33 protein-coding genes, 1 tRNA gene and 2 pseudogenes (1 of these 36 cut by a window edge) are annotated in these 43,284 nt (G+C 54.1%); 10 read left to right on the top strand and 26 right to left on the bottom strand.

Features of this window, described 5'->3' with window-relative positions; translation table 11 throughout:
• Nucleotides 1-247: 247 nt before the first annotated feature.
• The 26 genes and pseudogenes from KM934_RS02895 to KM934_RS02770 form a co-directional block, all read right to left on the bottom strand.
• Complete coding sequence (locus tag KM934_RS02895) at nt 248-2,743, bottom strand: TonB-dependent receptor domain-containing protein (protein ID WP_215759109.1); 2,496 nt, start codon at nt 2,741-2,743, stop codon at nt 248-250.
• 359 nt (nt 2,744-3,102) lie between these two features.
• Nucleotides 3,103-3,173 (bottom strand) — tRNA-Gln (locus KM934_RS02890).
• A gap of 141 nt (nt 3,174-3,314) precedes the next feature.
• Nucleotides 3,315-4,613 carry a tyrosine--tRNA ligase gene (gene tyrS, locus KM934_RS02885; protein WP_215759108.1) on the bottom strand — a complete coding sequence of 433 codons (1,299 nt, stop codon included), beginning with the start codon at nt 4,611-4,613 and terminating at the stop codon, nt 3,315-3,317.
• Between the two features lie 107 nt (nt 4,614-4,720).
• Nucleotides 4,721-4,960: pseudogene (gene yidD, locus KM934_RS02880) on the bottom strand (membrane protein insertion efficiency factor YidD); the annotation flags it as partial.
• Nucleotides 4,961-5,110: 150 nt separating this feature from the next.
• Complete coding sequence (rnpA, locus tag KM934_RS02875) at nt 5,111-5,584, bottom strand: ribonuclease P protein component (RefSeq protein WP_215759106.1); 474 nt, start codon at nt 5,582-5,584, stop codon at nt 5,111-5,113.
• 36 nt (nt 5,585-5,620) lie between these two features.
• Nucleotides 5,621-6,370, bottom strand: a complete 750-nt coding sequence (locus KM934_RS02870; RefSeq protein ID WP_215759105.1) for a uroporphyrinogen-III synthase — start codon at nt 6,368-6,370, stop codon at nt 5,621-5,623.
• Between the two features lie 6 nt (nt 6,371-6,376).
• Nucleotides 6,377-7,405, bottom strand: coding sequence for a DUF4271 domain-containing protein (locus tag KM934_RS02865; RefSeq protein ID WP_215759104.1), 1,029 nt, complete (start codon nt 7,403-7,405; stop codon nt 6,377-6,379).
• A gap of 15 nt (nt 7,406-7,420) precedes the next feature.
• A complete protein-coding gene (gene metK, locus KM934_RS02860; protein WP_215759103.1) occupies nt 7,421-8,710 on the bottom strand; it encodes a methionine adenosyltransferase in 1,290 nt (429 codons plus the stop codon).
• A gap of 691 nt (nt 8,711-9,401) precedes the next feature.
• Nucleotides 9,402-12,218: a M16 family metallopeptidase gene (locus KM934_RS02855; RefSeq protein ID WP_215759102.1), complete on the bottom strand. Its 2,817-nt coding sequence runs from the start codon at nt 12,216-12,218 to the stop codon at nt 9,402-9,404.
• A 168-nt stretch (nt 12,219-12,386) separates the two neighbouring features.
• The gene (locus tag KM934_RS02850; RefSeq protein WP_215759101.1) at nt 12,387-13,631 is read right to left on the bottom strand and encodes an FtsX-like permease family protein; all 1,245 of its coding nucleotides are present in this window, start codon (nt 13,629-13,631) and stop codon (nt 12,387-12,389) included.
• Nucleotides 13,632-13,650: 19 nt separating this feature from the next.
• Nucleotides 13,651-13,986, bottom strand: coding sequence for a 30S ribosome-binding factor RbfA (gene rbfA / locus KM934_RS02845; protein ID WP_215759100.1), 336 nt, complete (start codon nt 13,984-13,986; stop codon nt 13,651-13,653).
• Nucleotides 13,987-14,059: 73 nt separating this feature from the next.
• Nucleotides 14,060-14,911: a glutamate racemase gene (gene murI / locus KM934_RS02840; protein ID WP_215759099.1), complete on the bottom strand. Its 852-nt coding sequence runs from the start codon at nt 14,909-14,911 to the stop codon at nt 14,060-14,062.
• Nucleotides 14,912-15,072: 161 nt separating this feature from the next.
• Nucleotides 15,073-15,642 carry an OmpH family outer membrane protein gene (locus KM934_RS02835; RefSeq protein WP_394369477.1) on the bottom strand — a complete coding sequence of 190 codons (570 nt, stop codon included), beginning with the start codon at nt 15,640-15,642 and terminating at the stop codon, nt 15,073-15,075.
• 150 nt (nt 15,643-15,792) lie between these two features.
• The gene (locus tag KM934_RS02830) at nt 15,793-16,287 is read right to left on the bottom strand and encodes an OmpH family outer membrane protein (protein WP_215759098.1); all 495 of its coding nucleotides are present in this window, start codon (nt 16,285-16,287) and stop codon (nt 15,793-15,795) included.
• Nucleotides 16,288-16,461: 174 nt separating this feature from the next.
• Entirely contained in the window at nt 16,462-16,998 is a 537-nt protein-coding gene (locus KM934_RS02825) for an OmpH family outer membrane protein (RefSeq protein ID WP_394369478.1), read from the bottom strand.
• 231 nt (nt 16,999-17,229) lie between these two features.
• The gene (locus KM934_RS02820) at nt 17,230-19,803 is read right to left on the bottom strand and encodes a BamA/OMP85 family outer membrane protein (RefSeq protein WP_252344865.1); all 2,574 of its coding nucleotides are present in this window, start codon (nt 19,801-19,803) and stop codon (nt 17,230-17,232) included.
• A 128-nt stretch (nt 19,804-19,931) separates the two neighbouring features.
• Nucleotides 19,932-20,669: pseudogene (locus KM934_RS02815) on the bottom strand (isoprenyl transferase); the annotation flags it as partial.
• A gap of 42 nt (nt 20,670-20,711) precedes the next feature.
• Nucleotides 20,712-21,392: a type IX secretion system protein PorG gene (porG, locus tag KM934_RS02810; RefSeq protein ID WP_215759094.1), complete on the bottom strand. Its 681-nt coding sequence runs from the start codon at nt 21,390-21,392 to the stop codon at nt 20,712-20,714.
• Between the two features lie 43 nt (nt 21,393-21,435).
• Nucleotides 21,436-22,797: a DUF6242 domain-containing protein gene (locus tag KM934_RS02805; protein WP_215759093.1), complete on the bottom strand. Its 1,362-nt coding sequence runs from the start codon at nt 22,795-22,797 to the stop codon at nt 21,436-21,438.
• Nucleotides 22,798-23,576: 779 nt separating this feature from the next.
• Nucleotides 23,577-23,909, bottom strand: a complete 333-nt coding sequence (locus KM934_RS02800) for a hypothetical protein (protein WP_215759092.1) — start codon at nt 23,907-23,909, stop codon at nt 23,577-23,579.
• A 1,396-nt stretch (nt 23,910-25,305) separates the two neighbouring features.
• Nucleotides 25,306-26,922 (bottom strand): phosphoenolpyruvate carboxykinase (ATP), encoded by a 1,617-nt coding sequence (pckA, locus tag KM934_RS02795; RefSeq protein WP_215759091.1) that lies wholly within the window; start codon nt 26,920-26,922, stop codon nt 25,306-25,308.
• A 371-nt stretch (nt 26,923-27,293) separates the two neighbouring features.
• Complete coding sequence (locus KM934_RS02790) at nt 27,294-28,298, bottom strand: 2-oxoacid:ferredoxin oxidoreductase subunit beta (protein WP_215759090.1); 1,005 nt, start codon at nt 28,296-28,298, stop codon at nt 27,294-27,296.
• 46 nt (nt 28,299-28,344) lie between these two features.
• Complete coding sequence (locus KM934_RS02785; protein WP_252344864.1) at nt 28,345-30,234, bottom strand: 2-oxoacid:acceptor oxidoreductase subunit alpha; 1,890 nt, start codon at nt 30,232-30,234, stop codon at nt 28,345-28,347.
• Between the two features lie 395 nt (nt 30,235-30,629).
• Nucleotides 30,630-31,211: a nicotinate (nicotinamide) nucleotide adenylyltransferase gene (gene nadD / locus KM934_RS02780; RefSeq protein ID WP_215759089.1), complete on the bottom strand. Its 582-nt coding sequence runs from the start codon at nt 31,209-31,211 to the stop codon at nt 30,630-30,632.
• Nucleotides 31,212-31,216: 5 nt separating this feature from the next.
• The gene (gmk, locus tag KM934_RS02775) at nt 31,217-31,843 is read right to left on the bottom strand and encodes a guanylate kinase (RefSeq protein ID WP_215759088.1); all 627 of its coding nucleotides are present in this window, start codon (nt 31,841-31,843) and stop codon (nt 31,217-31,219) included.
• 30 nt (nt 31,844-31,873) lie between these two features.
• Nucleotides 31,874-32,749, bottom strand: coding sequence for a YicC/YloC family endoribonuclease (locus KM934_RS02770; protein WP_215759087.1), 876 nt, complete (start codon nt 32,747-32,749; stop codon nt 31,874-31,876).
• Nucleotides 32,750-32,840: 91 nt separating this feature from the next.
• On the opposite strand from KM934_RS02770, the gene tsaB reads away from it, so the two are divergent.
• The 10 genes from tsaB to KM934_RS02720 all read left to right on the top strand — a co-directional run.
• Entirely contained in the window at nt 32,841-33,533 is a 693-nt protein-coding gene (tsaB, locus tag KM934_RS02765; protein WP_215759086.1) for a tRNA (adenosine(37)-N6)-threonylcarbamoyltransferase complex dimerization subunit type 1 TsaB, read from the top strand.
• Nucleotides 33,534-33,575: 42 nt separating this feature from the next.
• On the top strand, nt 33,576-34,169 hold the full coding sequence (locus tag KM934_RS02760) for a DUF4290 domain-containing protein (RefSeq protein ID WP_215759085.1): 594 nt from the start codon (nt 33,576-33,578) through the stop codon (nt 34,167-34,169).
• Between the two features lie 9 nt (nt 34,170-34,178).
• Nucleotides 34,179-35,489, top strand: a complete 1,311-nt coding sequence (gene murA / locus KM934_RS02755; RefSeq protein WP_215759084.1) for a UDP-N-acetylglucosamine 1-carboxyvinyltransferase — start codon at nt 34,179-34,181, stop codon at nt 35,487-35,489.
• Nucleotides 35,490-35,504: 15 nt separating this feature from the next.
• Nucleotides 35,505-36,023 carry a ribosome maturation factor RimM gene (gene rimM, locus KM934_RS02750; RefSeq protein WP_215759083.1) on the top strand — a complete coding sequence of 173 codons (519 nt, stop codon included), beginning with the start codon at nt 35,505-35,507 and terminating at the stop codon, nt 36,021-36,023.
• Between the two features lie 114 nt (nt 36,024-36,137).
• Complete coding sequence (locus KM934_RS02745) at nt 36,138-37,292, top strand: 1-deoxy-D-xylulose-5-phosphate reductoisomerase (RefSeq protein ID WP_215759082.1); 1,155 nt, start codon at nt 36,138-36,140, stop codon at nt 37,290-37,292.
• Between the two features lie 236 nt (nt 37,293-37,528).
• On the top strand, nt 37,529-38,965 hold the full coding sequence (rseP, locus tag KM934_RS02740) for an RIP metalloprotease RseP (RefSeq protein WP_215759081.1): 1,437 nt from the start codon (nt 37,529-37,531) through the stop codon (nt 38,963-38,965).
• A gap of 91 nt (nt 38,966-39,056) precedes the next feature.
• Nucleotides 39,057-40,028: a family 43 glycosylhydrolase gene (locus tag KM934_RS02735; protein ID WP_215759080.1), complete on the top strand. Its 972-nt coding sequence runs from the start codon at nt 39,057-39,059 to the stop codon at nt 40,026-40,028.
• A gap of 188 nt (nt 40,029-40,216) precedes the next feature.
• Nucleotides 40,217-40,687, top strand: coding sequence for a transcription elongation factor GreA (greA, locus tag KM934_RS02730; protein WP_178871189.1), 471 nt, complete (start codon nt 40,217-40,219; stop codon nt 40,685-40,687).
• Nucleotides 40,688-40,739: 52 nt separating this feature from the next.
• The gene (locus KM934_RS02725) at nt 40,740-41,138 is read left to right on the top strand and encodes an HIT family protein (protein WP_215759079.1); all 399 of its coding nucleotides are present in this window, start codon (nt 40,740-40,742) and stop codon (nt 41,136-41,138) included.
• A gap of 663 nt (nt 41,139-41,801) precedes the next feature.
• A protein-coding gene (locus KM934_RS02720; RefSeq protein WP_215759078.1) for an alpha-L-arabinofuranosidase C-terminal domain-containing protein crosses the window boundary here: on the top strand, nt 41,802-43,284 show its 5' portion. 479 nt of this gene lie beyond the right edge of the window; the window shows 1,483 of its 1,962 coding nt (coding positions 1-1,483); its start codon is at nt 41,802-41,804; its stop codon lies off the right edge, out of view.

Here is a 43,284-nt window from a genome sequence, read left to right as displayed (position 1 = left end):
GCATTTCAAATCACTCCACATGCCGGATGAGCCAAATTTGTGTGGCGCAATGTCCTGAAGTCAAAAAAACAGGCATGGAGATTGTTCCATGCCTGTTTTTTATACCCCAATTAGTCGTTAGGTTGTCATTGGAGAGAGCCAATGGCATCTTAATAATCTTTCCGTTTCGGTCTGATGACCGATTTTGGGGATACGTGTTGGGGTGAAAAGCGAGCGGTTTGGCTATCGAAAACGGTTTGTTGCAGGGTTATTCGCCAACACCGTTGTAGCCGTTCATGCCTCCCGTCTCATCGTCCATCTGTTGCTGGTTGTCGTGTCCGGGCTTGCGCTTGGCGTTGTTGTTGCCAAAGTTCCATGTCACGGTGAGCTGCACACGGCGGCTGCCATGCTTGAACATTTGTTCGCGGCTGAACGTCTCCGACGACGAGAAGGTCCTGAACTTGCGGCTGTCGAGCAGGTCGCGGCAGTTGAGGCTCACCTGCAGTTTTTTGTTGAGGAAGTTCTTGCGCACGCCCAGGTCCATGCTGTACATGGGCTTGGTGTAGCCCTGTGCCGTCGATTGGCGACTGCGGTAGTTGCCGCTGGTCTGCACGGAGATGTCGTAGGGCAATTGCACCTGTGCGATGATGCGTGCGCTCCATGTGAAGTTGTGTTCGCCCTGGCCCGTCACGGTCTGTCCGTCAATGTCGTAGCTGAAGCCGTCGATCTTGTAGTAGTAAGCGTTGGCGTTGGTCGTCAGGTCCAAGAAGCGGAAGAAACGGTTCTTGAGCGTCATCTCCAAGCCTGCGCGTTGGTCCTTGGCCACGTTGAAATTGCTCGAATACATCTTACCGTCGGTGGAGCTCTGCCAGTTGATTCGCTGAATGATGTCGGTGGTGGGGCGGTAGTAGGCCGATACCATTAGCGAGTGCTCGGTCCATGTGCGGAGGTAATTGAACGAGAACGAGTTGGAGAATGCTGGCGTCAGCTCGGGGTTTCCGAAGCTCACCATCGTGGCGTCGCGGGTGTCGCGGAAGCTATTGAGCTGGCCTCCCCACGGGCGTTGCAGGCGTCGGGTGTAGTTGATCTGGAACTGGTCGTTGTCGGTCAGTTGGTACGACAGGAACACGCTGGGGAACAATTGGAAGTAGTCTTTCTTGAAAGGCTTGTCGCGCAGCGCTGGGTCGTTCTCCTGGGCCCAGGTGTAGCTCTCGGTGTTCACCTTCCAATATTCGCCTCTCAGGCCAGCCATGATGCCCAGTTTGCCAAACTTCATGGTGGTGGTGGCGTAGAGGGCGTGCAGGTCCATGTCGTAGATGAAGCGGTTGTAGTAGGCTTCGTCCATCACGGCTTGGCTTCCATCCCAGTTGTTGGGGTCCATGTAGCTCTCTTGGGGCGTGTTCTCATGCGAGAAGTCTCCTTGGTATCCGGCTTGCAACTTCAACTGTTCTGAGATGGGGTTCTCATAGTCGAGCTTCACCTCCCAGGAGCGGTTGTTAATGTGCATGGGTCGGCTCTGCCATTCGTAGTCGGTGGGAGTCGATCCGTCGGTCCACGAGGTGGAGTCTTGGTAGATGTTCTCGTCGTCCGATTTCCATTTGTTATAGCTCACCACAAAGTCCAAATAGTGTTTGTCGGTGAAGTTGTGTCGATAGTTGAACTCGCCATAATACATGTCCATTCCACCATCGCCCCTGGTGCTGCGGAGCATCAGGCGGGTGTCGGCGGGTGCGCCAATGGTGCCGTAATGGTAAGGAGTGGTGCTCCAGCTGTTGCTTGCGCTGTGCATGAGCATGCCGCTGAGCGACAAGTCGTCTTTCTTGGTGGCGTGAAGGGTGATGCCGGCACGTGAGAAGATGCTGTTGCTGCTTCGCGAGTTCTTGGCCTTGTAGCGTTGGTACGTGTTGGTGTTCAGATACTGCTGGTTGCTCTCGCTGCGGCCTTCGCCGGCACGATGTCGATAGCCCACGTTGGCGTATGCGTCGATGAGACCACTGTTCATGTTGATGTTGAACGACGTGTTGGCGCCGCCTTGCGTGTTGCCGCCTGCCTGCACGGAGCCGTAGTAGCCCGCCTTTCGGTCCTTCTTCAGTACGATGTTGATGATGCCCGATCCTCCCTCTGCGGAGAATTTGGCCGACGGATTGTCGATGACCTCAATGCGCTCAATCGACTCGGCGGGCAACTGTTGCAGTATCTGCGCGCGGTTGTCGGCTGTCAGGCCACTGGCCTTGCCGTTGATCCACACTTCCACGCTTGCGTCTCCTCGCAGCGATATGTTGCCGTCGTTGTCCACTTCCACCGACGGAATGTTCTCAAGAACATCGGTGGCGGCGTCGCCTGCGTTGGTGACGAGCTGCGAGACGTCGAACGATTTGCGGTCTACCTCAAGCTTCATGGTTGAGCGCATGCCCTTCACCGTTACTTCGCGCAGCAGGTGCGCGTCCTCGCGCATATATAATAAAAGGTTGGCGTTGGGGCTTTTCTCGGTGATGGTAACCTGCCGGCGTACGTCGCGGTAGCCCATCATCTTGGCTGTGAGGATATAGGTGCCGGGCTTAATGTCCACCATGTGAAACTGGCCAGTCATGTCGGTGACGTCGCCTTGCACCATCTTGATCGTGTCGTCGACGGTGGTGAGGCGCATGTTTACAAATTCCAGTGGGGTGTTGCGTTGCCGATCAAGAATTTTTCCCTTGATCAGTCCTTGTGCGTTTGCTGCCAGGGCGACCAACAGCAGCAGGGCGGTCATCGTTGTTTTCATGCGATGTTGTGTGGTCGTTAATGAGGATTTGTGTGTTATACGATTGATGTGTGTGTTGTCGTATAAGCAATCTGCTCTTTTCATAAAATCAATCTGTTAAATCGTATCAGCAATCTGTTTTGTTCATAGAGTCGATCAGTTTCGCAGAACCATTCTGTATTCTTCGCAGAAGCAAACCGGTTCTTTTAGAGCACCGTCCTGCTTTTCTCATCGAGTTCTTCCGCTTCTCTTAGAGCACATCCGTTCTGTTAGCGCTTTTTCTGTGACGTATTGGCGCCATAGGTTCGGCATGCGGGTGTCAATGCTCTACAAACGAAAATGCCAAATGCCTGAAATCAAGCATTTGACATTTTCGAAGGTTGTCGTACGCGGATTCGAACCACGACAAACAGAACCAAAACCTGTTGTGCTACCATTACACCATACGACAATCTTTCTGAGATATTAGCGTTGCAAAGGTAGTGGTTTTTTAGGCCACTACCAAATTTTTTATCATTTATTTATGCTGCAAGTTGCAAGAAGTTACATCCTACCGCATTGTGCGTGACGCTTTGAGCCGCGCTTTCGCGCATCACTTCACGGTGATGAGGTAGTAGTTTTTCTTGCCGCGCTGCACGAGCAGGTACTTGCCGTCGATAAGATCGTCGCTGGTGATGACCTGGTCGAAGGCCGTGAGCTTCTCCTTGTTGAGGCTCACACCGTTGCCCTTTACCATCTTGCGCATCTCGCCCTTTGAGGGGAACACGTCCCAACCGTCTTGGCAGAACAGGTCGATGGCCTTTCCTCCGAGCAACTCCTTAGGGAGCTCATAATGGGGAACGTCTTTGAACACGTCGTTGAGCGTGGCCTCGTCGAGTTGTGCGAGCTGGTCCTTCGTGGCCTTTCCGAAGAGGATGTTGCTGGCTGCGATGGCCATATCCAAGTCTTCCTTTGAGTGGACCATGACGGTAACCTCTTCCGCCAGCCTACGCTGCAACATGCGGCGGCCGGGGTCTTGCTTGTGCTCGGCTACCAGGCCCTCGATGGTTTCGCGGTCGAGCGATGTGAAGATCTTGATGTAACGCTCTGCGTCGTCGTCGCTCACGTTGAGCCAGAACTGGTAGAAGGCGTACGGCGTGGTGCGGTTGCGGTCGAGCCACACGTTGCCGCTCTCGGTCTTTCCAAATTTCTTGCCGTCGGCCTTGGTGATGAGCGGGCATGTGAGGCAGTAGGCCTGGGCCTCGCTTCCCAGTGTGCGGCGGATGAGCTCGGTGCCGGTTGTCATGTTGCCCCATTGGTCGTTGCCGCCCAATTGCAGGCGAACGCCGTATTTCTGGTACTGGTAAAGGAAGTCGTAGCCTTGCAGAAGCTGGTATGTGAACTCGGTGAACGACAGTCCGTCGCGCGACGTTCCATTGAGGCGCTGCTGCACACTTTCCTTCGCCATCATATAGTTTACGGTGATGTGTTTGCCCACCACGCGTGCGAAGTCGAGGAAACTGAAGTCCTTCATCCAGTCGTAGTTGTTGACAAGCTCGGCCTTGTTGGGCTCGTCGCCGTCGAAGTCGAGGAACTTAGCCACCTGACTCTTGATGGCCTCCTGGTTGTGATAGAGCGTCTCAGCGTCGAGCAGGTTACGCTCCTGGCTCTTTCCCGAGGGATCGCCGATCATTCCGGTGGCTCCGCCTACGAGCAGATAGGGCTTGTGTCCGCAACGCTGCAGGTGACGCAGCATCATGATGCCGCACAGGTGGCCGATGTGCAAGGAGTCGGCCGTGGGGTCGGTTCCAAGATAAGCCGACACCATGTTCTCCATCAGGAATTCCTCGGTACCCGGCGTCATCTGTGCCAACATACCGCGCCATTTCAGTTCTTCAACGAAATTTTTCATTCTACTATATTATTTATTGCCTTTGGGGCATGAATTTATTTGCTTTGTTTGGGGTGCTTGTTGGTGCACTTGGAGCCTTTTCTCAGGTCCTTGAAGGAGAAGCTGTCGGGCACGGGGTCGTATCCGCTCCCTCCCCATGGGTTGCATCGGCAGATGCGCCACACCGCAAGGATGAATCCTTTTATGGGTCCGTGCTTCATGAGGGCTTGCCTTGCATACTCGGAGCAGGTGGGCGTGAAGCGGCAGGCGGGAGGTGTGTAGGGCGTGATGAACATTTGGTAAAACCTAATGGGCATTACCATCAGCAACGCAACAGCGCGCGATAATGTTTTTAGGATTCTTTCCATAGGTTCGTTTGCCTTTCGGGGCGTTTGGGTCTTGTTCCCCTCTGTTGTGGTGCCCTGTTGCATCGTCGACCCGTGGATGAGGGGTGTGGAGGTCTTTGCCGTGGGGTTGGGGTGATTGCGGAGAGGTGGCGGTTAGGCCGTTGAGGCGTGTTATGCCTCTTGGGTTGTGGCGTGATGGTTGCCATCTTCGGTCTTCTCGAGTTTTTCCTTGACCCTTGTGAGCAGGTTGACGACCTTCTTTTCCACCTGCTCGCTGTCGTGCAGCTGTGCGTCGGTCCAGATGAATGCGAGCGCCACGGCCTTGTCGGCGATGATGCTTTTGTTCTTTCGATAGGCTTCTCTCACTTGCCGTTTCACGCGGTTGCGCTTTACGGCTCGCTTGAAGTATCTCTTGGGCACGCTGATGAGCATCTTTGCCTTGGGGCGTTGGGTGTTGGGCATGTTGCCGTCTTCTTGTTCCGAAGCGTTGTTGCCGTTGTGCTCTTCGTCCAAGGGCATGTAGACCACACGCAGGGGGAAAGCCGACATCGATCGGCTTTTGGTTCCCGCGAAGATGGCATCGATGAGCTTTTTGCTGCAGATGCGCTCTTGCTTATGTAGTGTGGCAGGGTATGTGTGGCTCATTGTAACGTATAGAGGCAGGCTGAGCCTGCCTTGTTGTTATTTGTTCTCCTTGTCGAGGTAGCTCCTGAGAGCGGCTACCATTGATGGGTATTCGGGTGTTCCTGCCATGAGGTCGAGCTTCATTCCGGCGCTTTCCACAGCCTTGGCTGTTGTGGGTCCGAAGACGCCAATCTTGTATTTTCCTTCCTTGATGCCTGGGAGCGACTCGCCGAGGTAGTTGACACCCGTAGGCGTAGAGAAGATGAGCATGTCGCAATCGAAGTTCTTGATTTCCTCTTCGGTGAAGTTGTTGCTTACCGTTCGGTACATGATGCACTCCTGGTGGTTGAGTCCCTTTGCGGTGAGGATCTTCGCGATTTCGTCGGTATGGGCGCTGCTTTGCGGCAGGAGGTACTTCTCGGTCTTGTGTCGCAGGATGTGCGGCATGAGGTCGTCGAACTTACCGGTTGCTCCGAAGAACACCTTTCTCTTGCGATACTGCGTGTATTTCTGAATGTAGAGCGAGATGCTTTCGGTGACGCAGAAGTATTTCATGGTCTCGGGGATGGTGAGGCGCATGTCTTTTGCTATCATGAAGAAGTTGTCGACGGCGTGCCTTGACGTGAAAATGATGGCCGTATAGGAGAGGATGTCTATTTTCTGCTGACGGAATTCCTTAGCAGTGAGTCCTTCTACCTTGATGAAGGGTCTGAACACCAGCTCTACGCCGTAGTTCTTTTCGATGTCGAAATAGGGAGATTTCTCACTAGCGGGTCTAGGCTGTGAAATCAAAATCTTCTTAATCATCTTGTTCTAAAAATTCGTTTTTAAAAGTTCATCAGTCAACACCAGGATACCCCACAGGGCTCCCAATGGCATGATTTCCAGGGTGCAAAAGTACAAAAAATTCTGCAGAAAGCCCCTGCTTCTTTGGAAAAAGATAATGTATGTCTTGTAAAAAGTGAGCAGTTTGCCCAATATGACTACCAAAACGGTATAAAGCACCATGCTTCCTATGGGTAAATTGAAGTACACCAAGAGCATGACAGATGGAAAAATAAGGATACCCTCGGTGGATGTGAGGAACAGGTTTGCCTTCATCCATTGTTCGTTATTTTTCTTATCAAAGAACACCCATCCCACAGCTGCGTTGAGGCATGCTTTCAGCAGGAAATAAGCTGCGAAGATGGCGGTATAGACGCCTATGATTTGGTAGTGGGGCAAGATAAAAGTCTCCTTGAAGGAGGTTTGGCGCCAGAGGAAGAAGAGCAACGAATAGAGTAGGCAGGTTTGCAGCACGAGGAAGAGCTGGAAGCGCAGCTCCGAGCTTGTTTCGGTGATGACGGTGGTGCCTTCGCTTTGTGGTCGGAAGAAGTTCTTGATCTGTCGGCCTATGAAGTTGCCCGATTTGGTGATGGCCAGCGTGGCGAGGATGAAACATCCCAGCAGCACCGACGTGATGAGGTCGTCGCCAGCGATGGTGTAGGGCACAGGGTCGCCGGCCACGCCCTGTCGGTATGCGGCATATTCGGGTCGGTAGACCGAGTCGGGTTGTACGAGCGACTTGCTGTGGTACAGGGGTTTGTTGAGCGAGAATCCCAATGGTACGTCGGCCTTTGTGGTCGGCGTACGCATGGGGTTGGGCTGCTTACTCCAGTCGACGTTTGGAAACTCTATGTTGGCTCGGATAGCCGAGTCTTGCTGCCAGGGCGTAGCATCCTTTGGCAGCCGACTGAGTATCTGTCGCGGTGTGTTCCAACCGTCGGCTTGATGGTTTGTCGCGGCGGCCTGCTGTGTGGTGTCGGCTGTCGCGATGGTGTCTGGAGTGAGCGTGTGTGTCATGTGCAAAGTGTGGGGTTAAAGGGCGAAAGCCTCGCGGATGCGCTCCACTTGGTCGAGTTTCTCCCAGGTGAAGAGCTCAACGGTCATTTCTTTGCGTTCGTGGTAATGGCTTGTGAATACCTTTTTCACTATTTCGTTCTTGCGTCCCATGTGTCCGTAGGCGGCTGTCTCGAGGTAGATGGGCTGCTTCAGGTTGAGCGTCGTCTCGATGGCCTTTGGACGGAGGTCGAACAGTTGGCTGACCTTCTGGGCAATCTCGCCGTCGGTCATGTTCACATGGCTCTTGCCGTAAGTGTTGACGTATACGCTAACCGGCTGGGCCACGCCGATGGCATAAGCCAGCTGCACGAGGATCTCGTCGCTGACACCAGCGGCCACCATGTTCTTGGCGATGTAGCGTGCGGCGTAGGCTGCTGAGCGGTCTACCTTCGAGGGGTCCTTGCCCGAGAAGGCGCCACCACCGTGGGCTCCGCGCCCGCCGTAGGTGTCGACGATGATCTTGCGGCCCGTGAGGCCGGTGTCGCCGTGGGGGCCTCCGATGACAAACTTGCCTGTTGGGTTGACAAAATACTTCTCGCTGCCATCGAAGAGTGCCAGCACCTTGTCGCTGAGCTGCTTCTTGACGCGCGGCATGAGTATGTTGATGACGTCCTTGCGGATGGTGGCCAGCATCTGCTCGTCGGCCTTGCGCTGTGCCTCGGGTGTGTCGTCGGTGGGTTTCACGAAGTCGTCGTGCTGTGTCGACACCACGATGGTGTCGATGCGTTGTGGCACACCCTCGTCGCTATACTCGATGGTCACTTGGCTCTTCGAGTCGGGACGGAGATAGGTCATTTCCTTGCCCTCCTTGCGTATGTCGGCCAAAACGCGCATGATGAGGTGGGCCAGGTCGAGCGTGGCGGGCATGTAGTTGTCGGTCTCGTTACAGGCGTAGCCAAACATCATGCCTTGGTCGCCGGCGCCTTGGTCTTCCTCGCACTCGCGGCTCACACCTTGGTTGATGTCGTCGCTCTGCTCATGGATGGCGGTGAGAATACCGCACGAGTTTCCGTCGAACTGATACTCGGCCTTGGTGTAGCCAATGCGGTTGATGGTGCGGCGCGTAACGGTCTGCAGGTCAATGTACTGCGATGAGCGCACCTCGCCCATGATCACCACTTGTCCGGTGGTGTCGAAGGTCTCGATGGCGCAGTGGGCCTCGGGATCGTAAGCCAAGAACTGGTCGAGCAGGGCGTCTGATACCTGGTCGGCAACTTTGTCGGGATGTCCTTCCGACACGGATTCGGATGAGAATAGATAACTCATTTTACATTACTTTCTTTTACGTGGAGACGCATGCGAGTAACCGTAAAATCTAAAGGGATTTTGCAGTTTTAGCATTTTTTACTGTGGTTGCAAGCAGCCAAATTCTTCCACAACGTTAAACAAATGTTTTAAAGTGGGTGCAAAGTTACGTGTTTTTGTCGTATCCTCCAAAAGAAAAGGGAATTAAGTGACGGTGAAAAAAATAATTGGTATAATTTGAAACATGTTGTATTCTTATAGTCTGTGTATGGAGCCAGTTGTCCAAACTCCTCATTTGACTTGTTGTGGAAACGCCTGCCTGAAGGATTCCATTTGGCTATGCCCCTAATATCATTGCCCACTCTTTTGCTTCCAATTCCTCCATAAAAATCTATCAATTGTTGTTCTCGTCCCCGTATTGCATCATAATTCTTAGAATATCGGTCCAACGTAGGATTTTTGAACCCTTGTAATTTGGGTTTAAGGCGGAAACTTGTTGTATCCGTTGCTAAATTATGGAAAAACTATCAAATGTGCAAATATTATGGAAAGAAAATTTGTCCCCAATCGGTCATTAGATATCCATTCATTGAAGTCTAATGACCGATGGGGGATTAACAAAAAAAATCCGGAAGGCCAGCTCTGTGGCTGATCTTCCGGATGGTGTGGGGTCGGGGTCGCCGTGTGAAGCGCCGTCCCGACGGGTTAGGGTTTACTCACCTGGCAACATCATGACGTTGACCTTGTTGGCACCCTTGAGCATCTCCTTCATAAAGGTGGCGATGGTTGCGGGCGTCTGCTTCTCCACCAAGCTCTTGTAGTTGGTGTAGTCGTCGAGGTGCAACATGTAGTCGGTATAGATGATGTCGTCCCAGAACTTGTTGGTCTTGGCGTTGTCGTCAAACTGCTTGAGCATGAGTGTCTTCACCTTGTCGACCATTTCCTTGTCGCAGTCGACGGCGAGATCCTTCACGGCCTGGTTCATGATTTTCACAGCCACTTCTTTCTTCTCGGGCTTCATGGGGCAGTAAGCAAGCACCTGTGTGATGTGGAATCCATCGTATGCGATGTTGCACACGGCCTGTGCGCCACAGGTGTAGGCGGCGCTGGCCTCCTCGCGAATCTGCTTGAGGTAGACCATTGAGAGCACCTGTCCTGCGATGCTGGCTCGGATGGAGTTCTCGAGCGAGTAAGGCATGTTCTGGTTGAGCCAGATGATGTATGCGGTAGCCTTCGGTGTTTCTTGCTTGCGCTCGAAGATGCAGTCGACGTTCTTCGTTGTAGGCTTGTCGGCACGCTGTGCCTTAGGTGCTTTTCCGCTTGTTGGCAGAGCGCCGAGATACTGGCAGATGAGCGGGCGGATGGTTGCCTCGTCGAAGTTGCCCACGAAGCTGAAGGTCCAGCCGGCAGCGTTGGCCATGCGTTCCTTGGCCATCTGCAGGATGCGGTCGTAGTTGATGTTCTGCACATCGGCGAGCTTCATGGCCGCCTTGCGCCATCCGTGGTCGTACATGCTGGCGGTCAGCGAGTCGCTGAGGGCCATTTCGGGCGACAGCTCACGGTTCTTCAGCATGACGTTGAACTGCTGGATGAGGTTGCTGTAAGCGTCGGGGTCTTTCTTGATGTTGGTGAAGTAGAGATAGGTGAGCTGCAGCATGGTCTCCACGTCGTTGGGTGTGGATGAGCCGTCGATGTTCATGCGCTGGCCCATGCTCAGTGAGGCGTTGGCGATCTTTCCGGCCAGAGCCTTTTGCAGTTCGTTGTTGGAGAAGTTGCCCAGTCCGCTAACGCCTACCACGTCGTCGAATGCCTTGAGGTTGGCGGCGTCGGCCTGTCCGTAGTTGGCCTCACCTGTTCCACCAAATCCGCTCATGATGACCTGGTCTTTCTTCAGGTCGGTCTTTTTCAGCAGCACGGTGATGCCGTTGCTGAGTGTCAGCACGCTGTAGTCGAACTTCTTGCTCTTCACCTCCTTCTTGATGGTTCCAGCCTTGGGCATGGTGGTGATGAGTGGCTCGTCCTTCACGTTGTCGACGTAAGCCTCGATCTTGGCGTTGCGTGCGTTGTCGATGGCCTTGAGCAACTGCTCCTCTGTGGGATACACGTTGCCGTCCTTCTCGTTGTTGAAGTTGAGGATAACCATGTTGGTGTCGCTCTTGCTCACCAGCTCGGGCAGGAGCTCGTTGAATGCCTCCACGGGCATGGCCGGAACCAGTTGCTTCATCATCGCATAGGAGGTCTCAATGCTGGGCATGGCCTCGTTCTCGAGGAAGTTGCCGAGCGCCTGCTGGTAGAAGGTGGTGTTGCGGCGCTTGTCCTTGTTGGAGAAATCCTTGTCGAGGCGGCTCAGGTAGTCTTGCTGGAAGCGCTTGTACTCGGTAGGCGTGAAGCCATACTTCATGGCGCGGATCACCTCGGTGTAGGCGGCCTGCAAGGCTTCGGCTGTCTGCTCCATGGTCTTCGGTATCACCGAGAGCTCGAAGGCATCCTTGGTCTTGGCCAAGATGTAGCTGCCATCGTCGGCGGTAGCCGACACGAAGGGGCAGTCGGCCTTTTGGGCCACCTCCGTGAGGCGCTCGTTGAGCATGGAGAATATGGCTTGCTTGCCATATTGGGTGATGGTGAAGAGAGGAGTCTGCTTCAGCGAGTCGGGGAACACGTCGTGCTTGAACATCAGCTGCACGATGGGCATGCGCTGCTCCTTGTCCTTGTCGATGATGACGATGGGCTTGTCGTTGTTGGGCACTTGCTCGTCAACCAGCTGCGCTGCGTTCTCCGGGTTCTTGATGTCGTCGAAGAGCTTCTTGATGTAAGCCTCGGTCTTGTTCACGTCGATGTCGCCAATGACGATGATTCCCTGGTGGCTGGGGTGATACCACTTGTGGTAGTAGTTGACCAGCTCCTGGCGCTTGAAGTTGTCGACGACCGACATCAGGCCGATGGGGTATCGCTTGCCGTACTTCGATCCGGGGTAGAGCTTCTCGAGGTTGCGCTCCAGCATACGGCTCGTAGCGGATGAACGCAGGCGCCACTCCTCATGGATGACACCACGCTCCTTTTCGATCTCGTCTTGCTCGAGCAGCAGTCCGCATGACCAGTCGCGCAGGATGAGCAGGCACGAGTCGACGGTGCCTTGGTTGTTGGTGGGCACATTGTCGATGTTATACACCGTCTGGTCGATGGCGGTGTAGGCGTTGAGGTCGCCACCAAACTCGATGCCCTTTGAGCGGCACCACTCAATGAGGTCGTTGCCCTTGAAGTTGTCGCTGCCGTTGAAGGCCATGTGCTCCAAGAAATGGGCGAGACCGCGCTGGCTTTCATCCTCTTCCAACGAACCCACTTTCTGAGCGATGTAGAAGTTGGCACGGTGCTCTGGCCAGTTGTTGTAACGGATGTAGTAAGTCAGTCCGTTAGCCAGTTTGCCGACCCTGAAGGCAGTGTCGGCAGGAATCGTCATGTTTTGCATTTGAGCCTGGGCCAAACCGCAGACCATGAGCATCATGGCGATAAGTGCATTTCTGATTTTCATAAAAGGAAACTATTAGTGATAAAATCTATCACAAAATTATAGCTTTTCTTTCTAATTGTCAAGAAACACGACCAGAAATTGCAAATTTTATCGGTTTTTTAATCACAATCGGCCATTAGATGTCAATGTTCGTTAGTGCATGCTTCGAGCGGGTTGCGACGCTTGGGCTTATGCGCCAGGGTTGGCCGACGTGTATCGTTTGGTGGCCGATCGCACGGTGTACCATACGGCGCTCCATCCTGCCACAATCACGGTGGCGAACACCGCGAGCACGTCGATATAGTGAACGCTTACGGGATAGGCGTTCACCACGTAGCTGCCGTCGGTGTTGCCCATGTGCACAAAGCCATACTGTTGTTGCAGGGCGCAGAGCGTTAGGCCAACAGCGATGCCGATGAGTGCGCCGAAGACGCTGATGAGGCGGCCCTCGAACAGGAACACGCGGCGTATCTGCTGGTCGGAAGCGCCGAGGTTTCGCAGCGTCTCCGCATCGTCGCGCTTGTCGATGATGAGCATCGAGAGCGAGCCGATGATGTTGAAGCATGCCACGATTAGGATGAACGTGAGGAAGATGTAGGCCATGAGCTTCTCGATCTGCATGATCTTGAACGTGTCGTGCTGTTGCTCATAACGGTCCTCCACGAGATATTTGCCGCCACCGATTTGCTGCATCTGTTTCTTCACAGCGTCGAGGTCGGCGTTGGGCTTCAGGCGAAACTCGATGGCCGACACCATGCCTTGCTGCCCAAAGAGGTTTTGGGCGAATCCCAGGCTGGTGAGGATGTGGTCCTTGTCGTATTTGCCTTGGTTTACGGAGAACACCACACCGGGCGAGAGCAGCGAGTCGACGACGAAGCCGTCTTGCGCGTTGCTCATGTCCAGCTGGCCCTCGCGTTGCGGCGCGTAGACGTGAAGATAGTCTTTCCATTGCGTTCCCGTGCCGAGCGTTTGCGCCAATCGGATGCCGGGCACGCCAAACTGCAGGTTGGCGGTTTGCAACTCAAACCGGCCGTCGCCATAGAGAATCTCGGTGATGTGGGTCAGGTCGGCGAAGCTGTCGTCGACACCCTTCACCGTGACCATGGCCTGTCGGCCGTTGTACACGGCCAAAGCCATGTCTTCCAAGGTCTCAGTGGCGATGGCCACATCGGGCAGGCGGCGCATCTCCGTCAGCACGGGGTCGTCGGCGGGAACGGTCTTGCCCTGCACGGGAACCACCTTCAGTTGTGGGTCGAAGTTGGTGAAGAAGCTCGCCACAAGGTCGTGGAAACCATTGAACACGCTCAGCACGATGACCAGCGCCATGGTGGCGACGGCCACACCGATGACCGAGATCAGCGAGATGATGTTGATGGCGTGTGTCTTCTTCTTGGAGAAGAGATAGCGGCGGGCAATGAAAAAGGGAAAATTCATTTTGCGGAAAACCAGTGGTTTATTTCTTCAGCAGTTCGTCGATGTGGTCGATGTAGTCGAGGCTGTCGTCGATGAAGAAGCGCAACTCGGGGATGATGCGCAGCTGGTTGTGCACGCGTCGCCCCAGTTCGTAGCGGATGCTCTTCTCGTTGGCTGTGATATTCTTCAGCAGTTCCTCACCGTTGTTTGATGGGAAGATGCTCAGGTAAGCCGTGCAGATGCTCAGGTCGGGCGAGATGCGTACGCGTGTTACGCTGATAAGCACGCCGTGCATGCTGCGGGTTTGGCTCTGGAAGATCTCAGCCAACTCCTTTTGCAGAAGTCGTGATATGCGGTTTTGTCTTGTCTCTTGCATGTTGTTTGTTCTATTTTAATTGGATGTTAATGATTCTTTTATGCGTTGTTGGTGGTTGCAGCCTTGTTCGTCCTTAGGAGGCTCGTTCTTGCCCCAGGTCCACATGTTCCACATCGACGTTCTCGTGCAGGAAGATGGATGCTGTTTCCTTGAACCGCTCGGGACTTTCGGTGGTGTAGTAGCGGCACGTGGCACCTCGTGTCAGCGTGGTGTCCATCTCGGGATGTCGGCGTAGATAGTCTTTCAGGCTGCTCGCCACATACTCGCCCTGTGGCACGATGGTCACTCCCGGCTTGGTGTATTTCAGTATCTTGGGCATGAGGATGGGGTAGTGGGTGCAGCCCAGAATGATGGTGTCGATGTCGGGATCTTTGAGCATGAGCTGGTCCATGCGCTTCTTCACGAAGTAGTCGGCGCCTGGCGAGTCGGCCTCGTTATACTCGATGAGGGGCACCCAGAACGGACAGGCTTGCCCCGTCACCTTGATGTTGGGCCATAGTTTGGCGATCTCGAGGTTGTAGCTCTGGCTCTTCACCGTGCCTTCGGTGGCGAGCAATCCCACGTGGCCGTTGCGGGTGAGCTTTCCGATGATCTCGGCCGTGGGACGTATCACGCCCAGCACGCGCCGTGTGGGGTCCCATTGGGGCAAGTCGTTCTGCTGAATGCTGCGCAAAGCCTTTGCCGACGCGGTGTTGCAACCGATGATGACAAGTCGGCAACCCATGTCGAAGAGCTTGCTTACGGCCTGTCGGGTGAACTCGTAAACCACGTCGAACGAGCGTGGGCCGTAAGGAGCGCGGGCGTTGTCGCCGACGTAGATGTAGTCGTATTCGGGCAACAACTGTCGTATGCCATGCAGGATGGTCAGGCCGCCGTAGCCTGAGTCGAAGACGCCGATGGGGCCGTTCGCTTGTGGATAGTTCATGACGTGAATGTTTGGTGTTATGTATGGTGTGTGCGCCGTGTGCCCGTTGATGGCTCGCAGCGTGTTTTTTTCGGCTTATTAGCCGTGCCTATCGGCTTGTTGGTTGTAGCTTATGGCTGGCCGCATCGCTACCGATGGCTTGTCCATAAGTCCTGTTTGGGTTATTGCAAGGCTGCGTTTACGTCGGCCTGAACGTTGAATCCGGTTGTTGGGTCGATGAATGGCACGGCGTCGTTGTCGGTGTTGAGGATGAAGGCAAGGCCCTTCTCCTTGGCCACTCGCTGCAGGGCGGCGGTCAGTTTGTCGCGCAACGGCTTGTAAATGTTGCCCTCGGCCTCCTTCAGCAGTCGTTTGGCCTCTTCCTTAAACGCCATGTTCTTCTCCATCAACTCTTGCAGTTCGGCCTGGCGCTTGTGGCGAATGGAGGGCGCAAAGTCGCGTTGCCCATCGAGGAACATCTCGTATTTCTGGTTGAACTCCTGCTCCACGCGCTTCATCTCGTTGACGTATTTGGTCCGCAAGTCATCGATGTTTCGCTGGGCGATGACATAGTCGGGCATCGACTTGAACGCTTCCCGATAGCTGAAATAGCCGAAGCGGAACGGTTGCACGTTGGCGCTGGCGTTGTTGGTTGTGGCCATCGACGTCTCGGTTGCCACGGCGTCGTAGCCTTGAGCGAATGTCACGAGTGTAGCCGTGGCAGTGATGATTGATAGGAAAAGACGTTTCATCGTTTGGTGTTTTAGGGTTGTTGAGGCTTTGTGGCGCAGCGATAGGGGTTGCAAATGCCGTGTGCCACTTGTGAAAAGGCAACCGCCCGCAGGAGCAGGTGTTCACCTTTTCCTGCGGGCGGATGGTTAATGGTTTGTGTGCGGGTGAGCTTACTTCATCTTGGTGATCTCAGCCTGCACCTTGCTGGTTACGTCCTCGACGGCTGTTCCCATGTAGGGTGCTGAGCCTTCCTCGAAGATAAAGGTGTAACCACCAGCCTTACCAACGCTGCTGATGGCGTTCATGATCTTGGTCTGGATAGGCTGCATCAGCTCCTGCTGCTTCTTCTCCAGCTCCTGCTGAGCGTCCTGGCTGGCCTGCTGAATCTTCTGGCTCAGGTTGGTCAGCTCGGTTTCCTTCTGCTCCTGCTGTGTCTGGTTCATAGTGCTCTTGCCCTTCTGGTAGGTGTCGAGCTGGCGCTGGAACTCATTCTGCATGCTTTCCAACTCGTTGCGCTTCTGCTGCTGCAGAGCCTGGAACTCGCCGTTGGCCTTTGCCACCTCGGGCAGAGAACTGAAGATGGTTTGAGAGTTAACCTTGCCAAACTTCTGTGCGAATGTGGCCAACGGAGCCATCAGCATGATCATTAATAAAAACTTTTTCATGTTCTTGTCTAAAATTGATATGATTTTTTCTTGTTAGGTTTCTGGGTTTTCCACTTCACGTGCCACTGTTTGCGGGAATCCGCATTGGCGTTCGCATGACACCGCGGATAGGCAAGCCGGCTTTAGCGGTATCCTATTGGCTTTTGGGGTGTGTGCCACGTGCGTGGTTGCGGCTTAATATCCAAGTTTTTGCAGCACCTCTTGCGAGATGTCGATCTTGGGTGAGCCGTAGATGATGCCCGTGTCGGAAGCTCGGTCTATGACCAGCGAGTAGCCCCGGAGGTCGGATATCTCCTTCACGGCGTTGTAGATCTCCTCTTGGATGGGCGTCATGAGACTCTCGCGCTTTTTGAAGAGTTCCCCTTCGGGACCGAAATACTTCTTCTTCAGGTCAGAGGCTTCTTTCTCCTTGGCCATGATTTGCTCTTGTTTGGCCTTCTTTTGCTCCTGTGAGAGGAACACCACCTCGTTCTGATAGTTCTTGTACATCGTAGAGGCTTCGGTGTTGAGCGCCTCCACTTCGGCCTGCCATTTCTTCGACACCTGGTTGAGTTGCTCGTTGGCGCGCTCATAGGCGGGTATGTTTTTCAGCACATACTCCATGTCGACCAATGCGAATTTCTGCGCCTGCGCCTTGCCTATCGGCATGAGTGCGAACAGGCAAAGGACGAGGAGGCTTGCCAGCCGGCTGCGTCTTTCCTTATGGTTCATCGCTTTCATGTTCTTTCTTTTTTAGTTTGTGGGTCGTGTTTGGCATGGTGCCAACGTCTGTTAGACGTTTTGCCCATTCATTTGTTACACGCCCCTTCCTTTTTTGTTGTGAAGGTCTTGGCCCGCTATCGTTTATGGACAGGAGTGTGGCTCCTGTCCACTGATGGCGTAAGCGTTGTAGCTTCCTTTTCCGTTGGTTGTCTTGCGACGGATAGGTTTCTCCGTTTAGGGTTAGAACTCCTGTCCGAGGATGAAGTGGAATTGGCCTCCACCTTGCTGTTGTCCAAGGAAGTACTTGTCGAAACCGTAGGCCCAATCGATACCCATCAATCCTACCATAGGCAGGAAGATGCGAACACCGATACCTGCCGAGCGCTTCATGTCGAAGGGGTTGAACTTCTTCGTGTCGTTCCAAGCGTTACCTCCCTCAACGAAGGTGAGTCCGTAGATGGTGGTGTTGCCCAGCATAAACGGATAGCGCAGCTCTAAGGTGAAGCGGTCGTATGCGTATCCTTCGTATCCGTATGGTGTAAGATTACCGTTGTCGTAACCACGCAAGCCGATGGTCTCTGTGGCGTATCCATAGGAGTATCCGCTCATGCCGTCGCCACCCATGTAGTAGGTCTCGAACGGGCTCTTCTTGTATTTGTTGAAGCTTCCGAGCAATCCGAGCTCCACGCGTGTCATGAGCACGAAGGTTTTCTGTGCCGATGTGAGTGCGGTGAATGTGCGTGCCTTGAACTTCCACTTGTGATACTCAATCCAGCGATACTTCTCTTGCTGCTCCTTCACGTAGCTTGCCGAGTGGATATCGGTAGCGAGGTTCTTGTAATCCTTTCCGTCCCACAGCGACCATGGCGGTGTGATGGTGACGCTTGCCGTAAACTCCGAACCCTGGCGTGGGAACAGTTGGTTGTCGGTGGAGGTGCGGTTGATGGCGATGCTCAGGTTCAGGTTGTTTGAGTTACCGTTGGTGAGCAGGAAGTAGCGCCAGTTTTTCAGCATGTAACGCGTGTATGACAACTGCACGGAGAGCGTGAAATAGTCGTCGGGCCATCTCAGGCGCTTACCCCATCCCACGTTGACGCCCAACATCTTCACGTACTTGTCGGGGTCGTAGTAGTTCTGGTAGTTCTGGTAGTTGTAACCGTAGCTGTTGTAACCGTAGAGGTAGTTCATGTAGCTGTTCTGCCAAGCGGTGTTGTAGTAGTTGCTCGACACGTCGGTCGACTTGGAGAAGTAGGTTCCGACAGAGAACTGGATGGGTCGCTTGTTTCCAAACCAGTTGGTTGAATAGCTCAGGTTATAGCTTTGGTAATAGGAGGCATTGGTCTGCACGCCGAGCGAGAGCTTCTCGCCGTCGCCCACGGGCAGTATGCCGCGGTGCGCCTTGTTCTTTCCGAAGAGATTGGCCATGGAGAAGTTGTTGAGCGTGAGTCCCACGCGGCCGATGATACCGGTCTGTCCCCATCCGAGTGAGAACTCCACCTGGTCGTTCGACTTTTGCTCAAGGTTCCAGTTCACATCGACCGTTCCGTCGTCGGTGTTGGGGCGCACATCGGGCACCACCTTTTCTTGGTCGAAGTGTCCCATCGACGCCAACTCACGTGCCGAGCGCATCAAAGCCTCGCGTGAGAAGAGGTCGCCCGGCTTGGTGCGCAGCTCGCGTCTCACCACGTTCTCGTACAGACGGGTGTTACCGGCGATTCGCACATGGCTCAGGTGTGCCTGCGGTCCTTCGTAGATGCGCATCTCCAGGTCGATGGAGTCGCCCACGACGTTCACCTCCACAGGGTCGATATGCGAGAACACGTAACCGTTGTTATAGTAAAGGTTGCTCACGGCGTCGTCGTCTGTGCTCAGTCGCTTGTCCATGAGTTTCTGGTTGTACACGCTTCCCTTGTGCAAGCTGAGGTAGTGGGAGAGCAGGTCGGAGTTGTAAACGGTGTTGCCCACCCACTGCACGTTGCGCACGTAGTATTTCTGTCCCTCTTCGACCTTTATCCACACGTTGACGTGCTTTGGGTCTACGTTCCACACGCTGTCGCCCAGGATGGTGGCGTCGCGGTATCCCAGCTCGTTGTATTTCTCGATAAGCTTCTGCTTGTCGGCTTTCCAGCGCTCCGGGGTAAACTTCTTCGACTTGAGGAATGTGGCCAGTTTGCCCGCCTCGTGTGTCTTTGCGAATGCGCCCTTTCTGAACAGTCCGCCCTTGATTCTGAGATTCGAGAGTTTCTCGTTTCCCTCGATGACGATGTTGCGGACGCGCATTTTCTCCTTCTTGTCGATGATGACGTCGAGTATCACCTCGTTCTTAGAGGCCACGTCGTCGCGCTGTTGTATCTCGATGTCGGCGTTTTTGAATCCCTTGTCCTCGAAGTATTTCTTTCCCAGGATTTTTGCTCGGTCGATCATGTTGGGCGTGATTTGTCCGCCTTTGAGGATGCCCAGCTTCTGCTCCATGTCCTGCCGCTCGCTCTTCTTCAGACCGATGTAGTTGATTTGCGATACGCGTGGACGCGCCTTCAGCGAGATATGCAGGTACACCTTGTCGCCCACGAGGGAGTCGGCGGCAATCTGCACCTCTGAGAACAGTCCGTGTTTCCAATAGCGTTTTACGGCTTCGGTGATGGCAGTTCCTGGCAGTTCGATGTGTTGTCCCACTGTCAATCCGGAAATTCCGGTGAGCATGTAATCCTCGTAGCCGCTCATTCCCGATACGTTGATTCCGCCGATGACCACGTCGCGTGGTGATCCGGCGTATGTGATGTCGGGAAATACGATCTTGTCCTGTGCGTTTGTCATGGCGCTGCAGGCCAAGAGCGCGAGGCTCAACAGGGCTTTATGTTTGAATTTGTACATCCTTAGTTTGCTATGTGCTTAGTCTTATATGTGTGTTTGCGATGGTTTCGCGTGTGTGTTGTGGAGATTTGCTACTGTTCGTTCTCCACTTGCGCCTCGGTCTTTCCGAACCTGCGCTGTCGTCCTTGGTAGCTCTCTATGGCCTTCTTGAGGTCGTCCTCGGAGAAGTCGGGCCAATAGGTGTCGCAGAAGTAGAGTTCCGAGTAGGCTATTTGCCAGAGCAGGTAATTGCTCACCCTGCACTCGCCTCCTGTTCGTATGAGCAGGTCGGGGTCGGGCATGAACGGAGTCTGCAATCGCTGAGCGATGTATTCCTCTGTGATATCCTCGGGTTTCAGTTGTCCGGGCTTTTCGTTGGCCTCGGCCACGATCTGCCTGACGGCGTTGGTGATTTCCCACCGTGCCGAGTAGCTGAGCGCCACCACCATGGTCATGGCGGTGTTGGCCGCGGTGTGCTCCTCGGTCTCGTGCAGCTTCTGTTGCACGTCGGCGGGCAGTCGGCCCACGTCTCCGATGACTCGGAAGCGCACGTTGTTCTTCATGAATATCTCGTCTTCGAGCGAGGTCAGCACCAGTCCCATGAGTGCGCTTATCTCGTTGGCCGGTCGGTTCCAGTTCTCCGTAGAGAAGGTGTAGAGCGTGAGGTACTTCACTCCGAGGCGCGTACACTCCGAGGTGATGCGCCTTACGGTGTCCACTCCGGCCTGATGGCCGTAGCTTCGGTCCTTTCCTCTCTCGGTAGCCCATCGCCCGTTACCATCCATGATGATGGCGATGTGCTGTGGTATCCGTGTCATGTCCATATTCGTTGCTTTATCATGTACGAATGATTGCTTCTGTTTTCCGCCACCTTATTCTTTATTACACGTCACGCACTTGGGCATGAAGCTGTAGGTGAGCGTTAGTTGCAGGGTGGAGTAGCAGTCGGTGTTCTTGAAGAGTCCGGTGCTCTCTATGTAGTAGGGGTCTTTCACCCCGTCGAGCTTGTCGCTCTGTGCGAAGTGGATGGCCCATTCGAGCCCCACGTTCAGGCGTTCGGCGAGTTTGTACTTCACTCCCAGTCCGATGGGCAGGTTGAACGCCACCTGCCCTTTGTCGTCGGTGTCGGCGTAGGTGATGCCCAGTCCTCCGAACACGTAGGGTGCCAACCGTTTGGCTCCTCGGTAGTCGCGCCCGGTGCCATAGGGCAGGAAGTTGTACTCGTAGGCCACTCCCACGTCGAAGAGCTTGTTCTTAAACTCGTAGGGTTTCTCGGCGTAGTCGGGGTAGAAGGTTTCCACGTCGGCCGACGATCCTTTCATGGTTCCGTAGCTTACGTTCATCTTCAGGGCCATGTAGGGGTTGAAGACGTAGCGTGCCAGCACTGTGGCCATGGGTTGCAGGTCTTTGGTCAGGTTGCCGTTGAAGTCGCCCAGGTAACCCATCAGGCCCACTCCGCCACCTATCTCCATGCGGTATTGGGGATCGTCTTGCGCCTTCAGGGGGCCGCAAGCCATCGCCAGGAGCGCCAATGTGAGCATCAGGTGTTTCATGAGTGGGCGGTTTGTTGGATTGTTAGCCAAAGATATTTACAGACTATTTGTTGAAGGACGTCTGCTCCGTCTTCCATCCGAGGCGTGCCAATCGGCCCGAGAGAACCGTTGACAGTTGTGCCTTGCTAAAATAGAGAATGTTGTTGCTGTCGCAGAAGAGCGCCGCAGCCGTTGGGTCGGCCTGTATGATGGGTGTGGCATAGAGGTCGACGCTGCTCCAGGTGAGTCCGTGGTCGAGGCTCTTGTAGAAGAGCGATGTGCTGCTTCCTGTGGCGAGCAGTCCGCCGTCGTAGACCACCACCTGCAATCCTTCGAGGCAGGGCAGGGTCTTTTGGTTGTAGCTGTCCTCGGGGAGCAGTGCCCAAGCGTTGTTGTCGGCGTGTTCGCCGTTCTCCTCCACCTTGGTCCACACCACCGTCTTGCCGTTGCGGTTGCCGATGAGTGTCAGGTTGTTGGTGTTGGCGTTCACCTTCGAAGGCATTGCCACGAGGTTGATATCGCTTTCGGGCAGGGCGTCGGCGTTGCTGTCGAGCGCGTCGTTCACCCATGTCTGTCCGTCGGTGGTGTAAGCCAATCCGCTGGTTGTCAGCGCGTAGAGTCGGCTTCCTGATCCTCCGATGATTTGCTTGATTTGGTTGGGAGTGTCCATCTTGCTCCAGTTCACCCCGTCGGCCGACTGGTAGAGATAACCGTTGCTGTAGGTATAGAGGCTGTTGCCCAGTGTGGCGACGCTCTTGTAGGCGTCGTCGCCCTCGAGCTCCGAAGCCTTTTGCCAACTGCCGTTTACGAGTTGGTAGCCGATGGTCTTGTCGCTGGCCTGGCAGAAGAGCCACATGCTGTTGCCGAGCTGTGCGAAGCGTCGTGCGCCCAGCTGGTCGGCGCCTTCGGCTGTGGCCTTTCCCCATGCAAACTCGTCGCCAGTCTGCTTATGCACGTTGAGCTTCAGCACGTACTCCTTGTAGGCGTTGCCGCGGTTGCTGTAGACGCGCACCTTGATGGGTGTGGAGAGGTCGATCGAGTCGGTCGACTGGTAATAGCCGATGCTGTCTCTTCCCCACATGTCCTTCAGCTTGAGCATGACCACGCCGCCGTTCTTGGTTGAGAACGAGCAAATCACGTGCTTGGCGTCGCAGTTGACGGGCAGCGAGTCGGGGTTGTAAATCAGGGCGTTGACCTGATCGATATAGAACTTATAGCTGCTGCCGGCGATTTTGGTGACATAAATGCTGTCGCCCGTACCGTCGGTCTTTGTGGTGTGGTTGTAGCGGTTGATTGTACCCAGCGAGAAGGCTGTGATAGCGGTGTCGTCGTAGTATGTCACCTCGACATCAGTGTCGCTGAGGCAGGAGGTCAAAGAGACCATTGCTGCGACAATGATGAGCAGCGAGAATAACTTTTTAATCATTTTTGCGCGCGTATAATTTATAATTTAGCTGCAAATTTACGGAGATTTCTTTAATTTATGGCCATATTTCGGTGTTTATTATGTTAATTATCGAATTGGTGGCCTTTTTTAAGGTTTGTTTCAGAATGGGTTAGGCCGTTTGGCACGAGCGTAGAAGGCATAAAAAATGGCAATACGATCACTCGCACTGCCATTTTTCGTAAGGATATTGCTATCGGCTTTCGGCGCGCCACCAAACAAAAAAAACTTGACTCGTTTGGCGTTGTCGTTTTGACAATGGCATCCTCTGCCGGAACGGGTCCAATGACCCTATAACAATATTCTCACCTTTACCTTAAAAAATCTATCAAACTACTAACCTAATGAAACTTTATTGGAATCTTCTCACGAAGACACCGCAAAGATACACATTGTGCTCGTTCACGCCAAACTTTTTTGCAATAATTTAGATAATTCTATTGCATTTTGATGAAATTTTACGAGTTTTATTACAAAAGCCGCTTAATTAGGGCGATTTTACACTCTATCGCATCCCCAATGCACACATGTTGCTGTGATAGGTCATGGCGCCTGGTTGGAGCGCCCGCAACCCTCATTTGGGTTCGAAACCGCTTTTACGCAATCGTTTACGTTCAGAACGAATGAAAAATATCCCATTGTGCCACCCTGGATCAGAGCGTCGGAAAGTTCCGTCCCGTAGTTGAAAACCATTCTACTGCGCATGTGAATTCTATTTTCAAGTCATACTACTGGCAATCGAATCTCTTTGCAAACAGGATTTACGACTTGTCCTTTTTCTGTTTTTCCCGTTTTTCCCTTCTTTTCCTTGCTCGTTCCTCATAGTCGAACAACATGCTATCGAACAGCTCCGTCTCTTCGTCGGGCGCACCCATGTTGATCAGATAGTCCATGTGCTCGTTAATGAGACAAAACTCGCTGTCCGAGCGCAACTTGCCTCGCTCCTTGATTTTCGCTATTCTTTCCCATCGCTTCTTGTAGAGGTCATCAAGGCCCTTGCCGCAGGCGGCAAGGAGGCGCGCGTCGAGAATGGGATAGTCGGGGTCGCCAGGCTCAGGGACTAATTCGTTTATATAGGTAAAACTTCTTCTCATTAGACTAAGGCTCCCTTTTTTGTAGTATCCTTGTATGCGCTTTTTGATATCTTCAAAAATTTTGTCGGTTTCCTTGCATGCCTCTTCATGATTTACTCTCTTTTTGTCACTTTCTATGGTTTTCTGCCATGTAAAATTTATTATTACCAAACACCAAGTTTTATAAAATTCCAAGTCTTCCATTTCGTAAATTCAAAACATTATTATATTTATTAGAACAAATTTAAAAACCTGTATATGGAGCAAGATTTCCGAACGCCTTATTAGATTCGTTGTGGAAATGCCTGCCTGAAGGATTCCATTTGGCTACGCCCCTAATATCATTGCCCACTCTTTTGCTTCCAATTCCTCCATAGTAGTCGATAAGTTGTTGCTCACGTCCTCTTATTGCTGCGTAATTCTTAGAATATCGGTCCAACGTAGGATTTTTGAACCCTTGTAATTTGGTTTAAGGCGGAAACTTGTTGTATCCGTTGCTAAATTATGGAAAAACTATCAAACGTGCAAATATTATGGAAAGAAAATTTGTCCCCAATCGGTCATTAGACCGAAATAGGTAAAATTGTAGGCTATTATTGATTCTTTCCAACTCTTGTCAGCGTTTCTTTCGGCATCTTGCTTCCATTCGCGTTTCTACATAGCTCACTATGCCTTTGGGCGCGACTGTCGCAACCTGCTCGAAACAAACACCAACAAGAATTGAAATCTAATGACCGATTTGGGTTAAAAGCCCTTACAAACTATAGCAAGAACTACACACTTCTTTTCCATGACGGAAAGATTTGCCAGAAATACGCGATTCTCAGACGCGTTTCGTAAATAACTAATAATCAAAGCTTTATATTCTTGAGACTAAAATAGGCACTCCGTTTTTTACATTTTGCCTTGCGGTTAGGCATCTTTCGCACCACGAAACATGCCCAAAGGCAATGCGATACCTACCTATCGGTGCCTCGAAATATGGCCTTTCGCAACCCGAAAGATGCCTAATCGCAAAGCGTCACATTGATTTTGCCGATTCAATGCCATAAAAACGACTTTTTCGTTCTCTATTTCATCCCTAAAAGTGTGCACGGATTTTTCAGAACTTTCACAACAAAACGCAGATTCGCATGCGGTTTGATAGAGATAAAGAAGGTGGGGATGTAGCGGTAGCACGCCTGCGTGATTTGCGAGAATTGTGGCATTGGGTTGGGGATAAACCCGTTCTTGGTGTGGACTGACGAGGTAAGAATGGAAACCAAATCTGCTGTAGCGTGGGTGTGGAATGCCGTGTAAACACAAAAAGGCCCGCTCTCTTGGATGAGAGCAGGCCTCCTATGTGATGATAGCTTTCGGGCAGTGGCCTATCCTTTCGGTGGGCCTATGCTATGCTGCCCGAAGGCGATGTTGATGCTTAGAGCTGAGGACCAGCAGCAACCAGAGCCTTACCAGCCTCGTTGCCCTCGTACTTCTTGAAGTTCTTGATGAAGCGCTGAGCCAGATCCTTGGCCTTAACCTCCCACTCAGAAGCGTTAGCGTAAGTGTCGCGAGGATCGAGGATACCAGCGTCTACACCCTCCAACTGTGTGGGAACCACGAAGTTGAAGAAGGGGATAGTCTTTGTAGGAGCCTTGTCGATCTCGTGGTTCAGGATGCTGTCGATGATACCACGTGTGTCGCGGATAGAGATACGCTTGCCAGTACCGTTCCAACCTGTGTTAACCAGGTAAGCCTTGGCACCGCTCTTCTCCATGTGCTTCACGAGCTCCTCAGCATACTTTGTAGGATGCAGCTCCAGGAATGCCTGGCCGAAGCAAGCAGAGAAAGTAGGAGTAGGCTCAGTGATGCCGCGCTCTGTACCAGCGAGCTTGGCTGTGAAACCAGAGAGGAAGTAGTACTTCGTCTGCTCAGCGTTGAGGATGCTCACAGGAGGCAGCACGCCGAATGCGTCGGCAGAGAGGAAGATAACCTGCTTTGCAGCGGGACCCTGGCTCTCGGGGCGCTGGATGTTGTGGATGTGGTAGATAGGATAGCTCACGCGAGTGTTCTCAGTAACGCTCTTGTCAGCGAAGTCGATCTTGCCGTTCTCGTCGACAGTAACGTTCTCGAGCAGAGCGTCGCGGCAGATAGCGCCGTAGATGTCGGGCTCAGCCTCCTTGTCGAGGTTGATAACCTTGGCATAGCAGCCACCCTCGAGGTTGAACACACCCTGGTCGTCCCATCCGTGCTCGTCGTCACCGATCAGCTTACGCTTCGGGTCGGTGCTCAGAGTGGTCTTACCTGTACCAGACAGACCGAAGAAGATAGCGGTGTTCTCACCGTTCATGTCGGTGTTGGCAGAGCAGTGCATGCTGGCGATGCCGCGCAAGGGGAGGAAGTAGTTCTGCATAGAGAACATACCCTTCTTCATCTCACCACCATACCATGTGTTGAGGATAACCTGCTCCTTAGAGGTAACGTTGAACAACACGGCAGTCTCTGAGTGCAGACCCAGCTCCTTCCAGTTGGTCACCTTAGCCTTAGAGGCGTTGTAAACGATGAAGTCGGGCTCCTGCTCGAAGTCAGCCTCAGTCTTCGGACGGATGAACATGTTGGTCACGAAGTGAGCCTGCCATGCCACCTCCACGATGAAGCGAACCTTCATGCGGGTGTCGTGGTGTGTGCCGCAGAAACCGTCGACCACATAGAGCTTCTTGTAGCTCAGCTCATCCTGAGCGAGCTTCTTGCAGGCCTTCCATGTCTCCTCAGAGGCGCGGTGGTTGTCGTTATGATATTCCTCAGAGTCCCACCATACGGTGTCGTGAGAAGTAGCGTCATCAACGATGAACTTGTCCTTAGGCGAACGGCCTGTGTAAACACCGGTCATCACGTTCACTGCGCCAAGCTCTGTCTCCTGAGCCTTGTCGAAGCCTTCCAGACCCGGCTGAGTCTCCTCATTGAAGAGCACCTCGTATGAGGGGTTGTACAGAACTTCTGCGGTACCCGTCTGGATGCCGTAGTTTGCTAAAACTGACTTGTTAAACCTTGCCATTTTACTTAATAATTTAAGTTTATATAAGTTGAATATTCTCTTCTTTTGGGAGCAAAGGTAGCAATTTCCGCACAAGCCGCAAAGCGTGTGCAATGGTTTTTCGGGATGGATAAAACATTTTTAGGTTAAAGAATACAAAATTTGCCGTTTTCGTTGTCGTTTTGCAATATCGACTTGGAAAAATGGCCCTGTCTGTATGCTGACCCAATGGATCGGCTGTCAGTTTTTCTTGTCGCCCCCAGTCCTTGGGCGATAGCCTCCGCACGGTGGCTTGTATGCAAAAAAGGCTGCAGGGGGTGTTCCTGCAGCCTGATGGTATGAGGGGTGTGAGGTGCGGCGCGCCGCTGTGGCGCAACGGCCGTGATGGGGCGTTACTTCACCTCCCAGATGTCGTTGGTTTCGAGAAGCTCCTCGAAGCAGTGGTAGGGCTTGGCGGCCTTCACCTCCTCGATTTGCGCGTAGATGGCCTCGTCGTAGGTGGGTGCCTCCACGTCGCGGATGACACCGAGCGCCACGGGGAATCCGTGCTCGTTGTCCATCATGGCGAGCTTCAGTTGCAGCGTGTTGTCCTGGCAGTGGGCGTCGTGCACGAGGATGTCGTCGAGGGTGTAGCCGTCCTTGCCGATCTCCACCACTTTCAGTCCGAAGCCCTCCTGCACCAGTCCGTACTGTTTCTGTTCGCCGAACACCAATGGCTTGCCGTGCTCCACGTAGATGGCGTTGCGCTCGCGTCCCTCGCGTGTGTAGATGGGCTCGTGTGCACCGTTGTTGAAGATCACGCAGTTTTGCAAAATCTCGCAAACGGTGGCACCCTTATGCTGCGCTGCCGCCTTGAGGATGTGCACGGTGCCTGTGCTGTCGGTGGCCACGGCGCGTGCGAAGAAGTGGCCGCGTGCGCCGAAGCAGAGCTCAGCGGGGCGGAACGGGTCCTCCACGGTGCCATAGGGGCTCGACTTCGACACGAAGCCGCGGGGGCTGGTGGGCGAGTATTGGCCCTTGGTCAGGCCGTAGATGCGGTTGTTGAGCAGGATGATGTTGATGTCGACGTTACGGCGCATGGCATGGATGAAGTGGTTGCCGCCGATGGCCAGTCCGTCGCCATCGCCCGACACCTGCCAGACGGTGAGCTCAGGGTTGGCCACCTTCACGCCCGTGGCGATGGCGGCCGCACGTCCATGGATGGTCTGCATGGCGTAGGTGTTGACGTAGTAGGGCAGGCGGCTTGAGCAGCCTATACCGCTGATGACAGCCGTCTGGTAGGGCGGCACGCCGAGCTCCGCCATGGCCTTTTGCAAAGATGCCAAGAAACTGTGATCGCCGCAACCCGGGCACCAGCGGGGCTGGCCTTTCTTATAATCGTTGACTGTGTAATTCATGATTTGAAAAGTCGGATAAAGGTAGAATGGTTAAAGTTCATCTGTTTTAGACAATGCGCGAGGTGAAGGTGTCGCCGTTGGCATGTATCTTATCGAGGATGATGTTCTCGAAGATGGTTGCTATTCTGTGCGTGCGCAGCGGCTGGCCCTTCACTCGGTCGAGCTGGTAGGGCGTGAATCCGTTGATGCGTATGCGCAGCAGGGCGGCGAGCTGTCCGAGGTTCTGCTCAGCCACCACTACCTTCTTGTAGCGTGTCAACACCTCAGCGGTGTTGGCGGGCAGCGGGTTGATGTATTTCAGTTGGGCCAATGCCACCTTGTGTCCGCGGCGTCGCAGTTCGGCCATAGCCGCATGCAGGTGGCCGTAGGTCGATCCGAAGCCCACGATGAGCAGGTCGGCGTCGTCGGCGTCGCCCTCCACCTCGAGGTCGGGCACGTGAATGCGCGCCACCTTGCCGAAGCGCAGGTTGTCCATCAGGTGGTGGTTCTCTGGGTCGGTCGAGATGGTACCCGTCTCGCCGTCCTTCTCCAGTCCGCCGAGGATGTGTGTGTAGCCCTCCTGGCCCGGCACGGCCCAGTAGCGCACGAGCGATTCGGGATCGCGGCGGTAGGGCGAGTACTTGAACTTCTGGTTCTCCAGCACGCGGTGGGGATGGATCTCAGGCAGTTCGTCGAGCTTCGGCAGTTTCCATGCGGCCGATCCGTTGGCGATGAACGCGTCGGTGAGGAGCACCACCGGTGTGAGGTGCTCGAGCGCTATCTTGCAAGCCATGAAGGCGGCGTCGAAGCAATCGGTGGGGCTGGTGGCGGCAATGACCGGCATGGGGCTCTCGCCGTTGCGGCCATAGAGCACCTGCAGCAGGTCGGTCTGCTCACTCTTGGTGGGCAATCCCGTTGAGGGACCGCCGCGCTGCACGTCGATGATGACCAATGGCAGCTCATCGATGACGGCGAGGTTCATGGCCTCACTCTTCAGGCAGATGCCCGGTCCTGATGTGCTGGTGGCGGCCAGCGCTCCGGCGAATGCCGCGCCAATGGCCGATGAGCATGCGGCCAGCTCGTCCTCTGCCTGCATGGTGATGACACCCATCGACTTGTGCTTGGCCAGCTCGTGCAGGATGTCGGTGGCGGGAGTGATGGGATATGAACCAAGGTAGAGCTTCAGGCCGGCTCGCTCGGCGGCGGCCATCAAGCCGTAGGCGGTAGCCTTGTTGCCCGTGATGTCCATGTAACGTCCGGGCACCTTATGCTTCGATTCGATGCGGTAGGTGGCGGGCACCGAGGCGTGGGTGTTGGCACCATAGTTGTAGCCTGCTTTCACGACGCTGATGTTGGCCTCTGCCACGGCCGGTTTCTTGGCAAACTTCTCATGGAGGAATTGCTCCACCAGGCTGATCTCGCGGTTGAAGAGCCAGCACACCAGTCCGAGGGCGAACATGTTGCGGCACTTCAGGATGGCCTTGTTGTCCATGCCGCTATCTTGCAGGCAATCCTTCACCATTGTGGTGATGGGGCAAGCCACCACATGGTCGGGGTTGATCTTCATCTCGCCCAGGTAGTCGTCGCTTGCGAACTGCGCCTTCTTCAGGTCGGCGGGACCAAAGGAGTCGGCGTCGATGATGATGGTTGCCAACGGTTTGGCGTGGCGGTATTGAGTCTTGAGCGCCGCTGCGTTCATGGCTACGAGCACGTCACACTTGTCGCCTGGTGTGTAAACTTGTCCTTCACCGATATGCACCTGATAACCCGATACGCCCGTGAGTGAGCCATGTGGGGCGCGGATGTCGGCCGGATAGTCGGGGAAGGTGGATATGCCGTTGCCCACGGTGGCCGACACCGTGGAAAAGATGTTTCCGGCGAGCTGCATGCCATCGCCTGAGTCGCCCGAGAATCGCACAACAACGGCCTCAAGCTCTTTCACTTCCAATTCTGCCATGATTTGTGGTTTTTCTTTAGATTATAGTTAATTTTTGACAAAGATATAGGTTCTTTCCGAGACCGCAAACTTTTAAGCGAAGAATTTTCGGTTAAACCCCAATCGGCCATGAGATTTTAATTCTTGTTGGTGTTTGTTTCGAGCAGGTTGCAACAGGCGTGTTGAAGCCATAGCGGGCTATGGCAAAACACGAATGGAAGCAAGATGCCGAAAGAAACGCTGACAAGAATTGAAAAGAAGAAAGGGAATGCCTATTACCCATCTGTTTCGGTCTCATGGTCGATTGGGGTTAAATGAAGAATGGGAGGAACAATAGGGAAAAAGGCGTGGAAAGACAAGGTGTGTAGGGGTTTGTGGGCATAAGAGTTTCCTTATGCCCATAAGCCCCTTGCCCATTACTTATAATATTCCTCAACCATCGGAACGATGGCGGGCGGCACCAGGCCCTCGACGGGCTCGCCTTGGGCCACGCGATGGCGTATGTCGGTGCTGCTGATGGGGTAGAGGCCTGTGTCGACAAGCGAGACACAGGCCGGCAGTGAGGCCTTGTCGATGGGATAGCCCTCACGTGGATAAACAATGATGGGATGGTGGTGGAGAATGTCGTCGGGATGGGCCCAACGATCGAACGCCAACCAGTTGTCGGCGCCAATGATGAGCGAGAACTGGCGGTCGGGATGGTCGGCGCGCAGGTGGGCCAGCGTCTGCCACGTGTAAGACGGCTTGGGCAGGGCGAACTCATAGTCGGACGCCACCAAGTGGGGCTCGTCGCAGAGGGCGCGCCGCACCATGTCGAAGCGCAGGCGGTCGTCGAGCAAGTCGCCGGCCGCACGCTTGAAAGGATTGAGGGGCGACACGAGAAACCACACCTCTTCGAGGTTGGCGAGACGCAGAATGTCGCGCGCCAACCCGATGTGTCCCGTGTGGATGGGGTTGAAGGAACCCCCGAAGATGCCCGTTGGCACAAGTGGGTCCATGACGGTCAACGCTTCAGGAATTGGCTGACAAGACGGTAAGCCTCCGCCTCGGCCGTGTCGAGGTCGTCGTTGACCACGATGTGGTCGAAGCGCGGTGCGAAGGTCAACTCGTACGACGCCTTGGCCAGTCGCTGCTCGATGACCTCGGGCGCGTCGGTGGCGCGTCCTTCCAGTCGGCGCCGCAACTCCTCGACCGATGGCGGTTGGATAAAGATGCTGAGGGCGCGGTCGCCATAATATTGCTTGATGTTGCAGCCACCCTTCACATCGACGTCGAAGACCACGTTTTCGCCCCGTTGGCACTGCGTCTCCACCTGTTCCTTCAGGGTGCCGTAGAACCGTCCGGGGTAAACCTCCTCGTGCTCCAAAAACTCGCCGTCGGCAATCTTCTTGCGAAACTCCTGCTCCGTGAGGAACAGATACTCCACGCCGTTGCGCTCGGTGCCTCGTGGAGCACGTGTGGTGGCGCTCACCGAGAAGGCCAGTCGCAGCTCGGGATGCTGCTCCATGAGCCATTTCACGATGGTGCTCTTGCCGCTTCCCGAGGGAGCGGAGAAGATGAGCAGCCGGCCCTCGCCCTGGTTGGCGGCGTGGTCGGCGTGTGTGTTGGGAATGTCGTAGGTGTTGGTCATAACCTTATAATAAATAGGTGAGACAATTGGTTAGAGAGCGTTGAGCACTTGCTCCTTGATCTGCTCCAACTCGTCTTTCATCTTGACCACGATGTTTTGCATCTCAGCCTGGTTGCTCTTCGAGCCCGTGGTGTTGATCTCGCGCCCCATCTCCTGGGCGATGAAGCCCAGTTTCTTGCCGTTGGGCTGGTCTTCGGCCATCGTCTCGCGGAAGTAGCGCAGGTGGTTGGCCAGGCGCTGTTTCTCCTCGCTGATGTCGAGTTTCTCAATATAATAGATGAGCTCCTGCTCCAGTCGGTTCTTGTCGTAGTCGACGCCCGGAATCATCTCCAATCCCTTGACGATCGACTCGCGAATCTTCGCCACGCGACTCTTCTCGTAAGGCTCGATCTCGTGGAGCAAGCGCTCGATGTTGTCGACCTTCTCGTGGAACTTGCGCTCGAGCGCAGCACCCTCCTGACGACGGAACTCCGTGAGGGCGTCGATGGCCTGGCAGACAGCTTGGCGCACAACTTCCCACTCCTCGTCGCACAACTGTTCTATCTCTGTCTTGCTCAGAACGTCGGGCATGCGTGTGAGGGTGGTGAGCCAATCGGTAGGCTCGGGGATGCCCACCTTGTCGGAAATGGCCTTGAGCTGGTGGTAATAATTCTCTACAAGAGCCGCGTTGATCGGTGTGGCGTCGACAAGCGAGTCTTTCTCGACCCAAATGGCGAAGTCGACCTTGCCTCTTGTCAGCGAACGAGCGATGAGCTGCCGGATCTCCATCTCCTTCTCTCGATAGAGCGGCGCAATGCGTGTGGAGAGGTCGAGAGCCTTGCTATTCAATGATTTAATCTCAACATTAATCTTCTTGTCCTTGTAGGTTGCGACAGTCTTGCCGTAACCCGTCATTGATTGTATCATAGCTTCTTTCGCGTTAAATTTTTGCAAATGTACTAAGAAATCGTGGAAAAAAGCGTAAATTTGCACTTTATTTAGATAGAATTTTCAAACTATGTCGTGCATATTGAATATTGATACGAGCACGAATGTGTGCTCAGTGGCCGTCAGTCAAGACGGAGCGTGCATCTTCGACAAGGAAGACCACAGTGGTCCGAACCATGCCGAGCGCCTCGGAGCGTTTGTCGACGAGGCTCTCTCATTTATCGACAACCATGCCATCCCCCTCGACGCGGTGGCTGTGAGTTGCGGCCCTGGCTCCTATACCGGCCTGCGCATCGGTGTGTCGATGGCCAAGGGCATCTGCTATGGACGCGATGTGAAGCTGTTGGCCGTGCCCACGCTGGAACTGCTATGCGTGCCAGTGTTGCTGCGGGAGATGGTGACCGACGACGACGCGCTGCTGTGTCCCATGCTCGACGCACGCCGCATGGAGGTCTACGCGCAGCTCTTCACCCGTTCGCTGCGCGAGGTGCGACCCATCCAGGCCGATGTGGTCGACGCCGACACCTACCGCGAATACCTCGACAAGCACCCCGTGTACTTCTTCGGCAACGGAGCCATGAAGTGCAAGGAGGTCATTGATCACCCCAACGCTCACTTCATAGAGGGCATCGAGGCACTGGCCAAGAACATGCTGCCGCTGGCGGAGCGCCGCATGGCGCGCGAGGAGTTTGAGGACGTGGCCTATTTTGTGCCGTTCTACCTGAAAGACTTCGTGGCCAAGCAGCCGCGTAAGTTGCTCTAAGAGCCCCAGCCATTCACCCACATCAACATCCCAGGAATAGACATGAACATCAACGGATTGGACTACAACACCCAGCGCGAGAGACTCATCTTGCCAGAGTATGGGCGCGAGATACAGAACATGGTGGACTACTGCGTGGCACTGCCCACCAAGGAAGAGCGGCAGCGTTGCGCAGCGACCATTGTCGCAACCATGGACCGCATGGTGCCCCAAAACCGAAACAACGCCAACTACAAGCAGAAGCTGTGGGACCACTTGGCGCTGATGAGCGACTTCAAGCTCGACATCGACTGGCCCTACGACATCAGTGAGGCGAGGTCGATGCAGACCAAACCCGAGCCGATGAAGTATCCCACGGAGAACATCCGCGTAAGGCATTACGGACGATACATCTTCAAGCTCTTCGACAAGCTGAAGACCATGGAGCCCGGTGTTGAGCGTGACAACCTCGTGCGGCTCACCGCCAACCAGATGAAGCGCGACCTCATGTTGTGGAGCCACGGATACACCGACGACGAGAAGGTAGCCGACGATCTGGCACGCTACACCGATGGCAAGATACAGTTGGACCTCGCCCACTTCAAGTTTGCGAAGGTCGACCTTAGGGAAACGGAAAAAAAACGTAAAAAGAAATAAGCAAAGCGTATGGAGTCATTCATCATCGAAGGCGGCCACCCGCTCAGCGGAGACATCACGCCGCAAGGTGCCAAGAACGAGGCGCTGCAGGTTATCTGCGCCACACTGCTCACTGTAGACCCTGTGAGGATTAAGAACATACCCGACATTCTCGACGTGAACAACCTCATCAAACTGCTCATGGACATGGGCGTGAAGGTTACTCACAACGCCCCGGGCGACTATACGTTCCAGGCCGACGAGCTCAACCTCGACTACCTGGACAGCTTGGAGTTTGTGCGCAAGTGCTCATCGCTGCGCGGATCGGTGCTTATGATAGGACCGCTGCTCGGCCGTTTCGGTAAGGCCACCGTGGCCAAGCCCGGCGGCGACAAGATCGGACGGCGCCGTCTCGACACCCATTTCCTCGGATTCAAGAGCCTGGGAGCCGACTTCGTGCATGATGAGGAGCGCGACGTGTACCAGATTCGTGCCAAGCAACTGAAGGGCACGTATATGCTTCTCGATGAGGCCTCGGTAACCGGAACGGCCAATATCATCATGGCTGCCGTGTTTGCCAAGGGCACAACCACTATCTACAACGCCGCTTGCGAGCCTTACTTGCAGCAGCTCTGCCACCTGCTCAACCACATGGGAGCCAACATCAGTGGTATCGCCAGCAACCTCATCACCATCGTGGGGGTGGAGCAGTTGCATGGCGGTGAGCACCGCGTGTTGCCCGATATGATCGAGGTGGGATCGTTTATCGGCATGGCGGCCATGGTGGGCGACGGTGTGCGCATCAAGAATGTGTCGCTGAAGAACCTGGGAATCATTCCCGACGCTTTCCGCCGATTGGGTGTTCGCATCAAGGCGGAGGGCGACGACCTCGTTATTCCCCATCATAGCCACTATCAGGTGCAGTCGTTCATCGATGGCACAATCATGACCCTGAGCGACGCTCCGTGGCCCGGACTCACACCCGATCTGCTCTCCGTGCTGCTCGTGGTGGCCACACAGGCGCGTGGTACGGTGCTCATCCATCAAAAGATGTTTGAGAGTCGACTCTTCTTTGTCGACAAACTCATCGACATGGGAGCGCAAATCATTCTCTGTGACCCACACCGCGCTGTGGTGGTGGGGCAGGATCACCGCATCCAGTTGCGCGCCGGCAACATGACATCGCCCGACATCCGTGCCGGTATCGCTCTGCTCATCGCTGCCCTGAGCGCACGCGGCACCAGCCGTATCGCCAACATTGCGCAGATCGACAGAGGCTATCAGGACATTGAGCAGCGTCTCAACAAACTGGGTGCGAAGATCCAGCGTGTGAACGATTGATAACCCACAACAACCATGATCAAGCAAGAGGACGTGTATCGCATAGGCCGCCTGGGAAAGCCCCATGGCGTGAGAGGCGAACTGTCGTTCCAGTTTGAGGACGATATCTTCGACCGTGTGGATGCCGATTATCTCATTCTCGACATCGACGGCATCCTTGTGCCGTTCTTCATCGAGGAGTATAGGTTTCGCTCCAACGAGATATGCCTGCTGAAACTCTGTGACATCGACACTGAGGAACGCGCCCGTGAGCTCACGGGATGCGATGTGTTCTTCCCCCGCGCCTTGGCGCAGGAAGAGGATGGGGGTGCCTCATGGGCCGAGATTATCGGCTTCAAGGTCATCGACGAGGCAACGGGCAACACCGTGGGAACCATCCAGGCTGTGGACGACAGCACCATCAACGTGCTCTTTACCATAGCCACGCCACAGGGCGAGGTGCTCCTTCCGGCCAGCGACGACCTCATCTGTGCCTTCGACCGACAGGCGCAGACCATCACCATGACCATTCCCGACGGATTGTTGAGCCTGTGACCCAATAACGGATAAAGGCACATCGACCTTCTCTCCTTATTATATAGGCCCTCGCTCCTTATCAAATAACCCCCTGGTTCCTATTTTGTAGGTCCATTTACCCATCATTCAGACATGAAGAAACAACAGATATGCATCCTGGGTAGCACCGGTTCCATCGGTACCCAAGCCCTTGATGTCATTAGTCAGCACCCCGACCGTTATGAGGCTTACTGCCTTACGGCTAACAACAGTGTGGAGAAACTGGCCCAGCAAGCCCATCAGTTCAATCCCGCCGCAGTGGTTATAGCCAATGAGGCTCACTACGATGAGTTGAAAAATCTGCTTGCCGACCGTCCCGATATCAAAGTTTACGCGGGTAAGCAAGCGCTCAACGAAGTGGTGGAAGCATCGCCTGTCGACATGGTGCTCGCCTCTATGGTGGGCTTCTCTGGACTTGAGCCTACCATCCACGCCATCAAAGCCGGCAAGAAGATATGCCTGGCCAACAAGGAAACGCTTGTTGTGGCGGGTGAGCTTATGCTGAAACTGGTCAGTCAGTACCATGTCGACCTGTTGCCTGTCGACTCGGAGCATTCCGCCATCTTCCAGAGTTTGGTGGGCGAGGACATGAACGAGGTCGACAAGATTCTGCTCACCTGCTCAGGCGGACCGTTCCGTTTGTTCGACGAGGAACGCTTGCGCACCGTGACAGCGGCCGATGCCCTGCGCCATCCCACATGGGATATGGGGGCCAAGATTACCATCGACTCGGCCTCGCTCATGAACAAAGGCTTTGAGGTCATGGAAGCCAAGTGGCTCTTTGGCGTGCCGGCAGAGCGCATCCAGGTGCTCATTCATCCCCAGTCGGTGGTGCATAGCGGGGTGCAGTTCATGGATGGCGCCGTCAAGGCCCAACTGGGTGTGCCCGATATGCGTCTGCCCATCCAGTACGCATTCTCGTTCCCCGAGCGCCTTCCGTTGAAGGGCGAGCGTCTCGATTTCTTCAAAACGCAGAAACTGGAGTTCTTCGAGCCCGATGTGGCGAAGTTCCCTTGCCTGCAGTTGGCTTACGACGCCATCCACCAAGGCGGCAACATGCCCTGCGTGCTCAATGCAGCCAACGAGGTGGCCAACGCCGCGTTCCGCAAGGGACAGTGCTCGTTCCTCGGCATGGCCGACATCATCTCTAAGACCATGAGTCAGGTGTCGTTCGACGCCAACCCCGATCTCGACGTCTATCTGAGCACCGATCGCGAGGCCCGAAAGGTGGCGGCATCATACCTATAAGCATCCATCAGCGTTCGTTGAGGCGCATAAGTCGCTACATGGCACGGCACATCATCGTCCATTGCATGGCTTGTCGTACCAGGAAACATGGGGCATTGTGGTTGCCAGCATAGCTCATCGTATCTGATAGCGCTGCCCATCGCACCCGACAGTGTTGCCCATTGCATCCAACGGCATGGTCCATAGCATCCGAAAGCATCATTTATTATTCTTAAAAGCATAGTTAATCATTAGAAATGGAAGTATTCTTCATAAAACTTCTTCAGTTCATCCTCTCCATCTCGCTGCTCGTCTTCCTTCATGAGGGCGGCCACATGCTGGCCTCGAAGCTCTTTGGCATCCGAGTGGAGAAGTTCTTTATTTTCTTCGACCTCAGCGTGGGCAAGTGGAGCGGCAAGCTCTTTAGCTTCAAGCCCAAGAACAGTGCCACGGAGTATGGCTTGGGATGGCTGCCCTTTGGCGGCTATTGTAAGATTGCCGGCATGATCGACGAGAGTTTCGACACCGAGCAGATGCAGCAGCCCGCCCAGCCTTGGGAGTTCCGTTGCAAGCCCGCTTGGCAGCGCCTTATCGTCATGATTGGCGGTGTGGCCGTCAACTTCTTCTTGGCGCTTTTCATCTATTCGATGATCATGTTCCACTGGGGTGAGAACTACGTCAAGATGTCCGACATGACCCAGGGCATGAAGTTCAACACCGAGGCCAAGCAATACGGCTTCCGCGACCACGATATTCTTGTGGGAACAGATATCCGTCCGTTCAAGGATTTCAATGTCGACGTCTATCGCGACCTGTCAGAGGCGCGTTATTGTGATGTCGTTCGCGACGGCAAGCAGGTGCGTATCACCCTTCCGGGCAACATCAACCTGCTCAACATGCTGAAGGTTACGCCGCAATTCTTGCGTCCTTTCATTCCCGCGGTCATCGACACCGTGTACAAGGAGTTGCCTGCCGCAGATGGCGATAGTCGCTTGGTGGCCTCACCCGCTTGGGCCATGGGACTCAGCAAGGGCGACACCATCCTGGCTGTCAATGGAAAGAACATCGACTCATACAATGAGTTTACTGAGGAGATTGGTCGTATTAGCGATCAACTTTCGGCAGTTAAGACCTCAAAGGACAGCCTCCGTTTGCGTAGCGTTAGTTTCGTGGTGGCCAAGGCTGGCACATCGAAGCGCGACACCCTGCGCACTACTCTCACTGCCGACCTCAAGGTGGGCTTCGCCGTTCCAAGTCTCTATGGCCTTTACAACGATAAGACCACCCATGTGAGCTATGGCTTCTTCGAGAGCTTCCCCGCAGGAGTGAAGTATGGTTGGAACGTGCTTTCAGGCTATGTCAGCGACATGCAGTATGTCTTCACGGCCGACGGTGCCAAGTCGCTTGGTGGTTTCGGAGCCATTGGAAGTCTCTTCCCCGACACTTGGGACTGGTATATGTTCTGGAAGATGACCGCTTTCTTGAGCATCATCCTTGCCTTCATGAACATCCTGCCGATTCCTGCCCTCGATGGTGGGCACGTGCTCTTCCTGCTTTACGAGATCATTACGCGTCGCAAGCCGTCGGAGACGTTCATGGTGCGCGCCGAGTATGTGGGTGTCACCATTCTGATATTGCTTATGGTAGTGGCCAATCTAAACGACATCTTGCGTTGGCTTGGCATCATGTACTAAACCATTTACCTATAGGCAATGCCAGTCCTTACCCTGCGTATCGACTGGCATTGCGCTAAATGATACAACAACATTCAACACAAATCGATTTATGATGAAACAGCGATTGATTCTTATCATGGCCTTCTTTGCTTGCGCCATGACGATGATGGCCGACGGATGGACCACCATCACCAACGGCCAACTGTGGTACGACACCGATGGCAACGTGGTTCAGGCGCATGCCCCAGGCTTCCTGAAGGAAGGCAACACGTGGTACATGGTGGGCGAGGATCGTGCCAACTCATGGAACCCTGACGTGAATCTCTATGCCAGCGAGGACCTGCAGCACTGGCGTTTCATGGGAAAGATCATCGAGAACGGCGTCACCACGCCCGAGTTGGGCAAGACACGCTTCATTGAGCGTGCCAAGATATTGCACAACAAGAAGACAGGCAAGTATGTTGTTTGGTGCCATTGGGAGGGCGATAATTATGCGGCCTCTGAGGCAGCCTGCTTTGTGGCCGACCAGATTACGGGTCCTTACCGCTTGCAGTGGAGCGGCCGGCCATTGGGCGTGAAGAGTCGCGACTGCAATGTCTTTGTAGACAACGACGGCACCGCCTATTTCATCTCTACCACAACAGAGAACACCGACTTGGGGTTGTTCCGCCTCTCGTCCGACTATTTGAGCGTGAAAAAGCACAGCCGACTCATGGAGGGACAACGCCGCGAGGCTCCCGTCATCGTTCGCGTCGATGGCCTTTACTATATGCTCTCGTCGGCTTGTACAGGATGGGCACCCAACCAGTGCAAGCTAAGCGTCACGAAGAACCTGCGCAAGGGATGGACTCCCTTGGAGAACATCGGCGACAACAGGGCCTTTGGCACACAGGCCGCTGCCATCCTGAAGGTGGAGGGCACCAAGCAAACCACCTATCTCTATGTTGGCGACCGATGGATGGATCCCGACCTGCCTCGCACAAAGACCATCATTTTCCCTGTTTCGTTCAAGGACGGACAGTGCGTCTTTGAGTATCGCGACAGTTTCAAAATCAATTTCGAAACGGGCGAAGTGCAGTAATCGGCTCTGATCGTGGAAAAATAATTTTTACGTAAATATTTGGCATTATGGAAATTAATGCCTACCTTTGCAACAATTGATATAGAAAAGACTTCAAGGATACGGAATTCCGACATTGAAAAGGATGTCGGAATTCTTTTCGTTTTATCCTTGCCTAAATTGAGAAACAACTAATAATTACAAACATTATGGGATATATGTCGCAAGAAGGCTACGATAAGCTCGTGGCTGACCTCCATCATTTAGAGGCTATTGAGCGCCCCAAGGCATCTGCCGCCATCGCTGAGGCTGCCGATAAGGGCGACTTGAGTGAGAATTCTGAGTATGATGCCGCCAAAGAGGCACAAGTTCATTTGGAAGAGAAGATTAACAACCTGAAGATGACCCTTGCCCAAGCCAAGATCGTCGATATGAGCCGCCTCTCAACCGACGCCGTGCAAATCATGTCGAAGGTTGAGATGACCAACCTCGGACTCAACAAGAAGATGACCTACACCATCGTCAGTGAGAATGAGGCCAACTTGAAGCAGGGTAAGATTTCTATCAAGACCCCCATTGCACAAGGCTTGCTCAACAAGAAGGTGGGCGACGTTGCGGAGATCAAGATCCCCAGCGGTGTCATCAAGTTGCGCATCGACAAGATTAGCATCGACGCCTAATCGGCGCCACACAAACAACCCCTGAATCAACAACATTAAACCACACAAGACTATGGCTACACTGTTCAGCAAAATTGCTGCTGGCGAAATACCCAGCTACAAGTGCGCCGAGGACGACCGCTTCTATGCGTTCCTCGACATCAACCCCGTCGTGAAAGGCCACACACTGGTCGTTCCGCGTAAAGAAACCGACTACATCTTCGACATGGAAGACGACGAACTGGCCGCCTTCGAGGTGTTTGCCAAGAAAGTGGCCAAGGCCATCCGTGCCGCCTTCCCTTGCAAAAAGGTGGCCCAGGTGGTGCTTGGGTTGGAAGTGAACCACGCTCACATCCACCTCTTCCCCATCAACAACGAGGCCGATGTCGACTTCAAGAAGCACGTTAAGTTGAGCGATGAGGAAATGAAAGACACCGCCGACAAAATCTTCGAGGCTTTCAAAAAGCTATAAAAGGGAACCATCGAAGAAAAAAGCAATAGAGAATCCACCTCGTTTGGGGTGGATTTTTTTTGTGTCTTTGGGTAAGACAGGCGTTGGAATGTGCGATTCCGGCATCGGATAGATGGTCTATCATCGTTGATAAAACCATGGGTGTTCGCCGAATGGAAGTCCACCCTATTGTAAGATGTTACTATTCAGTGTTTTATTGTAGTGGTCGTCGAAGGGGCTTACTCGTTTGGCTATCCATGCTCTCTGCCGGTCGCCAATATGAAAAAACAAGCCCGCTTATTTTGTATTGTCTTCGATTTGCACTATCTTTGCAACAAGAAGACCAAAGGGGCCTCTTTGACACTTAAAAACTTAACAACACCTAACGTTTCCATGGACGACACCCCCTTTCACAATGGGTGATGAGTCATTTCACAATGGGATGATGAGCCATTTCACAAAGAGTGATGAGCCCTTTTTCAATGGGCGATGAGCCCCTTCGCAATGGGAAATCTGCCGTTTTACAAGGGGAAACAACTCGCATTGCAATAGGCGATGAACCGCTTCTCATGGAACAACAAGTCGTTGCGCTATGCGCCTCTCTTCGTTCTATTATAGGCGATAGGGTGTGGAGCGAAAAAGGCTTAACTACTATACAAAACAACCGTAATAATCATACAAATCATGAAACAACGACAATTCCTGACGACCCTGGCTGCTACGCTGATGATGTCATTGGGCGCACAAGCCCAGCAACACCAGTTCACGGTAAACACCAAGCCGGGCGCACCCGTACAGTCAACCATGTACGGAATCTTTTTCGAGGACATCAACTTTGGAGCCGATGGCGGTCTCTATGCAGAGATGGTTGAGAACCGCAGTTTTGAGTTTCCCGACCGCCTGATGGGTTGGGGCACCTTCGGCAACGTCACCGTGAGTGACGTGAAGCCTGCTTTCGACCGCAACCCCCACTACGTAACGCTTGAGAGCGCTGGCCATCACCAGAAGGTTACCGGCCTTGAGAATCGTGGCTTCTTCGGCATGGGCTTGAAGAAAGACATGACTTACGACTTCACGGTCTATGCTCGCTTGCACAACTTGCAGGGCAAGGAGGCGAAGATTCGTGTGGAGATTGTCGACGATCAGGATGTTCCCATCGACAGAAAGAGCATCACCATTGGCAACAACAAATGGCAGAAGTACACCGTCCAGTTGAAGTCTAACAAGACCGTGGCGAAGGGTCTCATGCGCATCTTCCTGGAGAGCGCCGAGGCGGTCGACCTCGACCACGTGAGCCTCTTCCCCGGCGATAACTGGAACGGCCTGCGCGCCGACCTCGTGAAGGATCTTGAGGACCTGCATCCGGGCATCTTCCGCTTCCCTGGCGGTTGCATCGTGGAGGGCACCGACCTGGAGACTCGCTACCAGTGGAAGCACTCGGTTGGAGCAGCTGAGGACCGTCCGCTCAACGAGAACCGCTGGAACTACACCTTCCCTCACCGTCTCTACCCCAATTATTACCAGACCTACGGACTGGGCTTCTATGAGTATTTCCTGTTGGCCGAGAAGATTGGCGCCGAGCCTCTGCCCGTGTTGAGCTGTGGATTGGCATGCCAGTATCAGAATGGCGACAATGATAAGAACGCCCATGTGGCGGTCGACGACCTGCAGACCTACATCGACGACGCCCTCGACCTCATTGAGTTTGCCAATGGCGATGTGACGACCAAATGGGGAAAACTGCGTGCAGACATGGGTCATCCGAAGCCTTTCAACCTCAAGCAGATTGGTATCGGCAACGAGCAGTGGGGTCCCATGTATCCTGAGCGCCTCAAGCCGTTTGTGGAGCAGATCCGCGCCAAGTATCCCAACATCAAGATTTGTGGCTCATCAGGCCCGACAGCCGGTGGCAAGGACTTCGACTATGGTTGGCAGGAGATGCGTAAGCTGAATGTCGACTTGGTGGATGAGCACTACTATTGTCCTCCCGGATGGTTCCTGAAGAACGCCGGCCGCTACGACAACTACGACCGTAAGGGTCCGAAGGTATTCGCTGGCGAATATGCCTCACACGTCGCCGGCAAGGATGGCGAGCCCACGGTAGCCAAGAACAATTGGGAGGCCGCACTCTCTGAGGCCGCTTTCATGACAGGCCTTGAGCGCAACG

Origin of the sequence: Hallella faecis, from assembly GCF_018789675.1 — a bacterium.
Lineage (GTDB): Bacteria > Bacteroidota > Bacteroidia > Bacteroidales > Bacteroidaceae > Prevotella > Prevotella faecis.
The sequence above is the reverse complement of the archived record's forward strand: the minus strand, read 5'-3'. Positions and strand labels throughout refer to the sequence as shown.

Excerpts from the sequence above, each read along its gene's own strand:
- KM934_RS02895 (WP_215759109.1), bottom strand. The coding sequence starts at position 2,743 with ATGAAAACAACGATGACCGCCCTGCTGCTGTTGGTCGCCCTGGCAGCA.
- tyrS (WP_215759108.1), bottom strand. The coding sequence starts at position 4,613 with ATGAAAAATTTCGTTGAAGAACTGAAATGGCGCGGTATGTTGGCACAG.
- rnpA (WP_215759106.1), bottom strand. The coding sequence starts at position 5,584 with ATGAGCCACACATACCCTGCCACACTACATAAGCAAGAGCGCATCTGC.
- KM934_RS02870 (WP_215759105.1), bottom strand. The coding sequence starts at position 6,370 with ATGATTAAGAAGATTTTGATTTCACAGCCTAGACCCGCTAGTGAGAAA.
- KM934_RS02865 (WP_215759104.1), bottom strand. The coding sequence starts at position 7,405 with ATGACACACACGCTCACTCCAGACACCATCGCGACAGCCGACACCACA.
- metK (WP_215759103.1), bottom strand. The coding sequence starts at position 8,710 with ATGAGTTATCTATTCTCATCCGAATCCGTGTCGGAAGGACATCCCGAC.
- KM934_RS02855 (WP_215759102.1), bottom strand. The coding sequence starts at position 12,218 with ATGAAAATCAGAAATGCACTTATCGCCATGATGCTCATGGTCTGCGGT.
- KM934_RS02850 (WP_215759101.1), bottom strand. The coding sequence starts at position 13,631 with ATGAATTTTCCCTTTTTCATTGCCCGCCGCTATCTCTTCTCCAAGAAG.
- rbfA (WP_215759100.1), bottom strand. The coding sequence starts at position 13,986 with ATGCAAGAGACAAGACAAAACCGCATATCACGACTTCTGCAAAAGGAG.
- murI (WP_215759099.1), bottom strand. The coding sequence starts at position 14,911 with ATGAACTATCCACAAGCGAACGGCCCCATCGGCGTCTTCGACTCAGGC.
- KM934_RS02835 (WP_394369477.1), bottom strand. The coding sequence starts at position 15,642 with ATGAAACGTCTTTTCCTATCAATCATCACTGCCACGGCTACACTCGTG.
- KM934_RS02830 (WP_215759098.1), bottom strand. The coding sequence starts at position 16,287 with ATGAAAAAGTTTTTATTAATGATCATGCTGATGGCTCCGTTGGCCACA.
- KM934_RS02825 (WP_394369478.1), bottom strand. The coding sequence starts at position 16,998 with ATGAACCATAAGGAAAGACGCAGCCGGCTGGCAAGCCTCCTCGTCCTT.
- KM934_RS02820 (WP_252344865.1), bottom strand. The coding sequence starts at position 19,803 with ATGACAAACGCACAGGACAAGATCGTATTTCCCGACATCACATACGCC.
- porG (WP_215759094.1), bottom strand. The coding sequence starts at position 21,392 with ATGAAACACCTGATGCTCACATTGGCGCTCCTGGCGATGGCTTGCGGC.
- KM934_RS02805 (WP_215759093.1), bottom strand. The coding sequence starts at position 22,797 with ATGATTAAAAAGTTATTCTCGCTGCTCATCATTGTCGCAGCAATGGTC.
- KM934_RS02800 (WP_215759092.1), bottom strand. The coding sequence starts at position 23,909 with ATGAGAAGAAGTTTTACCTATATAAACGAATTAGTCCCTGAGCCTGGC.
- pckA (WP_215759091.1), bottom strand. The coding sequence starts at position 26,922 with ATGGCAAGGTTTAACAAGTCAGTTTTAGCAAACTACGGCATCCAGACG.
- KM934_RS02790 (WP_215759090.1), bottom strand. The coding sequence starts at position 28,298 with ATGAATTACACAGTCAACGATTATAAGAAAGGCCAGCCCCGCTGGTGC.
- KM934_RS02785 (WP_252344864.1), bottom strand. The coding sequence starts at position 30,234 with ATGGCAGAATTGGAAGTGAAAGAGCTTGAGGCCGTTGTTGTGCGATTC.
- nadD (WP_215759089.1), bottom strand. The coding sequence starts at position 31,211 with ATGGACCCACTTGTGCCAACGGGCATCTTCGGGGGTTCCTTCAACCCC.
- gmk (WP_215759088.1), bottom strand. The coding sequence starts at position 31,843 with ATGACCAACACCTACGACATTCCCAACACACACGCCGACCACGCCGCC.
- KM934_RS02770 (WP_215759087.1), bottom strand. The coding sequence starts at position 32,749 with ATGATACAATCAATGACGGGTTACGGCAAGACTGTCGCAACCTACAAG.
- tsaB (WP_215759086.1), top strand. The coding sequence starts at position 32,841 with ATGTCGTGCATATTGAATATTGATACGAGCACGAATGTGTGCTCAGTG.
- KM934_RS02760 (WP_215759085.1), top strand. The coding sequence starts at position 33,576 with ATGAACATCAACGGATTGGACTACAACACCCAGCGCGAGAGACTCATC.
- murA (WP_215759084.1), top strand. The coding sequence starts at position 34,179 with ATGGAGTCATTCATCATCGAAGGCGGCCACCCGCTCAGCGGAGACATC.
- rimM (WP_215759083.1), top strand. The coding sequence starts at position 35,505 with ATGATCAAGCAAGAGGACGTGTATCGCATAGGCCGCCTGGGAAAGCCC.
- KM934_RS02745 (WP_215759082.1), top strand. The coding sequence starts at position 36,138 with ATGAAGAAACAACAGATATGCATCCTGGGTAGCACCGGTTCCATCGGT.
- rseP (WP_215759081.1), top strand. The coding sequence starts at position 37,529 with ATGGAAGTATTCTTCATAAAACTTCTTCAGTTCATCCTCTCCATCTCG.
- KM934_RS02735 (WP_215759080.1), top strand. The coding sequence starts at position 39,057 with ATGATGAAACAGCGATTGATTCTTATCATGGCCTTCTTTGCTTGCGCC.
- greA (WP_178871189.1), top strand. The coding sequence starts at position 40,217 with ATGGGATATATGTCGCAAGAAGGCTACGATAAGCTCGTGGCTGACCTC.
- KM934_RS02725 (WP_215759079.1), top strand. The coding sequence starts at position 40,740 with ATGGCTACACTGTTCAGCAAAATTGCTGCTGGCGAAATACCCAGCTAC.